The sequence below is a fragment of the Bordetella sp. genome (assembly GCF_051960075.1).
Lineage (GTDB): Bacteria > Pseudomonadota > Gammaproteobacteria > Burkholderiales > Burkholderiaceae_B > Bordetella.
This window is the reverse complement of sequence record NZ_JBQCER010000019.1, coordinates 1-56767: the sequence shown is the minus strand read 5'-3', so window position 1 is coordinate 56767 and position 56767 is coordinate 1. Positions and strand designations below refer to the sequence as shown.

51 protein-coding genes and 1 riboswitch (1 of these 52 cut by a window edge) are annotated in these 56767 nt (G+C 63.9%); of the genes, 18 read left to right on the top strand and 33 right to left on the bottom strand.

Features of this window, described 5'->3' with window-relative positions:
- The 8 genes from ACTHJ1_RS02325 to recA all read right to left on the bottom strand — a co-directional run.
- Positions 1-510: the 5' portion of a uroporphyrinogen-III synthase gene (locus ACTHJ1_RS02325; RefSeq protein WP_440187068.1), read on the bottom strand. 273 nt of this gene lie to the left of the window's left edge; the window shows 510 of its 783 coding nt (coding positions 1-510); its start codon is at positions 508-510; the stop codon falls past the left edge of the window.
- Positions 511-547: 37 nt separating this feature from the next.
- Positions 548-682 carry a hypothetical protein gene (locus ACTHJ1_RS02320; RefSeq protein WP_440187065.1) on the bottom strand — a complete coding sequence of 45 codons (135 nt, stop codon included), beginning with the start codon at positions 680-682 and terminating at the stop codon, positions 548-550.
- Complete coding sequence (locus tag ACTHJ1_RS02315; protein ID WP_440187062.1) at positions 669-1388, bottom strand: TerC family protein; 720 nt, start codon at positions 1386-1388, stop codon at positions 669-671. The genes ACTHJ1_RS02320 and ACTHJ1_RS02315 overlap by 14 nt, the downstream gene beginning before the upstream one ends.
- Positions 1389-1546: 158 nt before the next feature.
- Positions 1547-2440, bottom strand: a complete 894-nt coding sequence (gene sucD, locus ACTHJ1_RS02310) for a succinate--CoA ligase subunit alpha (RefSeq protein WP_440187059.1) — start codon at positions 2438-2440, stop codon at positions 1547-1549.
- Positions 2441-2466: 26 nt separating this feature from the next.
- Positions 2467-3627, bottom strand: coding sequence for an ADP-forming succinate--CoA ligase subunit beta (sucC, locus tag ACTHJ1_RS02305; protein ID WP_440187057.1), 1161 nt, complete (start codon positions 3625-3627; stop codon positions 2467-2469).
- A 52-nt stretch (positions 3628-3679) separates the two neighbouring features.
- Entirely contained in the window at positions 3680-4288 is a 609-nt protein-coding gene (locus tag ACTHJ1_RS02300) for a DUF2889 domain-containing protein (RefSeq protein WP_440187054.1), read from the bottom strand.
- A 268-nt stretch (positions 4289-4556) separates the two neighbouring features.
- Positions 4557-5180: a recombination regulator RecX gene (gene recX / locus ACTHJ1_RS02295; RefSeq protein ID WP_440187051.1), complete on the bottom strand. Its 624-nt coding sequence runs from the start codon at positions 5178-5180 to the stop codon at positions 4557-4559.
- A complete protein-coding gene (recA, locus tag ACTHJ1_RS02290; RefSeq protein ID WP_440187048.1) occupies positions 5158-6246 on the bottom strand; it encodes a recombinase RecA in 1089 nt (362 codons plus the stop codon). The genes recX and recA overlap by 23 nt, the downstream gene beginning before the upstream one ends.
- Positions 6247-6472: 226 nt before the next feature.
- Between recA and ACTHJ1_RS02285 the strand changes: the two genes are divergently transcribed.
- Together ACTHJ1_RS02285 and ACTHJ1_RS02280 are read left to right on the top strand one after the other, a co-directional pair.
- Positions 6473-7165, top strand: coding sequence for a response regulator (locus tag ACTHJ1_RS02285; RefSeq protein WP_440187045.1), 693 nt, complete (start codon positions 6473-6475; stop codon positions 7163-7165).
- A gap of 118 nt (positions 7166-7283) precedes the next feature.
- Complete coding sequence (locus ACTHJ1_RS02280) at positions 7284-8663, top strand: sensor histidine kinase N-terminal domain-containing protein (RefSeq protein ID WP_440187117.1); 1380 nt, start codon at positions 7284-7286, stop codon at positions 8661-8663.
- A gap of 34 nt (positions 8664-8697) precedes the next feature.
- Here the strand turns inward: ACTHJ1_RS02280 and ACTHJ1_RS02275 are convergent, their stop codons facing one another.
- Both ACTHJ1_RS02275 and ACTHJ1_RS02270 read right to left on the bottom strand, forming a co-directional pair.
- Complete coding sequence (locus tag ACTHJ1_RS02275; protein WP_440187043.1) at positions 8698-10518, bottom strand: TRAP transporter large permease; 1821 nt, start codon at positions 10516-10518, stop codon at positions 8698-8700.
- A gap of 46 nt (positions 10519-10564) precedes the next feature.
- Entirely contained in the window at positions 10565-11572 is a 1008-nt protein-coding gene (locus ACTHJ1_RS02270) for a TRAP transporter substrate-binding protein (RefSeq protein ID WP_440187040.1), read from the bottom strand.
- Positions 11573-11943: 371 nt separating this feature from the next.
- Between ACTHJ1_RS02270 and ACTHJ1_RS02265 the strand changes: the two genes are divergently transcribed.
- Both ACTHJ1_RS02265 and ACTHJ1_RS02260 read left to right on the top strand, forming a co-directional pair.
- Positions 11944-13611: an MFS transporter gene (locus ACTHJ1_RS02265; protein ID WP_440187037.1), complete on the top strand. Its 1668-nt coding sequence runs from the start codon at positions 11944-11946 to the stop codon at positions 13609-13611.
- A 169-nt stretch (positions 13612-13780) separates the two neighbouring features.
- Positions 13781-14371, top strand: coding sequence for a YdeI/OmpD-associated family protein (locus ACTHJ1_RS02260; RefSeq protein WP_440187034.1), 591 nt, complete (start codon positions 13781-13783; stop codon positions 14369-14371).
- A 304-nt stretch (positions 14372-14675) separates the two neighbouring features.
- Here ACTHJ1_RS02260 and ACTHJ1_RS02255 read toward each other — a convergent pair whose 3' ends face one another.
- Positions 14676-15266, bottom strand: coding sequence for a BPSL1445 family SYLF domain-containing lipoprotein (locus tag ACTHJ1_RS02255; protein ID WP_440187031.1), 591 nt, complete (start codon positions 15264-15266; stop codon positions 14676-14678).
- Between the two features lie 168 nt (positions 15267-15434).
- On the opposite strand from ACTHJ1_RS02255, the gene ACTHJ1_RS02250 reads away from it, so the two are divergent.
- The 3 genes from ACTHJ1_RS02250 to ACTHJ1_RS02240 all read left to right on the top strand — a co-directional run bounded on the left by ACTHJ1_RS02250 (position 15435) and on the right by ACTHJ1_RS02240 (position 17889).
- Positions 15435-16334 carry a recombination-associated protein RdgC gene (locus ACTHJ1_RS02250; protein WP_440187114.1) on the top strand — a complete coding sequence of 300 codons (900 nt, stop codon included), beginning with the start codon at positions 15435-15437 and terminating at the stop codon, positions 16332-16334.
- Positions 16335-16627: 293 nt separating this feature from the next.
- Entirely contained in the window at positions 16628-16999 is a 372-nt protein-coding gene (locus ACTHJ1_RS02245) for a winged helix-turn-helix domain-containing protein (protein ID WP_440187028.1), read from the top strand.
- A 35-nt stretch (positions 17000-17034) separates the two neighbouring features.
- Positions 17035-17889, top strand: a complete 855-nt coding sequence (locus ACTHJ1_RS02240; protein ID WP_440187025.1) for a universal stress protein — start codon at positions 17035-17037, stop codon at positions 17887-17889.
- Between the two features lie 58 nt (positions 17890-17947).
- On the opposite strand, the gene ACTHJ1_RS02235 is transcribed toward ACTHJ1_RS02240, so the two are convergent.
- The 3 genes from ACTHJ1_RS02235 to ACTHJ1_RS02225 all read right to left on the bottom strand — a co-directional run bounded on the left by ACTHJ1_RS02235 (position 17948) and on the right by ACTHJ1_RS02225 (position 22664).
- Positions 17948-20272: a TonB-dependent receptor gene (locus ACTHJ1_RS02235; RefSeq protein WP_440187111.1), complete on the bottom strand. Its 2325-nt coding sequence runs from the start codon at positions 20270-20272 to the stop codon at positions 17948-17950.
- A gap of 220 nt (positions 20273-20492) precedes the next feature.
- Positions 20493-21764 carry a lytic murein transglycosylase gene (locus tag ACTHJ1_RS02230; protein ID WP_440187022.1) on the bottom strand — a complete coding sequence of 424 codons (1272 nt, stop codon included), beginning with the start codon at positions 21762-21764 and terminating at the stop codon, positions 20493-20495.
- A gap of 108 nt (positions 21765-21872) precedes the next feature.
- Positions 21873-22664, bottom strand: coding sequence for a ferritin-like domain-containing protein (locus tag ACTHJ1_RS02225; protein ID WP_440187019.1), 792 nt, complete (start codon positions 22662-22664; stop codon positions 21873-21875).
- A gap of 108 nt (positions 22665-22772) precedes the next feature.
- Here ACTHJ1_RS02225 and ACTHJ1_RS02220 point away from each other — a divergent pair, with 108 nt between their 5' ends.
- The 3 genes from ACTHJ1_RS02220 to ACTHJ1_RS02210 all read left to right on the top strand — a co-directional run bounded on the left by ACTHJ1_RS02220 (position 22773) and on the right by ACTHJ1_RS02210 (position 26138).
- Positions 22773-23903, top strand: a complete 1131-nt coding sequence (locus ACTHJ1_RS02220) for a GNAT family N-acetyltransferase (protein ID WP_440187016.1) — start codon at positions 22773-22775, stop codon at positions 23901-23903.
- A gap of 208 nt (positions 23904-24111) precedes the next feature.
- A complete protein-coding gene (locus ACTHJ1_RS02215) occupies positions 24112-24504 on the top strand; it encodes a hypothetical protein (RefSeq protein ID WP_440187013.1) in 393 nt (130 codons plus the stop codon).
- 133 nt (positions 24505-24637) lie between these two features.
- A riboswitch (glycine riboswitch) is annotated at positions 24638-24728 on the top strand.
- 84 nt (positions 24729-24812) lie between these two features.
- Complete coding sequence (locus tag ACTHJ1_RS02210) at positions 24813-26138, top strand: D-amino acid dehydrogenase (protein WP_440187010.1); 1326 nt, start codon at positions 24813-24815, stop codon at positions 26136-26138.
- A gap of 83 nt (positions 26139-26221) precedes the next feature.
- Here the strand turns inward: ACTHJ1_RS02210 and ACTHJ1_RS02205 are convergent, their stop codons facing one another.
- From ACTHJ1_RS02205 to ACTHJ1_RS02185, 5 genes are all read right to left on the bottom strand, one after another.
- On the bottom strand, positions 26222-26791 hold the full coding sequence (locus ACTHJ1_RS02205; RefSeq protein WP_440187007.1) for an acetate uptake transporter: 570 nt from the start codon (positions 26789-26791) through the stop codon (positions 26222-26224).
- A gap of 177 nt (positions 26792-26968) precedes the next feature.
- Positions 26969-27724, bottom strand: coding sequence for an SDR family NAD(P)-dependent oxidoreductase (locus ACTHJ1_RS02200; RefSeq protein WP_440187004.1), 756 nt, complete (start codon positions 27722-27724; stop codon positions 26969-26971).
- Positions 27725-27761: 37 nt separating this feature from the next.
- Complete coding sequence (locus tag ACTHJ1_RS02195; protein ID WP_440187001.1) at positions 27762-29405, bottom strand: acyl-CoA synthetase; 1644 nt, start codon at positions 29403-29405, stop codon at positions 27762-27764.
- Positions 29402-30574 (bottom strand): acetyl-CoA acetyltransferase, encoded by a 1173-nt coding sequence (locus ACTHJ1_RS02190; RefSeq protein WP_440186998.1) that lies wholly within the window; start codon positions 30572-30574, stop codon positions 29402-29404. The genes ACTHJ1_RS02195 and ACTHJ1_RS02190 overlap by 4 nt, the downstream gene beginning before the upstream one ends.
- Positions 30571-31371 (bottom strand): IclR family transcriptional regulator, encoded by an 801-nt coding sequence (locus tag ACTHJ1_RS02185; RefSeq protein ID WP_440186995.1) that lies wholly within the window; start codon positions 31369-31371, stop codon positions 30571-30573. Before ACTHJ1_RS02185 ends, ACTHJ1_RS02190 begins: the two co-directional genes overlap by 4 nt.
- A 256-nt stretch (positions 31372-31627) precedes the next feature.
- Between ACTHJ1_RS02185 and ACTHJ1_RS02180 the strand changes: the two genes are divergently transcribed.
- The 4 genes from ACTHJ1_RS02180 (at position 31628) to ACTHJ1_RS02165 (ending at position 35612) form a co-directional block, all read left to right on the top strand.
- Positions 31628-32635 carry a TRAP transporter substrate-binding protein gene (locus ACTHJ1_RS02180; RefSeq protein ID WP_440186992.1) on the top strand — a complete coding sequence of 336 codons (1008 nt, stop codon included), beginning with the start codon at positions 31628-31630 and terminating at the stop codon, positions 32633-32635.
- On the top strand, positions 32632-34518 hold the full coding sequence (locus ACTHJ1_RS02175) for a TRAP transporter large permease (RefSeq protein WP_440186989.1): 1887 nt from the start codon (positions 32632-32634) through the stop codon (positions 34516-34518). Before ACTHJ1_RS02180 ends, ACTHJ1_RS02175 begins: the two co-directional genes overlap by 4 nt.
- Before the next feature lie 142 nt (positions 34519-34660).
- Complete coding sequence (locus ACTHJ1_RS02170) at positions 34661-35215, top strand: DUF296 domain-containing protein (RefSeq protein WP_440186986.1); 555 nt, start codon at positions 34661-34663, stop codon at positions 35213-35215.
- Positions 35208-35612 (top strand): PPC domain-containing DNA-binding protein, encoded by a 405-nt coding sequence (locus ACTHJ1_RS02165; RefSeq protein ID WP_440186983.1) that lies wholly within the window; start codon positions 35208-35210, stop codon positions 35610-35612. The genes ACTHJ1_RS02170 and ACTHJ1_RS02165 overlap by 8 nt, the downstream gene beginning before the upstream one ends.
- Positions 35613-35655: 43 nt before the next feature.
- Here ACTHJ1_RS02165 and ACTHJ1_RS02160 read toward each other — a convergent pair whose 3' ends face one another.
- The 10 genes from ACTHJ1_RS02160 to ACTHJ1_RS02115 all read right to left on the bottom strand — a co-directional run bounded on the left by ACTHJ1_RS02160 (position 35656) and on the right by ACTHJ1_RS02115 (position 45263).
- Positions 35656-36528 carry a PhzF family phenazine biosynthesis protein gene (locus ACTHJ1_RS02160; protein WP_440186980.1) on the bottom strand — a complete coding sequence of 291 codons (873 nt, stop codon included), beginning with the start codon at positions 36526-36528 and terminating at the stop codon, positions 35656-35658.
- 230 nt (positions 36529-36758) lie between these two features.
- A complete protein-coding gene (locus tag ACTHJ1_RS02155; protein ID WP_440186977.1) occupies positions 36759-38156 on the bottom strand; it encodes a 4Fe-4S binding protein in 1398 nt (465 codons plus the stop codon).
- Positions 38157-38197: 41 nt separating this feature from the next.
- Complete coding sequence (locus tag ACTHJ1_RS02150; RefSeq protein WP_440186974.1) at positions 38198-39052, bottom strand: FTR1 family iron permease; 855 nt, start codon at positions 39050-39052, stop codon at positions 38198-38200.
- Between the two features lie 16 nt (positions 39053-39068).
- Positions 39069-39401, bottom strand: a complete 333-nt coding sequence (locus tag ACTHJ1_RS02145; protein ID WP_440186971.1) for a cupredoxin domain-containing protein — start codon at positions 39399-39401, stop codon at positions 39069-39071.
- A gap of 2 nt (positions 39402-39403) precedes the next feature.
- Positions 39404-39952 carry an iron transporter gene (locus ACTHJ1_RS02140; RefSeq protein WP_440186968.1) on the bottom strand — a complete coding sequence of 183 codons (549 nt, stop codon included), beginning with the start codon at positions 39950-39952 and terminating at the stop codon, positions 39404-39406.
- A gap of 166 nt (positions 39953-40118) precedes the next feature.
- Entirely contained in the window at positions 40119-40685 is a 567-nt protein-coding gene (phaR, locus tag ACTHJ1_RS02135) for a polyhydroxyalkanoate synthesis repressor PhaR (protein WP_440186965.1), read from the bottom strand.
- 95 nt (positions 40686-40780) lie between these two features.
- Positions 40781-41521 (bottom strand): 3-ketoacyl-ACP reductase, encoded by a 741-nt coding sequence (locus ACTHJ1_RS02130; protein WP_440186962.1) that lies wholly within the window; start codon positions 41519-41521, stop codon positions 40781-40783.
- A 90-nt stretch (positions 41522-41611) separates the two neighbouring features.
- Positions 41612-43216, bottom strand: coding sequence for a PHA/PHB synthase family protein (locus ACTHJ1_RS02125; protein WP_440186959.1), 1605 nt, complete (start codon positions 43214-43216; stop codon positions 41612-41614).
- A gap of 149 nt (positions 43217-43365) precedes the next feature.
- The gene (pgeF, locus tag ACTHJ1_RS02120; protein WP_440186956.1) at positions 43366-44145 is read right to left on the bottom strand and encodes a peptidoglycan editing factor PgeF; all 780 of its coding nucleotides are present in this window, start codon (positions 44143-44145) and stop codon (positions 43366-43368) included.
- 143 nt (positions 44146-44288) lie between these two features.
- On the bottom strand, positions 44289-45263 hold the full coding sequence (locus ACTHJ1_RS02115; protein ID WP_440187109.1) for an RluA family pseudouridine synthase: 975 nt from the start codon (positions 45261-45263) through the stop codon (positions 44289-44291).
- A gap of 244 nt (positions 45264-45507) precedes the next feature.
- Between ACTHJ1_RS02115 and ACTHJ1_RS02110 the strand changes: the two genes are divergently transcribed.
- Entirely contained in the window at positions 45508-46269 is a 762-nt protein-coding gene (locus ACTHJ1_RS02110) for an outer membrane protein assembly factor BamD (protein ID WP_440187106.1), read from the top strand.
- Between the two features lie 100 nt (positions 46270-46369).
- On the opposite strand, the gene ACTHJ1_RS02105 is transcribed toward ACTHJ1_RS02110, so the two are convergent.
- Positions 46370-47656, bottom strand: coding sequence for an MFS transporter (locus ACTHJ1_RS02105; RefSeq protein ID WP_440186953.1), 1287 nt, complete (start codon positions 47654-47656; stop codon positions 46370-46372).
- A 73-nt stretch (positions 47657-47729) separates the two neighbouring features.
- Positions 47730-48227 (bottom strand): gluconokinase, encoded by a 498-nt coding sequence (locus ACTHJ1_RS02100; RefSeq protein WP_440187104.1) that lies wholly within the window; start codon positions 48225-48227, stop codon positions 47730-47732.
- Between the two features lie 180 nt (positions 48228-48407).
- Between ACTHJ1_RS02100 and ACTHJ1_RS02095 the strand changes: the two genes are divergently transcribed.
- A complete protein-coding gene (locus ACTHJ1_RS02095) occupies positions 48408-49436 on the top strand; it encodes a substrate-binding domain-containing protein (RefSeq protein WP_440186951.1) in 1029 nt (342 codons plus the stop codon).
- A gap of 40 nt (positions 49437-49476) precedes the next feature.
- On the opposite strand, the gene ACTHJ1_RS02090 is transcribed toward ACTHJ1_RS02095, so the two are convergent.
- Positions 49477-51627 (bottom strand): ATP-dependent DNA helicase, encoded by a 2151-nt coding sequence (locus ACTHJ1_RS02090; RefSeq protein ID WP_440186948.1) that lies wholly within the window; start codon positions 51625-51627, stop codon positions 49477-49479.
- An 85-nt stretch (positions 51628-51712) separates the two neighbouring features.
- On the opposite strand from ACTHJ1_RS02090, the gene tex reads away from it, so the two are divergent.
- Positions 51713-54073, top strand: a complete 2361-nt coding sequence (gene tex / locus ACTHJ1_RS02085) for an RNA-binding transcriptional accessory protein Tex (protein ID WP_440186945.1) — start codon at positions 51713-51715, stop codon at positions 54071-54073.
- Positions 54074-54192: 119 nt separating this feature from the next.
- Here the strand turns inward: tex and ACTHJ1_RS02080 are convergent, their stop codons facing one another.
- Entirely contained in the window at positions 54193-55515 is a 1323-nt protein-coding gene (locus tag ACTHJ1_RS02080; protein ID WP_440186942.1) for a tryptophan--tRNA ligase, read from the bottom strand.
- Positions 55516-55738: 223 nt separating this feature from the next.
- Between ACTHJ1_RS02080 and ACTHJ1_RS02075 the strand changes: the two genes are divergently transcribed.
- On the top strand, positions 55739-56767 hold a 1029-nt coding region (locus ACTHJ1_RS02075; RefSeq protein WP_440186939.1), incomplete at its 3' end, for a diguanylate cyclase domain-containing protein.

The window sequence follows — 56767 nt, the reverse complement described above, 5'->3', positions numbered from 1 at the left end:
CTGTGACCAGACGGCCGGCTTGCGACGGTAAAGGACATGACTGCGCACGTCGACCCCGGCTTCGACCAGACGTTCGGCCAGCCAGTCGCGCCCCGCTTCGCCGCGCACCAGCAGCGCTCGACGCGGCAAGCCCAGATTGGACAGCAATTGCAGCAAGGCCTCGGAGTCGTGAGTCGGCGCGTCCTCGGGCGGGTGAACGACGCGGCCTCGCGGGCCGAACTGCGGCGCCTCGCGCAGCGCCCGGGCGCTGGCCGGCCCCACCGTGGCGGCAAGCGTCGCAGCCGGCCAGCCGTCGGGCAGATCCGTTTGAGCCAGGTACATCCGAGCGGCATTGCCGCTGACGAAAACAACCAGGTCGAAATCGCCCGGAGCGGGGACCGGATCGGTGGTTTTCAGGGGAGCGAGAACCAGGGCAGGCAGAATCAGGGCTTGCCAGCCAGCCGCAGACAATCTGGCGGCCAGGGCCTCGTTGCGGCCCGACGGCCGGGTCAGGACGGCCGTCGGCTGCATGCCCGCGTCTGTTTGTCGGAAAGCAGAACCGGCGGTATCAGGCGAAGTGCATGGCCACCAGGACGATGACCACGCCCAGCGCCGCCAGCAGGCCCAGGCCTTGCAGCAGGCTCAGCCCCGAGTTGAGCGATTCGGACGTGGAGGTAGGCTGGGCAGATTTACGTAGACTCATGATGGGCATCCTTGGAAACGACGTCGCGACACCGGGCCAGCCATTGTCCCAGCAGGACGACCAGCATGGCGCCGCAGATCTCGACGATGATTTTAACCGCCAGCGGCGCCTCGCCAATGCGCGAGATCAAGAAAGCGTCATCGACCATCATCCCGCCCGCGATCCAGCCCAGCAAGGCCGCTCCCAGCATGATCAGGATCGGAAAGCGGTCGATCAGCCGGAGCACCAGGGTGCTGCCCCATACGATGACGGGAATGCTGGCCAGCAGGCCGAAGACCACCAGGCCCAGCTGATGGGCGGGATGCGCCCGCTCCGCCGCCCCGGAAATGGCGATCACATTGTCCAGGCTCATGACGAAGTCGGCCAGGATGATGGTCTTGATCGCCGACACGACCGACGCGCCGGCGCGTACCTCGTGGGCCGTGTTGTCGGGCAGCATCAGCCTGACGCCGACCCAAAGGAGCAGCAGGCCGCCGACGAGCTTGAGCAAGGGCAGGTCCAGGAGCTTGAGCGCAAAGGCCACCAGCACGATCCGCAGGACGATGGCGCCGGCGGTGCCCCAAAGCACCCCCTGGACGCGCTTGGCCGGCTCCAGGTTGCGGCAGGCCATCGCAATCACGACCGCGTTGTCGCCCCCCAGCAGAATGTCGATGGTGATGATCTGTAAGACCGCGGCCCAGCTCAGGGTCTGGAAGAATTCGAGCACGTCCGGCTACCTCTGCGTTCGTCGTTCGTTTGCATTTTACTTTCAATGCCCAGGGTTGACAGTTTTTTGTCAGAATTTATCGCCGGGCGAAGAAAAACCTCGCCGGGGTATTGCCCGCGGCGAGGTTTTCGGGCCCTGCCTGCGGCCCAGCGCGCCTGTTACAGCAATGCCTTGAGCAGCTTGCCCATTTCCGACGGGTTGCGCGTTACCGTGAAACCGCACTCTTCCATGACGGCGAGCTTGGCTTCGGCCGTGTCGGCGCCGCCCGAGATCAGCGCGCCGGCGTGGCCCATGCGCTTGCCCGCGGGCGCGGTGACGCCCGCGATGAAGCCGACGACGGGCTTCTTCATGTTGTCTTTGCACCAGCGCGCAGCGTCGGCTTCGTCGGGACCGCCGATTTCGCCGATCATGATGACGGCGTCGGTATCGGGATCGTCGTTGAACGCCTTCTTCACGTCGATGTGCTTGAGGCCGTTGATCGGGTCGCCGCCGATGCCGACGGCAGACGACTGGCCGATGCCCAGCTCGCTGAGCTGCGCCACGGCTTCATAGGTCAGCGTGCCCGAACGCGAGACCACGCCGACACGGCCCTTTTTGTGAATGTGGCCGGGCATGATGCCGATCTTGATTTCGTCGGGGGTGATCAGGCCCGGGCAGTTGGGGCCCAGCAGCAGCGTCTTCTTGCCGCCGGCGGCTTCCTTGGCCTTCATCTTGTTGCGCACTTCGAGCATGTCGCGCACCGGGATGCCCTCGGTGATGCAGATCGCCAGGTCCAGATCGGCCTCGACGGCTTCCCAGATGGCGGCGGCGGCGCCCGCGGGCGGAACGTAGATCACCGACACGGTGGCGCCGGTCTGACTGGCAGCTTCCTTGACCGAACCGTAGATGGGGATATTGAAGATCGACTCGCCGGCCTTCTTGGGGTTCACGCCTGCCACGAAGCAGTTCTTGCCGTTGGCGTATTCCTGACACTTCTCGGTGTGGAACTGGCCGGTCTTGCCCGTGATGCCCTGGGTGATGACCTTGGTGTCTTTATTGATGTAAATCGACATGTTGGATTCCTTCTCGGCAATGTGGCTTACTTGACGGCGGCGACGATCTTGGTCGCGGCCTCGGCCATGGTGTCGGCGCTGATGATGGGCAGGCCGGACTCGGCAAGCATCTTCTTGCCCAGTTCTTCGTTGGTGCCCTTCATGCGCACGACCAGCGGCACGCTCAGGTTCACGGCCTTGCAGGCGGTGATCACGCCGGTGGCGATGGTGTCGCACTTCATGATGCCGCCGAAGATGTTGACCAGGATGCCCTTGACCTTGGGGTTCTTGAGCATGATCTTGAAGGCTTCGGTGACCTTCTCGGGGGTGGCGCCGCCGCCCACGTCCAGGAAGTTGGCCGGTTCGCCGCCGAACAGCTTGATAGTGTCCATGGTGGCCATGGCCAGGCCGGCGCCGTTCACCAGGCAGCCGATATTGCCGTCCAGGCTGATGTAGGCCAGGTCGAACTTGGAAGCTTCGATTTCGGCGGGGTCTTCTTCATCCAGGTCGCGGTAGGCCACGATCTCGGGATGGCGAAACAGCGCGTTGGGGTCGAAGTTGAACTTGGCGTCCAGCGCGATGATGTTGCCCTTGCTGTCGCAGTTCAGGGGATTGATCTCGAACAGCGAGGCGTCGGTTTCCATGTAGCACTGGTAAAGCTTCTGCAGCACGTCCACGGTCTGGTCGACCGAATGGCCGGTCAGGCCGATGGCCTTGGCAATTTTCTCGCCTTGAGCCTTGGTCAGGCCGGTCAGCGGATCAACGTACTCGGTGATGATCTTCTCGGGCGTGGAATGCGCCACTTCCTCGATGTCCATGCCGCCTTCGCTCGAGGCGATGATGGCCACTTTCTGCGTGGCGCGATCGGTCACGACGGACACATACAGTTCTTTCTTGATGTCCGCGCCTTCCTCGATGTAGAGGCGGCGTACTTTCTGGCCTTCGGGGCCGGTTTGATGCGTCTTGAGCTGCATGCCCAGGATCTGGCCGGCCAGCGTCTTGACCTCGTCCAGCGACTTGCCCAGCTTCACGCCGCCGCCCTTGCCGCGACCGCCCGCGTGGATCTGCGCCTTGACGACCCAGACCGGCCCGCCCAGCTTTTCGGCAGCAGCCACGGCCTCTTCAACGGAAAACGCGGGAATGCCGCGGGGCACGGGCACGCCAAATTTCTTCAGCAATTCCTTGCCTTGATACTCGTGGATTTTCATGTGTTACCTGTCAGGACGTGTGTGTAATGAGGAAAAGGCGTCAGGCGCAAAATCAGGACGACATGTCGGGCGAGGCGGCCGCTGCGGCTTCGCCTTGCTCGCCTTCCTGGCGCCCGGCGTACCACCGGGGGTAATACTTCAGAACAATCGGGCCGTCGGTGCTCAGCGCATGGCAGCCGTCGAGCTGGAAAGGACGCTTGTCGGCGTTACTCTGGCCCGCCCGGTTGCGGCGAGCGCCGGCGTTGGCTTGCACCGCAGCGGTAGGTAGCACCTGCGAGAGTTCCGTCATGTGCGTGCAGCCGGCAGTACGCCCGAAACGCTCCTTGACCTGCCGCCGGAAATTCTTCAATAGATTCATGCCCACCATATCGCGGTAGGCGGGCGTGATGGCCATGCAGGACGCATCGTAGGGCGCCGCTGCGTAGCTGGCCTGGGCGTCGACGATGGTGTACTCGGCATCGATGGTGACGCGCAGAGTCATGTCGTGGACGTGATCGCCGGCTTTGTTGACCATGCCGTCGATACGGTGAAAATCGTAGCCTTTGTAGTCGATGAGTTCGGCTTCGAGATCCATCAGGCCGTCGGATCGCTCATAGGCCTGCACGCGTATGGAACGCGTGTGCAGAAGTTTGCGTGAGGTTTCCGGCTTGGGAAGGGACATGGCGTGCGCGGCTGTAAATGACGCATAGCAGCAAAACCATACGAGTATAGCGCAGCGGGGATGCGCTCGAATGTAACTTCGGACAGGGGAGTCAGGGGGCGTTATGGCTCTTTGGGAGAAGCCGCTTTGAGTTTTTTAGCCATCGAGGCTGACCGGCGGAATTCTGATGCTCGCCCGGTGAGCTCCGGTTGGCCGGCCCCGCGCTTCGGATTCCTCCGGGGTTCTCGAGGTAATGTGCCTCGAAGAACTTTCACCCTCTGCTTGCCTCTTACTCGTCTTCGTCGCCTTGGCCCAGGACGCGGTGTATGACTTCCTGCGAGAAGCCTCGGCTGGCCAGGAAGCGGGCCTGACGGGCGTAGTCGTTGCGGTCGGCGGGTTTGACGCTGTAGCGCTTGGACCAGACGGCCTGGGCTCGCTCGTGTTCGGTGGCCTTGAGGCGGGCGCCGGCTTCGGCGACCACGGCGTCGTCCACGCCGTGCTGACGCAGTTCCTGGAGAATGCGAGCGGCGCCGCGCAGCGGTGCACGGCGGTGGACCAGGCTCGCGGCGAAGCGCTCGTTGCTCTGCCAGCCTTCGCGTTGCAGGGCATCGAGGACAGCGTCGATTTCGGCCGGGTCTTCGGTGTAGGGGCGCAGTTTGCGGGCCAGTTCGTCGCGGGCGTATTCGCGGCGCGAGAGATAGCCGACGGCGCGGGCTTTGAGCGAGAGGCCTCGTCGTGGGGCTTGGGCCGCGGTGCCGGCCGAAACATCGGCCGAATTATCGGCCTCGGTATCCGAGGAGGCCGGCACGGATGAAACCCGCGAGCACGGAACCACCGTTTCGAAGCCGCCGTCGTCGGCAGGTGCGCCCCCGACGACGGCGCGGCGAGGCTTATTCTTCGGTGGAATCGGCATCGGCGACTTCTTCGGCCGAAGCGGTGAAGGCGGCGGCGCGGCTGACGATGCCCTGGTTTTCGCGGACCCGGTTTTCGATCTCGATGGCGATGGCGGGGTTTTCCTTGAGGTATTCGCGGACGTTGTCCTTGCCCTGGCCGATACGGTTGCCGTTGTAGCTGTACCAGGCGCCGGACTTCTCGACGATGTTCGCTTGCACGCCCAGATCGATGATTTCGCCTTCGCGCGAGATGCCGGCGCCGTACATGATGTCGAACTCGACCTGCTTGAAGGGAGGCGAAACCTTGTTCTTGACGACCTTGACGCGGGTTTCGTTGCCGACGACTTCTTCGCCTTTCTTGATCGAACCGATGCGTCGGATGTCCAGACGCACCGACGAATAGAACTTGAGCGCATTGCCGCCCGTCGTGGTCTCGGGATTGCCGAACATCACGCCGATCTTCATGCGGATCTGGTTGATGAAGATGACCATGCAATTGGTCTTCTTGATGGTGGCCGTGAGTTTGCGCAGGGCCTGGCTCATCAGACGGGCCTGCAGACCCGGCAGGGAATCGCCCATCTCACCTTCGATTTCGGCCTTGGGCACCAAGGCGGCCACCGAGTCGATCACGATGAGATCGACCGAGCCGGAACGCACCAGCGCGTCGGTGATTTCCAATGCCTGTTCGCCGGTATCGGGCTGGGAGATAAGCAGGTCTGCCAGGTTGACGCCCAGCTTGGACGCGTACTGCACGTCCAGCGCGTGTTCGGCATCGATGAAGGCGCAGGTGCCGCCGATCTTCTGCATTTCGGCAATGACCTGCAGCGTAAGCGTGGTCTTGCCGGAGGATTCCGGGCCGTAGACCTCGATGACGCGACCGCGCGGCAGGCCGCCCACGCCCAGGGCGATGTCCAGGCCGAGGGAGCCGGTGGACACCACCTGGATGTCGTGCTCGACCTCGTTGTCGCCGTAACGCATGATCGACCCCTTGCCGAATTGCTTTTCGATTTGCGAGAGGGCCGCGGCCAGCGCCTTGGCCTTTTCCGAGTTGGCCGAGCCGGCCGATTTTGCGGTCTTGTCGTTCATGGGGTGTCCTGGAGTTCCGTCTTGGGTAGGTCGATCTGGGGTGGATCGGGCGGCAAATTATGCACTGAATAATACTGGATATAAAAACAGTGTGCCAGTTTTTTGTCGCTCGACCGCGCCGGCACGAGGCGTCACGCCGGACCGCCGGCCCATAGGGTGCGGCCCGAGGGAATTTTCTGCCGCCTCGTGCAAAAATTCGCTTCAGAAAAACGTCAACCTCACCCTCATGCGCATCCTGATCGCCGAAGACGACAGCATCCTGGCCGACGGACTATCCCGCTCTCTGCGCCGCGGCGGCTATGCCGTGGACGTGGTCGGAGACGGCTCGGCTGCCGATCTCGCCCTGGCTTCGCAGACTTTCGACCTGCTCATTCTAGATCTGGGACTGCCCCAGCTCGCGGGTCTGGAGGTGCTGCGCCGCCTGCGGGCGCGCCAGTCGCTGCTGCCCGTGCTCATCCTGACCGCCGCCGACAGCGTCGAGCAGCGCGTACAAGGGTTGGATCTGGGCGCGGACGACTACATGGCCAAGCCCTTCGCCCTGTCCGAACTGGAGGCGCGGGTGCGAGCCCTCACGCGGCGCGGCGCAGGCGGCGGCAGCACGCTGGTGCGCCACGGCAGACTGGTGTTCGATCAGACCGGGCGCGTGGCCAGCGTCGAAGACCAGCCCCTGGACCTTTCGGCCCGCGAAGTCGGCCTGCTCGAAATTCTGCTGGCGCGCACGGGCCGCATGGTCAGCAAAAACCAGCTCGTCGATCACCTGTGCGAATGGGGCGACGAGGTCACCACCAATGCCATCGAGGTCTACGTGCACCGCCTGCGCAAGAAGCTCGAACCCAGCGGCGTGAAGATCGTCACCGTGCGCGGCCTGGGCTATTGCCTGGAACGGGAACAAAGTGCTGTGGCGCAAGGCGCGCGATAAGCGCCCGCGCAGGCCGGCGGCGCTCAACCCGGAGGCCCTGGCCGCCTTGCAAGCCGGCGCCAAGGGCCCCAGTCTGGCGCCGCCGCAGCGCTCGCTGCTGGGCGAGATCCTGGACTGGATGCTGGCTCCGCTTTTCCTGCTATGGCCCATGAGCGTGGCCATCACCTATGTGGTCGCGCAGCACATCGCCAACGTCCCCTACGATCAGGGCCTGGCCCACGATCTGCGCCTGCTCGCCAGCCAAGTGCGCATGGAGGGCGGGCACGCGGCCCTGCACCTGAGCGACAGTGCGCGCCAGGCGCTGCGCACCGACGAAACCGGCAATATTTCCTGGCTTGCCCTGGGCGGACACGGCGAGTACCTGGGCGGCGACCGCGCCCTGCCGCTGCCCGACGAACTGGGTACGCCCCAACCGGGCAAGGTGCTCTATGCCGACGGCGCGGTGCGCGGTTTCAACCTGCGCCTGGCCTATACCTGGATCACGCTCGGCGCGGCCGATGCCAGACCCGCGCTGCTGGCCGTGGCCGAGACTATGGAAAAGCGCACGCAGTTGGCCGACGACATCATCAAAGGCGTGATCATTCCGCAATTCGCGGTGCTGCCTATCGCGGTACTGCTGGTCTGGTTTGGCCTGAGTCGCGGCGTGGCGCCGCTCAACGCCCTGCAGCAGCGCCTGCGGGCGCGCCGGCCCAGCGACCTCTCGCCCATCGATGCGCGCGCGGCCCCCACCGAAATCGCGCCGCTGGTGGGCGCGATGAACGAGCTGCTCGACCGGCTCTCGGCCAACGTGGCGGCGCAGCGCCGTTTCGTCGCCGACGCGGCGCACCAGCTCAAGACGCCGCTGGCCGGCCTGCGCACCCAGGCCGAACTGGCCTTGCGCGATGCGAGCCCCGACGAGATGCAGTCCAGCCTGCGCCAGCTCGTCGCCGGATCCGAGCGCGCCACTCGATTGGTCAATCAGCTGTTGCTGCTGGCCCGAGCCGAGCATCCCGACCCGGCCGGGCTGGCCGCCTGCGATCTCAACGCACTGGCCTCGCAGCAGGCCGCGCTATGGGTGCCGCAGGCCCTGGCCCGCCGTATCGACCTGGGCTTCGAGGAAGCGCAGCGACCGGCGCTCATGCACGGCAACCCCGTTCTGCTGGCCGAATTGCTCAACAATCTGATCGACAATGCCCTGCGCTATACGCCCGAGGGTGGCCGCGTCACAGTGCGCGTGACGCGGACCGACATACAGGTCCGGCTTGAAGTCGAAGATTCCGGTCCTGGCATCCCCCTTGCCGAGCGCGAACGGGTTTTCGACCGCTTCTATCGGGTACTGGGCACCCGCACCGACGGCAGCGGCCTGGGCCTGGCCATCGTGCGGGAAATCGCGCAGAAGCATCGCGCCGAGGTCGATATCGTCGAACCGTCGGGCGCCGTTGCGTCGGGTTCAGGGGAAACCGCACCGGATCGCAGCGGTACGCTGGTCCGGGTGGCATTCCCGGCAGCGCCGGCCTGAACCTGCTTCGCGGCGCTTCGAGCGCCGCCGAGCCTTAGAGGAATCCGGTCGAGAACCAGGGCACGCAGGCGACGGCAATCAGCGCCACGATCAGGACGGCCAGGTAAGGCCAGATGCGGCCCAGGGCCTCGTCGCTGGACACCTTGCCGATCAGGCAGGTCTGGTAGAAGCCCACGCCGAAGGGCGGCGAGAACAGGCCGATGCCCATGGCCAGGATGGCGACAATGCCGTACTGCACCTCGTGGATGCCGAGCTGCTGGGCCACCGGGAACAGCAGCGGGCCGAACAGCACCATGGCCGGCAGGCCTTCGAGCACGCTACCCAGCACCAGGAACAGCACCACCGAGACGGCCATGAAGCCGGCGCTGCCCCCGGGCAGGTGAGTCATGATGTCGGCCAGCGACTGGGCGAAGCCGGCCTGGGTCAGCGACCAGGCCATGGCGCTGGCCGAGCCGATGATGAGCAGGATGGCGCCCGACAGCGCCGCGGTCTCGACCAGGATCGGCATCAGTCGGCGCCAGTCGAAGCAGCGATAGACGAACAGGCCGACCAGGACCGAATAGACCACGCCGACCGTGGCCACTTCGGTCGCGGTGGTAATGCCGGCCAACACGACATAGCGGATCAAAAAGGGCAGGATGAGCGCGGGCAGGGCCACCACGAACAGGCGGCCGATTTCACGGGCATTGGCCTGTTCGCCTTGCGGCTTGTCCTTGCGGGTGCGAAAGAACACGAGCACGGCCAGCCCGAGGGCGGCCAGGCCCGCGGGCAGCAGGCCGCCGGTGAACAGCGCCGAAATCGAGACGCCGGTGACCGCGCCGACGATGATCAGGACCAGGCTGGGCGGAATCGTTTCGGACATGGCGGCCGATGAGGCCAGTAGCGCGGCGAGTTCGCCGGGGGCCACGCCGCGCCGGCGCATCTCGGGCAGCAGCACCGGGGCTACCGCCGCCTGGTCGGCGGCCTTCGAGCCCGAAATGCCCGAAATCAGGTACATGGCGGCGATCAGCACATAATGCAGCCCGCCGCGCCGGTGACCGACCAGGGCGGCCAGAAAATTGATCATGGCGCGGGCGATGCCGGTCATCTCCAGCAGCAAGCCGAGCACGACGAACATGGGCACAGCCAGCAGTTCGAGGGAAGACATGCCCTGGTCCATCTGGCTGATGATGACCGAGAGCGGAATCGTACTAGTGAAATGAATGTAGGCGAAGGTCGAGACCGCGAAGCTGAAGGCGATCGGCACACCCAGAAAGATGCAAAAGCCGACCATGCCCAGGAAATAGATCAACAGCTCGGCGTTGCCCAGGTCGAAGGCGTTCTCGACGCGGTCGAGCGCGAACCAGATCACGGCGCAGAAGATCACCACGGACGCGATCTCGGTCCAGTTCGCATTGCCGAGCAGCTGGCGCAGCGCAACATAGAGCAGGAGGACCAGCGCCGCGATCTGTCCGTAGGTCTCCCAGGAACCGGGCATCTGCAGCACTGGAGTCAGGATCGCCGCCTGCTGCCCGGCATAACCTATGCCGGGGACGATCAGGCCCAGCGTCACGACCACGACCAGCGTAGCCGCCAGACAGCCGGCCAACCGCTGGGCGCTCGAACCCAGGCGGTTCAGGATCACGGTCATGCGCATGTGCTCGGTGCGGCGCAAGGCAATCACCGCCCCGAGACTTACCAGCCAGAGAAACAGAATCTCCGCGAGCTCGCCCGTCCAGACCAGGGGATGATCGAACGCGTAGCGCCCGACCACCCCGGCAAACAGGAGAATGACTTCGATGGCGACCAGGCAACCGGCTACCCATTGGCTGACCAAGTCGACGACCCGATCGAGGCCGCGAAAGAAACTGTTCACAAACTATCCCCTTCGGATATTTATTGTTCTCTGACCGGCAAGCATTTTACGCGAGCGGGCCGGTGGTGCTTTCGAGGGCTGCCCAGAGCTGCGCGCCGAACTTCTCTTTCCAGGTCTTGTAGAAACCGGACTGGGTGAGCGCCTTCTGGAACGCCGTGGTATCGGGCGTGGCGAACTCCAGGCCCTGCTTCTTGAGCGTGGCTTCGAGCGATTCCTCCAGCTTCTGGTTGTCCTTGCGCTGCTGCAGCGCCTGGGCGTCGAACGTGTCGGAGATCACCTTCTTGTGCGCGTCGGGCAGTCCGGCCCAGAACTGGCCGTTCATCAGCAGCCAGTAGCCGACCCACATGTGGTTCGTGACCGAGCAGTACTTCTGCACCTGGTAGAACTTCTGCGTCTCGATATTGCCGTACGGGTTTTCCTGTCCATCGACCACGTGGGTCTGCAGCGCGGTGTAGAGCTCGGCGATATTGATCGTGGTCGCAGCCGCGCCCAGCGACTGGAACAGCGAGAGCGAGATCGGGCTGGGCGGGACGCGGATCTTGAAGCCGTGCAGGTCCTCGGGGGTGTTGATCTGCTTGGTGCTGGACGTGACCTGGCGGAAGCCCTCGTCCCAGATGCGAGGCATGGCGTGCAGCCCGGCCTTCTCGATATCGGCGCGCACCATCGCGCCCACCTTGCCGTCGATCGCCGACCACGCCATTTCCGTCGACTTGAAAGCGAAACCGACGTTATTGATCGCGGCGGTCGGCACCAGCGACGCCAAAATGTTGTCGCCGATCGCCATCATCTGCATGGCGCCCGAGCGCAGGTTCGCCAGCATGTGCGTATCGTCGCCGAGCTGGCTGCTGGGGAACACCTGCAGCGTGACTTCGCCCTTGGTCGCGTCTTTGAGCTTGGCTGCGGCGGCGTTCAGATTCACGGTCGTCGGATGGTCGCTCGCCAGGTCCAGGCCCAGCTTGATCACCGTCTTGCGCGCGGCGAAAGCCGGCTGGAATGCAGCGGTGGCTGCCAGCGCCGTGGCACCGGTCAGAATTTGTCTGCGCGTGATTGTCATGGTCTTCCTCCTGCTCTTAGAGCGGCTAAAAAAATTGTCGTGAGACGGGTACCGCGCGGTACCTGCAGCCTCGCATATTGGCCAACACCAGCCGCGCCTGGTCGCTCTTCGTTTTCGAACGCGGGTCAATATTCGGGATGATGGGGGGTTGTAATGCCTGTCCTGATGCAGATCAATCCAGTAATACGAGAACCAGCCCAGACTTCGAGCTCATATTGGGCCGACATGTTCGCACTGAAAATTGACGTTTAGTTGAAAATGTCAGCCTCTCGTCAGCGTCGGCTCCTACCTTACGCTCCAGCCGCCGGACGCCGTCCGCGCAGGCGCGACCGAGCACGGCGCACAAGCGCCGGCCACACAGAGGAGACATTATGAGCACCATTACTACGCAGGCGGGTGCGCAACCGCGCCCCATGACGCGCGATGAGCGCCGCGTCATCTTCGCCTCGTCACTCGGCACCGTGTTCGAGTGGTACGACTTCTACCTATACGGTTCGCTGGCGGCCATCATTGCCGGGCACTTCTTCTCCGGCGTCAACCCCACCGCCGGCTTTATCTTCGCGCTGCTGGCCTTCGCCGCCGGCTTTGCGGTTCGCCCCTTCGGCGCCCTGGTCTTCGGCCGCCTGGGCGATCTGGTCGGTCGCAAGTACACCTTCCTCGTCACCATTCTCATCATGGGCCTGTCGACCTTCATCGTCGGCCTGCTGCCCAGCTACGCCACGATCGGCATCGCCGCTCCGGTCCTGCTCATCCTGCTGCGCCTGCTGCAAGGCCTGGCGCTGGGCGGCGAATACGGCGGCGCGGCCACCTACGTGGCCGAGCATGCGCCGCACAACCGCCGCGGCTATTTCACCAGCTGGATCCAGACCACCGCCACGCTGGGCCTGTTCCTCTCGCTGCTGATCATCATGGGCGTGCGCCTGGCCATCGGCGAGAAGAACTTCGCCGACTGGGGCTGGCGCATCCCCTTCCTGGTATCCAGCATTCTGCTGGCCATCTCCGTCTGGATCCGCCTGCAGCTCAACGAGTCTCCCACCTTCCTGCGCATGAAAGAAGAAGGCAAGGGTTCCACGGCCCCGATCGCCGAATCCTTCGGCCAATGGAAGAACGGCAAGATCGTGATCCTGGCCCTGCTGGGTCTGACCGCCGGCCAGGCGGTGGTCTGGTACACGGGTCAGTTCTACGCCCTCTTCTTCCTCACGCAGACACTCAAGGTCGATGCCGGCACGGCCAACGTCATGATCGCCGTGGCGCTGCTCATCGGCACACCCTTTTTCGTGATTTTCGGCGGCCTGTCCGACCGCATCGGCCGCAAGCCCATCATCATGGCGGGCTGCCTGATCGCGGCGCTGATCTATTTCCCGATCTTCAAGAGCATCACGCACTACGCCAATCCGGCGCTGGAAAAGGCCCAGGCCTCCGCCCCGGTCACCGTGATCGCCGATCCGGCCACCTGCTCATTCCAGTTCAATCCGGTAGGCACATCCTCGTTCAAGAGCTCGTGCGACATCGTCAAGTCGTTCCTGGCGCGCAACTCGGTCAACTACCAAAACCAGACCGCGCCGGCCGGCACGGTGGCCAGCGTCAAGATCGGTGACACCCAGTTCTCGTCGTTCGAAGGCTCAAGCCTGCCCGCCGCCGAGTTCAAGACCAAAGCGGCCGAGCTGGACAAGGCGCTGACGTCGGCCATCCGCACCCACGGCTATCCGGCCAAGGCCGATCCTGCGCAGACCAACAACGTGATGGTGGTCGTGCTGTTGGCCATCCTGGTCATTCTGGTCACCATGGTCTACGGCCCCATCGCCGCGATGCTGGTCGAGATGTTCCCCACCCGCATCCGCTATACCTCGATGAGCCTGCCTTATCACATCGGCAACGGCTGGTTCGGCGGTTTCCTGCCCCCGGCGGCTTTTGCCATCGTAGCGGCCACGGGCAACATATACGACGGTCTCTGGTATCCCATCATCATCGCCGTCGTGACCCTGGTGATCGGCACGCTTTTCATCCGCGAAACCAAAGACGTCGACATCAACGCCTAAAGCACGCTCCGTCCGGGCCGGACCACCCGTCCGGCGCTTCAGGGCCGGATTCCGCGCAGAGCGGAATCCGGCTTTTTTGTTCGGGAACATCGAACTCACTCCCCGCCAGCCGTTCAAACAGTATTTCGATGCATACTGCTGCGGACGGGTTTTCGACCAGGACGCAGCGATGACCAAACCGGCTCAAGAGCGCCATATCTGCTCGTTCGCCAATTCGCAAGATTTCGAAGCCTGGCTGGCGGATCGAGCGATCGACGATCCCGGCGCCTGGGTGAAGTTTGCCAAAAAGGCATCCGGCATCCCCTCGATATCCAAGCAGGAGGCGATCGATATTGCGCTGTGCCACGGTTGGATCGATGGTCAGCTGGACCGCTTCGACGAGGCGCACTTTCTCGTCAAATTCACGCCGCGCAGGGCGAAAAGCAAATGGTCCCAGAACAATCGCGAGCGCGCGCAGCAGTTGATCGCTTGCGGCAGGATGACGCCGCGCGGGCTCGACCAGATCGAAAAAGCCAAGGCCGACGGACGCTGGGATGCCGCCTACCCGTCGGCCGGCAAAGCCGCCATGCCGGAAGATCTTCATGCCGCGCTGCAGGCCAATCCCGCAGCGAGAAAAGCCTACGACGGGCTCGATGGACAGAATCGATATGCGATTCTTTACCGTATAGGCGATGCCAAGAGGCCGGCGACGCGTGCGGCTCGCATCGAGAAGTACGTCCAGATGCTTGCCCGCGGAGAAACGCTCCATCCAAAATCATGACGCCGCGAGCCCGCGACGGATTCGCCTTGCCCGCAAAAGCGCCTGCCTGAAACAGTCCGAAATTTCTTCGCGGATCCAGGCCGGAAAGTTCAGAACGCTGTCAGTGCCGGAAACCTAGACTGCTTCCATCAGCTCTTGGTCTTGGATCGCTTTTCCTGCATACAGATCCCCTGCCGGAAAAAACCAGGATCCGGAACTGACGCCGATGCCGTGTCCCCCGCGAGCCTTTTTGACGCGGCATTGTGTGCCTTATGAGGGCCAGCACTATGTGCTGGCCTCTTTTTTTGCTTTGTCTTGTCAGACGTCAGAGATCGAGTCGGGTCACCTTGGTGCCGTTGATCGATACATCTCCCATCAAACCGGCGTTGGTCAGCACGAACACCTGCACCGGCGACGTCGCTGTGGTCGTATCGACCGCGCCGTTGACGCCGAGCTTGACCACGGCAACCGACGCATCGGCGCCGGCGGCCCATCCGTCGGAACTGCGGAATTTGGTCAAGGCATCCTGCGTCATGAACAGAAAGATGACGGCCTTCGATTGCGCGCCGGCCTGCAGGCCGACCGACAACGACGACGTGTTGTAGTAGCCCACCGTCGCTCCGCCCACGCGCAACGCGCCATTGCCGGTCTGGCCGCCCACGAAGAAGCCGGCCTGAATCACATTCGGAAACACAAGCACGCCACGCGATTTGGCGACGAGCTCGCGCGAACCGGGCACTTTCGCATAAAGACGAGACAGCGTCGCATTGACCGATGCATTGATCGCTTCGCGCTTCGATGCATTGGTCGACGCATTGTCGGGCGTGTTCTGCGTGGTCGTGCAGCCGGCCAGCGCGAGGCTGCCGGCCATGACCGCGATAGCTGCGGCCTTAAATACAGGATTTCGCTTTTGCATTGTTTGCTCCTTATCGGTTCGGAGTGCGTTCCGGCGAGCGAAATGGCCAGCCGGAAAGACGAATTCAGTTTTTCAAACACCCGGCGTCGAAACTGTACGCATATGTACCAACACATGACGTCTTCTTCAGGCGGACGTCGTATAGAATCGCTGCTTTTGCCCAAAGCCATGTGGTTCAAGAATCTCAAGATCTACCGCCTGTCGGCCCCCTGGAAACTCTTTGGGGAAGCGCTAGAAACGGCCCTGAGCAGACACGCCTATCGGGCCGGCAACAACCTGGAAATGCAGAGCCTGGGCTGGGTCGCGCCGCGAGAAGGCGGGCCTCTGGCTCACGTGGGCAACAAGCAGATCCTGCTGGCCCTGCGCGCCGAGAAGAAACTTCTGCCCGCCACCGTCGTCAACCAGACGGCCCGTGCCCGCGCGCAGGAAATCGAAGAACAGCAGGGCTATAAGCCCGGCCGAAAACAAATGAAGGAAATCAAGGAACGCGTCACCGACGAGCTCCTGCCCCGCGCCTTCAGCATCTACCGCGACACCCGTATCTGGATCGACACCGTCAACCACTGGCTGGTGGTCGACGCCGCCGCCTCGGCCAAGGCCGACGAAGCCATAGGCCTGCTGGTCAAATCGATCGACGCGCTACCCCTGGAAAACCTCTTCGTCGCCACGTCGCCGGCCTCGGCCATGACGGGCTGGCTGGCCGCAGACGAGGTTCCCGGCAACTTCACCATCGACCGCGACGCCGAGCTGCGCGCCTCGGGCGAAAGCCGGGCGGCCATCCGCTACGTCAAACATGCGCTGGAAGCCGACGAGGTGCGCCGCCATATTCAGTCGGGCAAGCAATGCACCCGCCTGGCCATGACCTGGGCCGACCGGGTGTCTTTCGTGTTGACCGAAGCGCTGGACGTCAAGCGCGTGGCGCCGCTCGACGTGATCAAGGAAAGCGAAGACGCTGCGCTTTTGAACGACGACGAGAAGTTCGAGTCCGACTTCACCCTGATGACCGGCGAGCTGGCAAAGCTCATGACCGAGCTCGTCGATACGCTGGGCGGAGAAAAACGCGGTTGAAGCGTTCATTTGCCGCGGGCGTCTCCAGAAAATCGGGTTGCCGGGCGACCCGATGACTTAAAGCGGCTCGTGTCGGATCAGGCCTGCTACGGCCGACATCGGCAGGCCCGGACCCTGCCTGAAGCCCAGAAACTCACCCACCGCCGCGCTACCTGCGCAAAACCGAAGCTCGTGTGCAGGCTGGCCGGGATCCAGTTCATGGCCGAGGCAAATCACCACCTGAGTCGCGATATTGCGCTTGCGCATGTTAATTAAGCTTATTTTAAGAAAAATAAGCCAGCATAATGTGCAGAATGCATAAGCCCCGGAACGACTCTCCTTCCCACCGCATGCAGTTGCGCATGCGCGTGTACCGTGGCGACGACATCGCGATCGGCCCCGGCAAGATCGCGCTATTGCAGGCCATAGAGCGCACGCATTCCATCAGCGCAGCGGCACGCGAGCTGGGCATGTCTTATCGCAGAGCGTGGCTGCTGGTCGACGAACTCAATCGCTCGCTGCGCGAGCCAGCCGTCGCCACTGCCACCGGCGGTGCGCATGGCGGCGGCTCGGTGGTCACGCCCAGCGGCCTGGCGCTGATTCAGTGCTACCGCGCCGTCGAAGACACCGCCATCGCCGCGGCGGCCGAACAAATCGCCGCGCTAAAGCGTATGCTGGCTCCATAGCAACACCCGCGTCTATCCGCTGCAGGAGGCCCCCTATGAAGCAAATCATCGCCTGCATCGACGGCATCGCCCGCACTCCGGGCATATGCGACTACGCCATCTGGGCGGCCGGCCGGCTCGACGCCGACCTGGATTTTCTGCACGTCATGGAAAAAGCGCCCGACTACCTCCCGCTTTCGGAGCTGACAGGCAATATCTGGCTCAGTTCGCAGGAATCCCTGCTGCAGGATCTGGCCGAGCTGGACCGCCAACGCAACGACCTGCTGCAGGAACAGGGGCGGCAATGCCTGCAGATGGCCATGGAACGCGCGCGCGCTCAGGGCGCCACGCGCGTCGCCTGCACGCAGCGCCAAGGCAGCCTGCTCGACATTCTGTTGGAGGTCGAAGCCGACACGCGCCTGTTCGTGCTGGGCCATCACGAACACCGCATCAAAGCGTCGCGGCTGCTGCCCGATCATCGGCTGGAATATGCCGTGCGCGGGCTGCACCGGCCCATCATGGTGGCCGGTGCAGACTTCAGGGATCCCGCCAGTTTCATGGTGGCCTACGACGGCAGCCCCACGGCAGACAGGACGGTGGACATGGTGAGCCGCAGTCCCCTGCTGGCAGGCCTGCCGGCACATCTGGTGATGGTGGGCCGCACGTCTGCGCCGGCGCAGGCCGCGCTGGAGCGCACCCACGCGCAGTTGGCGCAGGCAGGGTTCGCGGTTCAGGCCGTGCGCGTCCCGGGCGAGCCCGCGGCGGCGCTGGGCGACTATGCCGAGCGGCACGGCATCGACCTTCTGGTCATGGGCGCCTACGGCCATACGCATATCCGGCACCTCATGCTGGGCAGCACGACCACGGCCATACTCGGGCAGTTGCGCGTGCCGCTCCTGATACTGCGCTAGCGGCGCAGCCCTTGGCAAAAACACCGCGCCTGGGCGCGCCGATGCGCAAGCCGCGACCTCACAGAGATAGATTCATCGTCAGCACTGCCGAACGCCCCGGCGCCCAGGTCGCGTAGATCGGATACGCGGCCTGGTAGTACTGCTTGTCGAAAATATTGTTGATGTTCAGCTGAAGATCCATGTTCTTGGTCGCGTGCCATGTCACCGCGGCGTCGAACTTGGCATAGCCGGGAGTCCAGTTGCGCTTGCTGGACGACACCGAAGCATAGACCAGGCTCGACATCGTCATGCCCGCTCCCACATTGACCCGGGGCAACACGTCGTAGCTCGTCCAGAGGGTGAAGCTGTGCTTGGGCACCATCGTCATCGGTGTGCCCGCGAGCGTGGCGCCGGACGCCGAAGGTCCGCCGCTGACGGTGACCGCGTCGAGGTAGGAATAGCCGCCGAACACCTTCCATTTTTTGGTCAGATTGCCGGCGAAACCGAACTCGACGCCGCGCACACGCTGCGAGCCCGCGTTGGTATAGCCGCCCAGACCGTCGCTCACGATCGCATTGGTGCGGTCGGTCTGGAACAGAGCCGTCGTCAGCGAGAGCCGCCGATCGAGCACGTCCCATTTCGCGCCGACCTCGATATTGCGCGAGCGCTCGGGAGCAAGATTTTGCGTGGACGCCGTCAATTGATTGTTGCTGCCGCTCTGGCTGGCTCCGCCCAGGCCCGAGTTGGCGCCCGGCGGATTCGACGAGGTGCCGTAGGACGCATAAAGACTAAGTTCAGGAATCGGCTTGAACACCGGACCGAATTGATAGCTGAACAGGGTCGAATCGTTGTTCAGATTGGCCGCCGGGATCGACGCATTTGCGGGCGAGGACACATAGGCTGCCTGCTGCGCGTTCACCCGATAGTTGTCCAGACGCACGCCCGCGTTAAAGAGCCATTGTTCGGAAATCTTCATGCTGTCGAACAAATAGGCCGAAGCGATATTCGTCGTGGTGTACGTCGTGGGGCCGGGGAAGTTCATGTCGCCGTCGAGCAATACGCTGCCCGTCCACGGATTGTTCGGATTCCAGCTCCCAACCGGCGTGCAGTTGTAGGCGACCGCGCACGAGGCAAAGCCGCTCGAGCCGATCGACCGCATGTTGGCGCCCGTCGAATCGCTCACCAGATAGCCCGAGTAGACGTCCCGCTCGTTGCTGAACTCCAGCCCCGTCGTCATGGTGTGGCGCATGCCGGCCAGATCGAACTTTCCGGTCAATTCGGTCTGATTCGCCAGGCTGTTGGTTGCATACTTTCCGCTCTTGGCCTGCAGGGCCAGCATGCCGGCATAGGGCCCGGTACCGATGAGCTGCGGATTAGTGGCAATGTAGTCGAGCGTCGAGCGGCCGTACAAGGTCGTGTTCCTGACCTTCCAGCCATCGTTGAAGCGGTGTTCGACTTTCATTTCGCCCGTATCGGTCTGGCCGCGGCGATAGTCGCGTCCGTTCAGGCCGTAGAACTGGCTGCGGCCGGTGGCGATCGGCGTGCCGCCGTTCGGGCCGAACGGCACGCTGAAATCCGGCATGTCGCTATTGCTCATGTGGTAGTAGCTGAACGTGACCGTGGTCGGCCTGTTCAGGCCGAACGCGAGCGAGGGCGCCACCCCCCAGCGCTTGCTGTAGATATCGGTGCGGCCCGCCTGATCGGCGTCATGCCCCATCAGGTTCAGGCGAAACGCGCTGGACTCGCCCAGCGTCTGGTTCCAATCCATGGTCGAGCGGCGATAGTTGTTCGTGCCCAGCCCCACGCTGCTGTTGAAGAAGTTCTCGGCCTGCGGCGTCTTGGTCGCGATGTCGATGCTGCCGCCCACCGCGCCGCGGCCCGCATAGACCGAATCCGGGCCCTTGATGACGCTCACGCTCTCGATGTCGAACGTCTCGCGGTTCTGCACGCCCGAGTCGCGCATACCGTCAACGAAGATCGAATTGCGCGATTCGAAGCCGCGGATCACCGGGCGATCCGCCGACGGGTTCGCCGCCGCATCGCCGCCCATGAAGGTGACGCCGGGCACGGTGCGCAGCGCGTCTTCGAACGTGGAGACGTTTTTTTCCTTGATCACTTCCTGAGGCACTACGGTGATCGAGCGCGGCGTGTCGATGAGCGGCGCCGTGAACTTGTACGACGGCAGCGCCCGGGTCTGCACATCGGAAAGCGCCGCCGCGTTCACCTGCACGACAGGCAGGGTGGCCGCGGCATCGGCGCTTGCATCGGTCTGTTGCGGCTCCGATGTGGCTTGAGAGGTCGCGGTAATGCCCTGCGCCGCTGCGAGCGGGGCGACAAGTCCGGCATGGGAGAGCGCGACGAGCGTGGCGATCGCGGTTTTTTTGAACGGCAAGGAAGAGTTCATCATGAGTAGGGTGTCGGTCGTGCTGCCTTTGATCCCCGGCAGATTTATTGAATAGAAATAAAAACCATTATCATTTGAAATACAGCCGAACTATACCGTAATAATTTCGGTACAGGTAAGGGACAGACAAAATCGCGCCGCGCCTCGTATGAGGCGGGCGCTGGTTATGGTTTTTTGATTGGATCGCCCGCGCGGCGACGGCGGGCGGCCGGGGGAGGCGTCAGTTCGCCGACTGCCCGGTCTGAGGCGCCGGCTTCGTGATCGGCATGGCGCGCAAGGCCTGCAGGGTCTTGAGGCCGGCACGGCCGTCGGCCGGCAGGCCCAGCTGCTGTTGCACAGTCTGCAGCGCCTGGTGCGTGCGGGTGCCGATGATGCCGTCGGGTTGGCCGATATCGTAGCCCTGCCCGATCAGCAAGGCCTGGAGTTCTCGGCGCTGGATGCGCGACAGGCCCGGGTCGTCCGTTGGCCAGGACGTGACGAAGGGTCCACCGCCCTTCAGGCGATCGGACAAGTGCGCGATGGCCAGGGCATAGTTCTCGGACGCGTTATAGGAGTAGATCGCATCGAAGTTGCGCGTGACCAGAAATGCCGGGCCTTGAGGGCCCGCAGGCAGCAACAGGCCGGCCATGAAGTTATCCCGCGGCATGGGTTTGCCGTCGGCCCGCTTGACGCCGCGCGCTTTCCAGGACGACAAGGGTTGTTTGTCGCGACGGCCCGCACCGGAGGTATCCATGCCTACCGGCAGAATGACTTCGAAGCCCCAGGGCAGACCGGTCTGCCAGCCCGCTTTCTTGAGATAGTTGGCTGTCGAGGCCAGCGCGTCGGGCACGCTGTCGATCAGATCGGGGCGGCCGTTGCCGCTGAAATCGACCGCCAGACGCAAATAAGTCGAGGGCATGAACTGCGTCTGACCGAAGGCGCCCGCCCAGGAACCGAGCAGTTTTTCGGGCGCGATGCCATCGTCCTGCACGATTTTGAGCGCGGCGATGAACTCGTCGCGAAAGTACCCTTGCCGGCGACCGTAGCACGATAGCGTAGACAGCGAGGTCAGCAGCGGCCTGCCGCCCTGGATGCGGCCATAGTTGCTCTCGATGCCCCACACTGCGGCCACGACGGCCGCATCCACGCCGAATTGCGCCTGCACCTTGTCGAGCTGATCACGCCATCGAGTCATCGCTGCCATGCCATCGTTTACCCGCTCCTGGTCGACCAGACCCGCCATGTAATCCCAGACGGCTTGCTTGAATTCGGGCTGCGCATCCAGCAGCGGCAGCACCGTCATGTCGGGAGAGAGCTGCGCGATCTGGGCGTCGTAGGTGGAAGCCGATACGCCGCGCTTGATGGCCTCGGGTTTGAGAGAGGCCAGGCAGCTGCGGAAGATGCCGGGATCTTGGTTTTGCTCGGAGCCGGTCTCCTGGGCGCGGGCCGTGACGGAGAACAGGCTCGCGGCAAGCGCCAGCGATAGTAGAGAGGTATGGGCTTTTAGCATCATCAGGTCGATTCTAGCGCTCGAAAGACAAGTATTTGGTGTGGGATGGGCAGTTCGCGGAATCCTCCACTGGGGGACTTCCGCTGCCCGCTCTCAGCCGGAACATTCGAGCTAAAGCGCTTGCAATTCCTCTTCGCTGAAGCCCGCAGCGCGGCGGGCTTCGAGGTTGAAGGGGCCGCGCAATTTGGGGGCGCCGTAGCGTTGCGCGAGTATGGCGTAAGTCGCGACAGGGTCCAGGCCGCGCCGTTCGCAGGCGTGCTTGTACCAATGATTGCCTATGGCCACGTGGCCTATCTCGTCTTTCAAGATGATATCGAGTATGGCAGCCGCCTTCATGTCGCCTGCCCCGGCGAGCTTGCGCCGTATCGGCGGGGAAGCATCCAGGCCGCGGGCCTCCAGCGTGCGCGGCACCAGGGCCAGGCGGGCGAGCAGGTCGCCGCGCGTCTTTTCGGCCATCTCCCACAGGCCGTTGTGCGCGGGAAAGTCGCCGTAAGCATGGCCCAGCGTGGCCAGATGCCGGTTGAGCAGATCGAAGTGACTGGCTTCTTCGCACGCCACGCGCAACCAGTCGCGATAATAAGTTTCAGGTTGATCGGCAAAGCGCCAGATAGCGTCGAGCGCCAGATTGATGGCGTTGAATTCGATGTGCGCCAAGGCATGCAGCATGGCGGCGCGCCCTTCGGGCGTATGCACCGGACGCGGAGACAACTGATCGGGCAGCACCAGTTCGGGGCGCGCCGGACGACCGGGCAGGCCCGCCGGTTCCGTCAACTGCGCGCACGGATCAATGGATGCGGCCTCATCGATGGCGGCGACCGCCGCCAGTTTGTCGGGCCAGTCTTGAATCTGCAAGGCTTGCAGCGCCTGTTCGCGCAGGGTCGAGCCGGGTGCGGAAGAACTCATAAAAGTCGAAGGGAAGCCGATATCTGCAATGTAGCATCCGCTTATTGATAGCCGAGCCTCCTTCGCGGATCGGCGAGACGGACGTAGCGTCTCCTTTATCATTGCCGCATGTCGTCATCGGATTCTCTACACCTCGAAACTACGCTGCGGGCTTTCGAACGCTCGCAATGGAATGCCCTGGCCGGCGATCAGCCTTTCGTGCGGCACGAGTTTCTATCCGCCCTGCACGAGACGGGCTGCGCCGCGCCGGATACAGGCTGGACGCCCTACTTTCTGGCCCTGCGGCGTAACGGCGTGCTGGCCGGCGCGGTACCGCTCTATCTCAAGACCCATTCGCGCGGCGAATACGTATTCGATTACGCCTGGGCCGACGCCTACGCGCGCCACGGACTGCGCTACTACCCCAAGCTGCTGTCGGCAGTGCCCTTCACGCCCGTGACCGGCGCGCGGCTGCTCGCCCCCAGCCACGAAGATCGAATCGTGCTGGCGCAAGGCCTGATCGAATTGGCGCAACAGCTCAAGCTTTCGTCGCTGCACCTGCTCTTTCCGCGCGATGAAGATCTGGCCGCTTTGCGCGAGGCCGGCTATCTAGTTCGCGAAGGCGTGCAGTTTCACTGGCGCAACGCGAACTATGCCGGCATGGATGACTTTCTTGCCGCGTTCAATCACGACAAGCGCAAGAAGATCAGACAGGACCGCAAGAAGGTGGCACAAGCCGGGATCCGCTACCGCTGGCTGCGCGGCAGCGATATCGACGCGGACGCGCTGGATTTTTTCTACGAATGCTATTGCCGCACCTACTACGAACATGGCAATCCGCCTTATCTGAACGCCGAGTTCTTCCGGCAGCTGCACGAACACATGCCCGATGCCATCGTGCTCATCCTCGCCATGCGCGGCGATGAGCCCGTGGCCGTGGCGCTGAATCTGCAAGGCGGCGACGTACTCTATGTCCGCTATTGGGGCAGCACGACATTCGTCCCAGGTCTGCACTTCGAAACCTGCTATTTGCAGTCCATCGAGTACTGCATCGCGAACAAGCTGTCGCGCTTCGAAGGCGGCGCGCAAGGCGAACACAAGATCGCGCGCGGCCTTTTGCCCGCGCCGACCTGGTCGGCGCACTGGATCGCCGACCCGCGCTTCTCCGATGCGATAGAAGACTTCCTGGCGCAAGAGACCGCAGCCATGCAGGACTACCTGAGCGAACTGGAAATGCACGCGCCGTTCAAACCCGCTTGACCGCCTCTGGCTATTGGCGCTCGCGGGTGCCGCGGCACCATCCGGCACCAATAAGCCTGCAAATTCCGCGATTTTCAGTGAAAACCCCCGTTCTTTCAATGCGTTCCCAGCGTGTATATTTCTGCCCGAAATTTACGCAATAGATTTAAGAAACAAGGGAAAAATGGAGTCGTTAGCGCCGTCAGATTATTTTGTCCTGTATGTAATCGTGTCCCTGTTTCTGGCAGCGTTGATCGTGGCGGGCTTGATCGTCATCGCCCTGAAAAACGAAAACAATGAGGTGATAAAACCCGATAGCACCCTCAAGCCGCCCGCCAATATCGAATCACCGGCGGATCGATATCAGGAAAAACGCGCCGCCATCACTGCGTTGCGGGCGGACATCGATCTGGCTCTCTACACCCTCGAATTGGGGGGCAAGATTTCCGTGCAGCAATGTCAGGTCACGGCCCAGCAGGTGTATCAAGGCTGGCAAAAAAAGCATTCGGGCCTGTTTCCCTCAGCGAATGGCAAGATCACCGTCCTGGGCAAGAAGGCGGGGTTGTGGAGCTATAAACTCCCCAGCGATCTGGAAGGTATCGTCGCCAAGCTCGCGGCGTAATTTCCTGCCTGCGGCGTCGATGGACGACCCGTTCGACGCCTGCACCGAAAGCGCGGCCTGTTTGCCGGTCTGCGGGTTTTTCGCAGAATGCCTTGCCGCCTCGATCGTGCGTTGCTAAGCTACGCGCGTTCTTGCACGCTGCATGGAAGAGACTGCCCGTTCAGGGCAGCGCCGACGGAGCAACCACCCCGGAAACTCTCAGGCAAAAGGACCTTGCGGCGGGAACATCTGGAGAGCGGCGCGCCCGGCAGGGCGGCGCCCACCGAAGGGGAGTCCGCGCGACAGACGTGGACGAAACTCTCAGGTACATGAACAGATGGGGTAGCGATGCCGGCGCAATTAGCCGGCGGCCTCAACCCACTCTGGATCATGTCATGTCACACATCGCCGTCATCGGCGCCGGCATTACCGGCGTCACCACTGCTTACGCCCTTGCCCGTCGCGGACATCGGGTCACCGTCATCGAACGCCATCGCTATGCGGCGATGGAAACGTCTTACGCCAATGGCGGACAGCTGTCGGCCAGCAACGCGGAAGTCTGGAATAGCCGCGCGACCGTATTCAAGGGTCTGCGCTGGATGTTCACGCGTTCCGCGCCGCTGCTGTTGAATCCTCGCCCGAGCTGGCACAAATACAGCTGGATCGGCGAATTCCTGCGCCAGATTCCGAACTACCGCCGCAACACGGTCGATACGGTTCGCATGGCCATTGCCGCGCGCGAGCATCTATTCTCGATCGCCCAGCGCGAAGGCATCGATTTCGACCACGAACAGCGCGGCATTCTGCACTTTTATGCGACGCGGCGGGAATTCGACGCCGCAGTGAAGGTCAATGCGCTGCTGCGCGAAGGCGGACTCGAGCGACGGCCGGTGACGCCCGCCGAAATCCGCGCCATCGAGCCGGCGTTGCAGGGGCGGCTCTACGGCGGGTTCTTCACCGAATCGGACTCGACCGGCGACATCCACAAGTTCACGCGCGGCCTGGCGCAAGCCTGCGAACGCCTGGGCGTCGAATTGCGCTACGACACGGCGGTCGAGTCCATTCTGCCGGCGGGCGACGAGAGAATCGCCATCGCGACGAGGCGCGACGGGCTTGCTGACACCTCGACGTTCGATCGCTTGGTCGTCTGCGCCGGCGTCGGCAGCCGGGCGCTCGCCGCGCAGATCGGCGAACGCGTAAACGTGTATCCGGTAAAGGGCTATTCGATCACCGTGCATCTGGACGATGCGCAGAGCCGCGCTGCAGCGCCCTGGACGAGCCTGCTCGACGACAAGGCGAAGATCGTCACGAGCCGGCTCGGCGCGGAGCGATTCCGCATCGCCGGCACCGCCGAGCTCAATGGCGAAAACCGCGACATCCGCGCCGACCGCATCGAGCCGCTCGTGCGCTGGGTGCGCGAGCACTTCCCTGCGGTGTCCACGTCGCGCGTGGTGCCCTGGGCGGGCTTGCGGCCGATGCTGCCGGGCATGATGCCCAAGGTCGGCCGCGGCAAGCGGCGGCATGTCTTCTACAACACGGGACACGGGCACCTGGGCTGGACGCTTTCGGCGGCAACCGCGCAGGCCGTCGCCGATCTCGTGTCCGAAGATCTATCGTCCCGCGCGCCGCACGCTGCGGCGGCCGCCTACGGCTGACAAGACGACGACGCCGCGCCCGGCGGTAAAACCGGCGCGGCGTCGTCCGGATCAAACGCGCGGGCAAGCCGCGCCGGGCTGCCTCAGGTTTTGGCGCCGATCGGCAGCACGGTGCGGCCGTACGCCTCGTTGACCACATCGGCGGCAGACAAATAGAACGCCAGAGCGGCCGTGACCAGCCCCATGTAGCCGCCCAGATGCCCCGCGGCCGGCATGCCCAGGCCGTCGCCGGCGGCGAGCAGGAAGAACGTGATCCACAGCGCCAGGAAGATCAGCTGCAGCACGCGCGGCGAGCGGAAGGTCGCAAGCCACATATAGAACGTGAAGATGCCCCACAGAAGCAGATACCAGCCGACGAACGTTCCCGGAACCTTGCCGTGGAAGAACACGACGAACAAGGCGAACGACCACCAGAACGCACCGTAGCTCATGAACGCGGTGAAGCCGAAGGTATTGCCGCGAGGCACCTCCATCACGCCGGCGATCATCTGCGCGGTTCCGCCGAAGGCGAACGCGCAAGCCAGCACCAGGCCCAGCGAATCGCCGGTGAAAATGCCGGCGTTGATCATGCTGAGCAGCCAGGTGGTCAGCCCGAAGCCGGCCAAGCCCAGCGGTGCAGGGTTGGGAAATTTAAACGAGGATGCATTGCTCATGTGGGTGTCTCCGTAATTTGTGTTTTAGGTACCACGTGGCTGAAATCCGTCCGCGATACAGACGCGACTCACCGCGAGCCACGTTACCCAAATTGGCTTACAACCCACTCAAAACGGGCTTACAAATTCGTGAATGACTCACGAACAAATTCGGCACGCCGAGGCAGCCGCGCTTCTTCAGTTTCTGAGTATGCCGCCGGCCGTAAAGCCGCCGTCGACGCAAATCAGCTGCCCGGTCACGTAGCTGGAGCGCCTCTCGTCCAGCAGCCAATCTATGGTGCCGCTCAGTTCCTGCGGCTCGGCATAGCGCCGCTGCGGCAGCATGCGCGTCCACACCTCGCGCGAGGCTGCGCTATGCATTTTGGCCACCAGCGGCGTGTTCACCGGACCCGGCGCCACGACATTGACGCGGATGCCGAACTCGGCCAGTTCCACCGCCATCACGCGCGTCATGGTGATGACGCCGCCCTTGGAGGCGCCGTAGGCCGTGCGATCTACATTGCCGCGTATGCCCGACACCGAAGCGATATTGACGATAGAACCCTGCCCGCGCTCGCGCATGCGCAGCGCCGCCTGCTTGGCCACGTTGAACGTGCCGATAAGGTTGACTTCGAGCATGCGGCGCATGAGCGCGGCGTCGGTGTCAAAAAAGGAGACTTCCTTGCCGATGCCAGCCGAGCTCACCAGACCGGCCAGCGGCCCGAAATCGTCGTTGGCCGCCAGCGCATCGCTTATCTGCTTCTCGTCGCATACGTCCATTCGCACACAGCGCACGCGATCGCACGCAAGCGCTTCGGCCGCCGCATCGAGTGCCTCCTGCGAGATGTCGGCCGCCAGCACCTTCCAGCCTTCCTGCAACAGCCCGCGCGTGACGGACAGCCCGATGCCCGACGCGCCGCCCGTCACCAGCACGGTTTCCTGCCTGGTCTGCATTGCCCTCTCCCTATCTCGACCAACGCGTGCGATGCCGTTACGGGGCCGCCTGCAACGGCAGGCAACCGCGCTCGGCCAATGCGTCGCGCACCAGCTTCTTGGTGATCTTGCCGTAACCCGACCGCGGCAGGGCGTCCCAGAAAAAAACGCGGCGCGGCAGCTTGTAGCGGGCCAGCTTGTCTTCCAGCCAGGCTTGCAGCTCGGCCTCTTCAAGATTCTGCCCCGCACGCAGCACGCAGACCATCACGCCCACTTCGCCCCAGACGGGATCGGGCACACCCAGCACGGCGACCTCGGCGACGGCCGGATGCGTCAGGGTTTTTTCCTCGATTTCGCGCGGATAGATGTTGGACCCGCCGGAGATGTACATGTCCGACTCGCGCCCGGTGATGTAGACGTAGCCTTCATCGTCCATATGCCCCAGATCGCCGGTGCGAAACCAGCCGTTGCGGAAAGACTTGGCGTTGGCCTGCGGATTGTTGTAGTAGCCCGCGAACACGGCCGGGCCGCATACGCAAATCTCGCCGGTGGCGCCGGGCGCGACCTCGCGGCCTTCTCCGTCCTGGATCTGCACCTGCATGCCCGTGCGCTCGTAGCCGCACGTGCCGACGCGCGCCCCGGGGCCGTCCTCGGCCTGATGCAGCCGCGGCGGGAACACGGTGATGTTGCCGGTGACCTCGCCCAGGCCGAAATACTGCACCAGAACTTTGCCCAGCTTGCTCAAAGCGCGCTTCTGGTCTTCGCGGTACATGGGCGCGCCGGCGTAGATCACGTAGCGCAGGCTGGAATGATCCCAGGCATCGACCGACGGGTGCTCGACCAGCATCTTGACGATAGTGGGCACGGTGAACATATTGCTCACCTTCCAGTGCTGCACCAGACGCCAGATGTCGTCCGGATCGAAGCGGTTGCCCTCGGGAAGAATGCTGACCGCCGCGCGCGCCACCTGCGTAATGAGGTGTATGCCGGCACCGTGAGAAAGCGGCGCCACCACCAGGCTCGCGTCGTCCTCGGTCGTGCCGGGCATCAGGTCGCACAGGTGATTGGTCATCACGAAGGCCATTTGCCCGTGCGTGAGGACCGCCGCCTTGGGCCGGCCGGTGGTGCCCGACGTGAAAAAGAACCAGCAAGGATCGTCGCGTTGCACGTCGGCCGCAGGCAGGGGCTGGCCAAGGTGCGTGTCGATCAATTCGTTGACCTCGGCCGAGCCGAATTCACCCTGACCGATGCGCGCCAGCAAGCGCAAGTCGGGCACGGCCTGCATCAGGGCCCGGGCATGTTCGGCGAACTCGCCCTGGCAAAAGAACGCCGCGGCCCCGGAAGCCTCGGCCAGATAGGCGGCCTCGTCCGGCGCGATGCGAAAATTGGTCGGCACCCACACCGCGCCCAGGCGAAACACGGCGAACATGATGATGATCAGCTCGGCGTTGTTGCGCGAGTGCATGAGCACGCGATCGCCCTTGCCGATGCCATGCTGCGACAAGGCGCGCGCCAGCGCTGCCGCGCGGTCTTCGAGTTCGCGCCAGCTCACGACCGTATCGCCGCACGCCAGGCCGGGCCGGTCGGGATGGCGGCGCGCCGCCTGCGTAAGAAAATTCGCCAGGTTCATGACGCGCAGAGAGACCGGCGCCATGCCTCCCAGCGACGTCTGCGGCTGACCTGCCGTCGCCACCTCGCTCATTTGCGGCGCTCCAGGATGCTGACGTAGTTGGTCACGGCCGCGCCGCCCATGTTGAACACGCCCGCGAGCCTGGCGCCGGGGATCTGCATGGCGCCGGCTTCGTTCATGAGCTGCATGCAGGCGAGCACATGCATGGACACGCCCGTGGCGCCGATGGGATGCCCCTTGGCCTTGAGGCCGCCCGAGGCGTTGATCGGCAGTCTGCCGGTCTTCTCTGCAATGCCCTCGCGCACCACCTTATAGCCCTCGCCCGGCGCGGCCAGGCCCATGGCTTCGTATTCAAGCAGCTCCGCAATGGTGAAGCAATCGTGCGTCTCGACCAGACTCAGATCGTCAAGGCCGATCCCGGCCTCGTCCAGGGCCTGCCGCCAGGCGCGCCGCGCGCCTTCGAGCGCGGTGGGATCGCGCCGCGACAGCGGCATGAGGTCGTTGGCATGACTGCGCGCGCGAAAGCCCACTGCGCGCGCCAGATCGCGCGCGGTTTCCTCGTCGGCGACCACCAGGGCCGCGGCGCCGTCGGACACCAGCGAACAATCGGTGCGGCGCAAGGGCGCGGCCACATAAGGATTCTTGTCGGACACTTCGTTGCAAAAATCGAAGCCCAGATCTTTGCGGATCTGCGCGTAAGGGTTGTCCACGCCGTTCTTGTGATTCTTGGCGGCGATGCGCGCCAGTTCTTCGCTGCGGTCGCCGTAGCGCGCGAAATACGACTTGGCGATCTCGGCGAACACGCCGGCAAAGCCGCCCGTGACGTTCGCTTCTTCCTTGCGGTAGCTGGCGCTGAGCAGGATGTCGCCGACGACCGGGTTGGGCTGCGAACTCATTTTCTCGGCGCCCACCACCAGCGCGATGCGGCCGCGGCCGGCTTCGATGAAATCGATCGCGGCATGGATGGCCGCCGAGCCGGTGGCGCAAGCGTTTTCCAGCCGAGTAGCCGGCGTATAGGCCAGCGCCGGTTCGGCAAGCGCGACCAGCGCACCCTGGAAATCCTGCTTGTCGAAACCGTTGTTGTAAACGCCGACGTAAATGCCGTCGACGTCTTCGCGCGCCACGCCGGCATGATCCAGCGCTGCGCCGGACACGCGGGCCATCAGGCTCTCTGTGTCGGGTTCGATGAGCTTGCCGAAGGGAATGTGGGACCAACCCACGATGACTGCCCGCTTGGTCATGCTGCTCTCCTGGTCATTGTCTTGGAATCGATGGTTTGCAGGCGCTGCGCTTCGCGCCATAAAAGATGCGCCAACTGCGGCTGGCGATCGTCGCCGAGACGGCTTTCCACCGCGGCGATGCTCAGCGCGCCCAGCACGCGGCCGCCGCCGTCGAGCAAGGGCACGCCCAGTCCCCACGAGCCCGCGACGACACGGCCGCGATTGACCGCATAGCCGCGCTCGCGCGCCTGCGCCACCTGCTCGCGCAGGAAGTCGGGCGAATACTGCGGGTAGCGTTGCGCCAGCAAAGGCGCGTTGGCCTGCAGACACTCTTCGACCCCGTCGTCGGACAGCGCCGCGAGCATGGCAAGGCTGCCCGCCCCCACGCCCAGAGGATGTCTGTCGCCGGGCATGAGCACGTGTGTCTTGAGGGGATAGTCGCCGTCTTCGCGCAGCATGCAGACGGCGAACACGTCGCTGCGCAGCGAGAAAAAGGCCGAGTCGCCGCACTGGCGCGCCAGGCGGGCGACGGAATCGGCCGCAGCGCGGTGCATGCCGTGACGTTCGCCGGCCAGATTGCCCAGCACCCGGCACTCGGGCCCAAGAAAATATTTGCGCGTATCCGGGTCCTGCTCGACCATGCCTTCGGCCATGAGCGCAGTCAGCAGCCTGTGCACCGTGGGTTTGCTCATGTCGGCCTCGCGCGTGAGCGCCAGCAGGCCCGCGCCCTCGTCGCGCATGCGCGCCACGGCGCGCAGCACGCTCAGGGCGCGCGAAATGGCCTGCGCTCCTGCTACCCGGCCTGCCCCATTCGACATGCGATCTTCCCCAATCCCGCCACGGCGAGAGTTTTCAGATGGTCCACTTTGTAGACCCTATATTAATCTTTTGTTTTGAATAATACTTCGGAAAAATAAATATCCCCTGATATAACAGGGTAAACGATAGGATTTTGGCAGCCCATAAAATGCATATGCAGGTCTATCATATAGACCATCCTGCGATACGCATCGCATGGCTATCATGCAGTTCATTCAAAACAGCCCGATACAGGGCACATCATCAGGAGACAGCATGAACCCGACTCGACGCAAACTCATGGCAGGCGGCAGCGCCCTTCTGGCCCTCGCTCCCTTCCAGCGCGCTCTGGCGGCTCCCGAATTTCGCTACAAGTACGCCAACAATCTGCCGCCCGCGCACCCCATGAACCTGCGCGCCAAAGAGGCGGCGGCCAATATCCTGCGCGACACCAAGGGCCGCTTCCAGCTCGACATCTTCCCCAGCAGCCAGCTCGGTTCCGATACCGACACCTTGAGCCAGTTGCGCGCGGGCGCGGTCGAGTTCTTCACCTTGTCGGGCCTGATCCTCTCCACGCTGGTGCCGGCCGCCTCGATCAGCGGCATCGGCTTCGCCTTCCCCAACTACGACACCGTGTGGAAGGCGCTGGACGGCGATCTGGGCGCCTACATCCGTTCCGAAATCCAGGGCAAGGGCCTGGTGGTCATGGACAAGATCTGGGACAACGGCTTCCGTCAGGTCACTACCAGCACCAAACCCATCAACGGCCCGGACGATTTCCACGACCTCAAGATCCGCGTGCCCGTCAGTCCGCTGTGGACCTCCATGTTCAAGGCGCTGGGCGCCGCGCCTGCCAGCATCAACTTCAACGAGGTCTATTCCTCGCTGCAGACCAAGGTCGTCGACGCGCAAGAAAACCCGCTGGCCATCATCGACACTGCCAAGCTCTACGAAGTGCAGAAGTACTGCTCGATGACCAACCACATGTGGGACGGCTTCTGGTTCCTCGGCAACCGCCGCGCCTGGGAAAAGCTGCCCAAGGACATCCAGGCCGTGGTGGCCAAGCACATCAATGCCGCAGGCATCGCCGAGCGCGCCGACGTGGCCGCGCTGGACAAGCAGCTGCAGTCCAAGCTGGCGGGCAAAGGCATGATCTTCAACACGCCTGCACCCGCTCCCATCCGCGACGCGCTGCGCAAGGCCGGCTTCTACACCGAATGGCAGAAAAAGTACGGTGACAAGGCCTGGGCCCTGCTCGAGAAATCCGTCGGAAAACTGTCGTGAGTTTTGCCGCCGAACCCGACGGGTCGGGCCTGCCTCAGGCCCGACCCGGCGGCCACCGTGCCTGGACGACCGCAGCCGACAGGCTGCTGGGCCGTCTTATCGAAATCCCGGCGGCCATCCTGGTGGTCGCCGAGATCGTCATCCTCTTTGCCGGCATTCTTGCGCGCTACGTATTCCGATCGCCGCTGGTCTGGTCAGACGAAATCGCCTCGATCCTCTTTCTATGGCTGGCCATGCTGGGCGCGGTCGTGGCCCTGAGGCGCGGCGAGCATATGCGCATGACGGCCTTCGTCAATCGCGCGTCGCCTCGCACACGCGCCTTCTTCGATCTGGTCGCGGTCGCGGCGGCCCTGGCCTTTCTGCTGCTCATCATCATGCCCAGCTGGGACTACGCCTCGGAAGAGCAGTTCGTCACCACGCCTGCCCTGGGTATTCCGGACATCTGGCGCGCGGCGGCCATGCTGGTCGGCTCGGTGCTCATGCTTGCCCTGACCCTGCTGCGCCTGCTGGACCAGGCCGACTGGCGCGCCACGCTCAAGGCGCTGGCGCTGGTGGCCGTGATCGTGGCGGTGCTCGTCGCCCTGCAGCCCGTGCTGATGGGGCTGGGCAACGTCAACCTGCTCATCTTCTTCGTCGGCGTCGTAGCGGCCACCGTCTTCATCGGCGTGCCCATCGCCTTCGCCTTCGGCCTGGCCACCTTCGGCTATCTGGCGCTGACCACGAACGTGCCCATGATGATCGTGGTCAACCGCATGGACGAAGGCATGTCGCACCTGATTCTGCTGGCCGTGCCGCTGTTCGTCTTCCTGGGTCTGCTGATCGAGATGACCGACATGGCTCGACGCATGGTGGCCTTCCTGGCCAGCCTGCTGGGCCACGTGCGCGGCGGCATGTCCTATGTGCTGGTCGCCGCCATGTACCTGGTGTCGGGCATTTCGGGCGCCAAGGCTGCCGACATGGCCGCGGTAGCGCCCGTGCTGTTCCCCGAAATGAAAAAGCGCGGCGCCGACGAAGGCGAACTGGTCGCGCTGCTTGCGGCCACCGGCGCGCAGACCGAGACCATACCGCCCAGCCTGGTGCTCATCACCATCGGCTCGGTTACGGGCGTGTCGATCACGGCGCTGTTTACCGGCGGCATGCTGCCGGGCCTGGTGCTGGGCCTGATGCTGTGCGCGATGGTGTACCGTCGCTGCAGGCAGGAAGACCTCTCCGGCGTCAAAAAGCCCGACGGCAAGACCATCGCACAGGCTTTCTTCGTGGCACTGCCGGCGCTGGCGCTGCCCTTCGTGATCCGTGCCGCCGTCGTCGAGGGCGTGGCCACGGCCACCGAGGTCTCGACCATCGGTATCGTCTATGCGGCGCTCGTCGGTCTTCTGGTCTATCGGCACTTCGACTTCAAGCGGCTGGGCCCCATGCTGGTGTACACGGCCTCGCTGTCGGGCTGCATCCTGCTCATCATCGGCGCAGCCACCGGCATGGCCTGGGCGCTTACGCAATCGGGCTTCTCGCATCAGTTGGCGAGCATGATGGAGAGCCTGCCGGGCGGCGCGTTTTCCTTCATGGCAGTATCGATCGTGGCCTTCGTCGTGCTGGGCAGCGTGCTAGAGGGCATACCTGCCATCGTGCTCTTCGGCCCCTTGCTGTTTCCCATCGCCAGAGCCATGGGCGTGAACGAGGTGCACTATGCAATGGTGGTGATCCTCTCGATGGGTCTGGGCTTGTTCGCGCCTCCTTTCGGAGTGGGCTATTACGCAGCCTGCGCCATCAGCCGCGTCACCCCCGACAGGGGTATCAAACCGATCATGGGCTATATGGCATCCATCGCGGTCGGCATCGTGATCGTCGCCGCCGTGCCCTGGCTGTCGACCGGCTTTTTGAAGTAGCGATTCAAACCGGTCCTGTCGCGGAGCACCACCCCTCGCACCGCTTCCGGATCACGCAGCGATTCCCGCGTCGGACGGCAATCCCGTCCGACGCGGAAATTCCCGGACCTCCAAAAGAGATCCCGACGAGGAGACAAATCCGATGACCGCGCAACGCTCATCCGTTTTTCCGCGCTCGCGCACCCTGATCCATCCCGGAGCCTTCAATCCGGTGCGCATACAAAGCAGGCTTTCCCAGCGTGCCCGCCACGTCAGGCTGGCGCTGCAACCGGGCACGAGTCTCTTCGACGGCCTTGTGGCCCCGCTCTTGTCCCTGGGAATCCAAAGCGCGTCGATGACCATCCTGGGCGGCTATTTTCGCGCGCTGCAATACTGCGTCGCGCCTCCCGACCCCACGCACGAAGCGGTGATCCGCTACAGCGAACCCATCGATGCCGGCCCCGCATATATGGTCTTCGGCAACGCCACGCTGGGCAAAGACATGACGGGCGGCGCCATCGTCCATTGCCATGCCGCCATCCGCACCGCGCAAGGCGCCTCCAAGGGCGGCCATATCATCACGCAGAGCGCTATCGTGGGGCCACAGCCCGTTTCGGTGCTGGCGACCTCGCTCGACGGATTCGATCTGCGGGTCGCCTTCGACCCCGAAACCAATATTGCGCTGATCCAACCCCTGCAGGAGAGCCATCATGAATGAGGCCGCGGTCGTCGAGTCAGGCGCCATGGGCCGCGTCGCCTATGCGCGCATCGCCCCCAACGAAGACCTGGTACAGGGCGTAGAGAAGCTCTGTCTGGCCGAGGGCTTTCGCAACGCCTTCGTACGCGGGGCGCTGGGCAGCCTGGTGGACGGCTGCCTGGGCACCCTCGACGGCCGTTTCATCCAGGTCAAGGGTCCGGCCGTGGAGATCGTCAGCCTCGCGGGCGAAGTACGTTCCCAGCCTGACGGATCGTTACGCGCCTCGCTGACGGGCGTCATTGCCGATCCCGAAGGCAATGTTTACGGCGGCCCGTTCGTCGCTGGCGGCAACAACGTGTGCATGACCTTCGAGGTCACCCTGGAAGAGTGGCTGCCCGACAAGAAGGCCGCAGCCTGAGAGACAACCGGCGATCACACAAGGCATCGCAAGCGCACCCGCGTCAGGGCAGATGAATCTCACCCTTGCCCAGCGTAATGACGCGTCCGCCTACGCGTATCGTACCGTCTCCGTCCACGTCCAGATAAAGCGAGCACGGCCGCCCGACCTGCTCGCCCTGGCGCACCAGCACGCGGGCCGGGCGCTCATGGCCGCGCGCCAGCAACCAGCCGCCCAGGTTGGCACAGGCCGAGCCCGTGCCCGGATCCTCGTCCACGCCGCCGCCCGCCTTGGTGAAGAAATAACGCGACAGCACCACATCGCGCCCGTCCTGCTTTTCGCCCGTGAACGCAAACACATACGCCGTCTTGCGCTCGAGGCTGCTGACCGGCCACTCTTGTATCCGCCCCGCATCCGGCCGCACACGGCGCACGGCATCGGCGGTTTTCACCGGCACCAGCAATTGGTCCGCACCCGTATCGACCCATAGCGGGGCATCCAGCAGATCGTCCTCGGACAAACCCAGCAGCCCCGCGATGTCGGCAGGCGACTGCACGGGCGCTTGCGTGCGCGGCGCGCCGTCGACGGGCGGCACCAGCGTCCAGATGTCGCCCTGCGCCCGCACCGGCACCAGACCCGCGGCAAACTGCAGCGTCAATGCATCGCCCGCTCCCTGCGAGCCGCGCACGACGTGCGCCGTGCCCAGCGTGGGATGCCCTGCGAAGCGCATCTCGTACCCCGGGGTAAAAACACGCACCCGCGCATCGGCCTGATCGGACGGCAGCACGAATGTCGTCTCGGAAAGATTGAACTGCACCGCCAGATTCTGCATGGCTGCTTCGTCCATGCCGCGCGCATCCTCGAACACGCATAGCGGATTGCCGCCAAAGGTCGATTCGGCGAAGACGTTGACCAGATGAAAGGTATAGGACGGCATGGCGGCTTCTTGTATAAATCAACTAGGACTTGATTTATACAAGAACGGCAGGCATCCCGAGCCGTTCGTCGTATCCACAATGGGGATATGAAGAAAACCTGAGTCGAGGACCCTGGAGGAATCCGAAGCACGGGGCGGCCTGCGTAGCCGCGGGAGCGGCGAGCATCGGAATTGCGCAGGGCAGCCTCGGCGGCTCAATAACGCAAATAGACCCTAAGCAAAAACTCAACTCACCAAACCGCAAAAAACAAAACCCAAGCCGCCACAAACGGCCCCAACCCCGCCGCAAACACCAGCCAGGCCAGGCCACGGCGACCAAGCCCGACTGCCCTCTTACCCAGCACCCGCCAAGCCAGACGCAAAGACCAGCCTATCGCCAGCGCCAGCAAGACAAAGCGCGCAGGATTTACCCACGTCGTTTCCATGCCCTCGTGCTTGAGCAGCGTGATGGTGGTGGCCGACAGCCCCAGGAACACGCCGATGCCGGCGCAAGGAATGAGCGCCTGCGCCAGCGTATGCAAGCCCATGAAGCGGTTCGAAGCGCTCTGCAAAGGCGCCACCGAAGACGCGATCCACAAAGCCAGATAAAGCGAACCGCCCACCACCACCGCGGCGCCCAGGGCAAAGGCCAGGATCAGGCCGCCGTCCAGCCAGGAGAAGACATCGTTGACGTCGGGATAGTGCGTCAGGATGAACCAGGGCGCGTTCTCGGCCAAAGGCCACATGACGTTCCTGTCGATGAGCCATGTGGCGATGATCTGCTTCAGATCGACATACCAGGGACTCGCGCTCCACAAGAAAGCGCCCACGGCGATGCCCATCAGCCCAAGGCAGATCAGCGCCGTCTGCCAGGCATCGGCCTGGGCCACCTCGACGATCTCGGCTTCCGGCGAGCGCGGCAACAGCGCGATAGCGTCCCGGTAGCCGCTGCATCGGCCGCACATATGGCAACCGCTTGCGCCCTTCATGTGACGCAACGGCACCAACGGCGCGCAGTTGACAGGCTGGATGCGGATCATCCGCTGCCCCGAGGACAGCGACTGGCGCCAGGCCTCTTCGCTGACCTTGTAGTGCCAGGGTGCCAGTTTGGCCAGCAGCGAGAACACGCCATTGACCGGACACAGATACTTGCACCAGACGCGCTTGCCGCGGCCGTAGTACCAGCCTATGCCTATTGCCGCGACCGTCGACCCGCCCAGCACGGCCAGCACGGCCCAAGGATATTGATAGACGCTGACGAGCTGCCCGTACACCGTGGTGAGCGCAAAGGCCACGAAAGGCCAGCCGCCCCAGCGCATCCACTTGGGAATGGCATGGCCGCGGCCGTGTTGGCTGGCCCATTCGGTAAGCATGCCTTCGGGGCAAAGCCAGCCGCACCAGGCGCGCCCCAGCAGCGGCATGGACACCAGCACGAAAGGCCACCAGATACCCCAAAAGGCGAACTGCGCCGCGATCGTCAGATTGTTGAACATCGACGCGGCATTGCCCGGCAAAGGCAAAACCGCCGGAATGATCAAGAGGAAAAAGTAAATGCCGACGACGCCCCATTGCAGCTTGCGCAGCAGCGCGGCGTGATCGCGCAAGAAATCGGCGAAGCGGACGCTCGCCCGCCCGATTACGGCAGACATGGATTCAACCCTGGACGCCTGAGCCGCATGCGGCAAACGGATTATTGCGCCACCCGCGCCGCCGACACCCGCGAGGGGCGGCCTGCGCGGCGCAACAGTGTCCAGACCACCAGCCAATAGGCGATCCAGCACAGCAGCGAGCTCAAGGCCGGATAAGCGCGGTAGCCCGCGAAATCGGCCAGTATCTTGCCCAGGCCGGCGCTGTCGCTCAGGAGCCAGGAGCTATCCCAGACCGGGTCCATCAGCGTGGGCATCACACCCAGCGAAATGAGGTGATCCAGCCCGCCCACCAGCAGGGAGCCGGCCAGCAGCAGCAGCAGAATTTCCGTCAATTTGAAAAAGCGCCGCCAAGTGATTAGCTTGCCGCCCAGCTGCAACAGCCAGAAGGTCAGCACCGCCGCGGCAAAGCCGGCCACGCCGCCCAGCACCAGCCTACCCACGGATTCCGCGCCGTTGCCGGCGCTGGCCGCCGAAACCGTGCCGTACAGAAAGACCACCGTCTCGCTGCCCTCGCGCGATACGGCGATCGCCACCAGTGCAAACAACCCCCACCAGTTGTCGCTCGCGATCGAGGTCTTTGCGCCGCTCTCCAATTCGCTCTTGAGCGTACGGCCGTGGCTTTTCATCCACAGCACCATCTGAACCACGAGCAGGCAGGCCGCCAGCGACATGATGCCCTGGAACCACTCCTGCCCGGTATCGCTCAACCATTCGGAGATGCCCAGCAGCACCAGCGCCAGAGCGCCTGCCAGAGCCAGACCGCCCGCCACGCCGCCCCAGAGATAGGGCAGGCCGCGGCGGCCTTCTGGGCTCGTCTTGAGCCAGGAATACAGAATGCCCACGACCAGCAGGGCTTCGACGCATTCGCGCCAGACAATGAAAAGGACCTGTTCCATAAGCGCAACCGAAGAGTTACTTGACCACCAAAGTGCCTTTCACGTTGGAATGAAAGTCATCGAAGAAGGGATATTCTCCGGGTCGCGAGATGGTGATGACGACGAAGGACTGCACCCCCGGACCCAGCACTTTCTCTTTGCGCAGCGGAATGCTTTCGAACTCCACCGGCTCTTTGCTGGCATTGATCAGATTGATCTTGAACCGGCCGGCCGGCACTTCAAGACGCGCCGGCTCGAACGTGCCGTCGGACTTGAAAGTGAGAGTGAAAGTAGGCAGGTCCTCGGCCTGGGCCGCACCCATGCCCAGAAGCCCCACCGCCAGGAGCAAGCCAGCAATCCCGCGACGCATGATCAATACCCGCCCTTTTTGCCGACGCCCGCGTAGGCAAAGTCGTATTCGAGATGGATGGGCTTGAACCAGGGACCCACACCGGTTTCCTTGTCGACGTGGCGGCCGAAATGATTCATGGGGTCAGCCGTGGGAGGCTGCACGTCTACCTTGAGGTGATACTTGCCCGGACCTTCGAGCTTGACGTTGTCCCCGTAGTGCGGGCCGTCGTCGGCCACCATGGGCATGAGCATGCCCTTGACCACCTTGCTGCTGCCGGCTTTCTGCAGTTCGTAGTGGACCACCAGATAAGGCATCCATTCGCCTTCGGGGAAACCGGTCGGGTTGTTGGCAGTGGCGTGGATGTCGGCCTCGAGGTGGATGTCGGAATCTTTGGCCGGACGCATCACGTTGGGCGGATCCATTTCGATGGGCTGCAGGTAGACCGCGCCGAGCTCCATGCCGCCTTGCTGAACCGGCTTGCCGATCGGATATTCGGCCGCGCCGGCGGCGCCGGCAAGACTCAGGCTCAACCCCAACAGGCCCGCCAGGGCCAGAACACGCTTGCTCATATCGGAATTCCTTGTCTACAGAAACGAATTTGGTTCTTGTATTTTATATTAAAAATAAGAACCGTTTTCATTACCTATTAGAAAAAGAGGGTTTTCCAAAGAAACGCGCATAAAAGAAAGGGGCTGAACGCCCCTTTCCGACCGGCCGACTGGCTACCCTGCCCTGTTACTTGCGCCCCCCTTGCGGCCCGCCAGGGGCGAAGGGAAAGCCCGAAAACATCGTTCGGGTTTGATCCTGCATCTGGTCCTGCATCTGCGTGAACAGGTTCTTGCTCTGGTCGATATAGTTGTTGAGCATGTTCTGCAGCGCCGGAGTCTGGCCGCTCATGAGCTGCGCCCAGGCTTCAGGCCCCAGGTTGCTGCCGTACAGGCCCTTGGACTGATCGGCGAAACGTTCCTGGATTTCCATGAAGGCCTGAATATTGCGCTCGAGATAAGACCCCATGACGCCCTGCATGGCGTGTCCGTAGAAGCGGATGATCTGAGCCAGCATGCCCGAAGAGAACATCGGCATGCCGCCGCTTTCTTCTTCGAGAATGATCTGCAGCAGAATGCTGCGGGTCAGATCTTCGCCGCTCTTGGCATCGACCACCTGGAAATCTTCGTTGGCAAGCACGAGCTGCTTGACGTCGGTCAGCGTGATGTAGGTGCTGGTTTGCGTGTCGTACAGCCGACGGTTGGGGTATTTTTTGATCAGGCGCTGGGTGGTAGCGTCCTTGGCTGCTTGCGTCATTCGTTATCCCCGAGGGTGGCTCGGTCTCTTTGAGATGAGAGTTTCAGTTTACGCCCAGGAGCCGTCCATACCGAAACGGCCCCCGAAGTCCTGACCTAACCCATGTGCAGGCCGCCGTTGAGCGAGAAGTCTGCGCCGGTCGAAAAACCCGATTCTTCGGAAGCCAGCCAGGCGGTGATCGAGGCGATTTCCTCGGGCGTGCCCAGGCGCTTGACCGGGATGGTGGCCACGATCTTTTCCAGCACTTCGGGGCGGATGGCACGAACCATGTCGGTGCCGATATAGCCCGGAGAAATCGTATTGACCGTCACGCCCTTGCCGGCGACCTCCTGCGCCAGGGCCATGGTGAACCCATGGATGCCCGCCTTGGCGGTGGAGTAGTTGGTCTGGCCGAACTGGCCTTTCTGCCCGTTCACCGAGCTTATGTTGATGATGCGCCCCCATTGCTTGTCGACCATGCCGTCGATGACCTGCTTGGTGACGTTGAAAAGGCTGTTGAGGTTGGTGTCGATGACGGCACGCCAGTCATCGGCGGTCATTTTGCGAAAAAGCCCGTCGCGCGTGATGCCGGCGTTGTTCACCAGCACGTCCACCTGGCCGTGATCGGCTTTGATTTTTTCAAAGGCCACCACGGTGGAATCCCAATCGGCCACGTTGCCCGCCGAGGCGTGGAAGGTGTAGCCCAGCGCGGCCTGCTCATCGAGCCACTGCTTGTAATTGCGGCTGGGGCCGCAACCTGCCACGACACGAAAGCCGTCCTTGGCCAAGCGCTGGCAGATCGCGGTGCCGATACCGCCCATGCCGCCTGTCACGTATGCCAGTTTGCCGCTGCTCATATGATGTCTCCTTGTTGTTCGGGCTGGGTGCGCCATGCCCTGGGGGTGATGATAGATTGGTTGCGGACCAACCGGCCTTGTCGATGGCTTTTACACGGCGCGCACCTTCACGTAACGTCCCGGCGCCGGCTCGATGGGCTTGTACTGCTTGTTGCCCAGGATCCGGGATGCCTTGACGCGCTTGCCGCCATGCTGACCTAGCCATTTCGTCCAGTCGACCCACCAACTGCCGGGGTGTTCCTCGGCCGTTTCCAGCCATGCATTCGGGTCGCCGGGCATTTTGTCGTCGCCCATCGGGCGGGCCCAGTAGCTGCGCTTGTTGCGCGAGGCCGGATTGACCACGCCGGCGATATGCCCCGAGGCGCCCAGCACGAAGCGCGCAGGACCGCGCAGCACCTGCGTGGAAGCATAGGCGGAGGGCCACGGCACGATGTGGTCTTCGCGCGAGCCGCACAGATAGGCCGGCATGTTCAGCCGGGTGAGATCCAGCGGCACGCCGGCAGCCTGCGCCTTGCCCGGCACCTTCAGATTGTTCTCGAGATAGGTATTGCGGAAGTACCAGGTGAAGAAAGGTCCCGGCAGATTGGTGCTGTCGGAGTTCCAGAACAGCAGATCGAAAGGCGGCGGCGTCTGGCCTTTGAGGTAGTTGCCCACCACGTAGTTCCACACCAGCTCGTTGGGTCGCAAAAAAGAAAACGTGTTGGCCAGGTCGCGCGCGGACATCAGCCCGCCGCGCCCGAGCTGCTGGTCACGGAACGCGGCATGATTTTCGTCGACGAACACGCTCAGCACACCCGTGTCGTGGAAATCGAGCATCGAGGTCAGCAGGGTGAGCGACGCGGCGGGACTCTCGCCTCGCCCATGGGCCAGCGCCAGAGCCGAGGCCAGCATGGTGCCGCCCACGCAAAAACCCAGGGCGTTGACCTGCTTCTGGCCCGTGATGTCACCGGCCACCGAAAGGGCCTGGAGCACGGCATCGTCCAGGTAGTCGGTCCACGTCGCCTGTTCGACGCCGTCGGTATCGCTGGCGAGCGGATTGCGCCACGACACGATGAAGACAGTATGCCCCTGCTCTACCGCGTAGCGCACGAGGGAGTTTTCGGGCTGCAGGTCGAGAATGTAGAACTTGTTGATGTTGGGCGGGATGATCACCAGCGGCCGCTCATACACCGTATCGGTCTGCGGGGCATATTGGATGACCTGCATAAGGCGGTTCTCGAACACCACCTGGCCCGGCGTGCAGGCCAGATTGCGGCCCACTTCGAACTGCGATTCGTCGGTCTGGCTGATGCGGCCCTTCTTGATGTCTTGCAGCAGATTGCTCAAACCCATGGAAAGGGTTTTGCCGGCACTTTCGATGAGGGATTGCTGGACCTCGGGGTTGAAGGCCAGGAAGTTGGCGGGCGACAGCGCATCGACCCACTGCATCGCGGAAAACCGCAGGCGCTCACGCTGGGACTCGCTGACCTGCGCCGAGTCGACCATGCGATTCATGACCTTCGACAAGAGCAGATAGACATGGGCCATCAGCACATGCTGCCCATTGGCGGCCCAGGCCGCACCGGAAAACCGCCTGTCTTTGGGGGGAGTCAGTACGCCGTTCTCGGCCTCGCGGCAAAGACGCTGCCATTCGCGCGAAAAATCGGCCTGGATTTGCGCCAGGATTTCCGGGGCTACGCTGACCGAACCCGGCATTGCGCCAAATTGAGAATTGCCCACACCACACCAGCCTTGACTCTTGTTATCGAATACCTTGAGCCGATGTTGCTGGCCGCGCGCTTAGCTGTCAAGTCAGGGTATACGGAAGGGTCTACCCACCCGGAGAACGGCTTGTCTGCTGGATTTCAGGAAGCTTCCAACCAGGCCAGCAGCGCCATGCGGCCAGTGACGCGATCGCGGCGGTACGAGAAAAAACGGCCTGCATCGCCAACGGTGCACAGGCCGCTCAGAGCCGGCTGTGCAACCCCTGCACGGCGCAAACGCAGGCGCGCCAGGGCCGGCAGATCGGCAAGCCACTTGCCCGCCACGCCTGGCCGTGGCGTGAACAAGGCCAGCGCCTCGGGGCCGTCGGACGCGAAAGCCTGCAGCACATCCTCGCCCACTTCGAAGGCCGTAGGACCGATTCCCGGCCCCACCCAGGCGCGCCAGCCGCGCGCCGAGGGCTGCTTGGCCTGCATGACGCGCAAGGTATTTTCGAGCACGCCGCCCGCAAGACCGCGCCATCCGGCGTGCGCCACGCCCAGTACGCTGCCGCGCTCGTCGCTGACGACCACCGGCAGACAGTCGGCCACCATGATCGCCAGCACGCGACCGGGCCGGATCGTCACGCTGGCGTCGGCAGGCGGCTCGACGGGTTGGGCTGGCGCGTCGGCGTCCACGACGTCTGCGCCATGCACCTGGCGCAGGTATAGCGGCTCGCCCGGCACCGCCGCCCGCACGCGGCGGCGGTTCTCGGCTACGGCCTCGGGCTTGTCGTCGGCGCGCAACCCCAGATTGAGCGTGTCGTGCGGCGCCGCGCCCACACCACCAGCGCGCGTCGTACAAAAGTAGCGCACGCCCGGCCAGTCGGCGCCGGTCACGACCGGCAGACCGCCGATTTCTTTTTCGACGCAGGACCGCTCCAAGTCGAAAACGCCCCCTTGGGGGGCAGCAAGCCCGGTGGGCGCAGCGTGGGGGCTTTGTTCGACGCAGGACCGCTCCAAGTCGAAAACGCCCCCCTGGGGGGCAGCAAGCCCGGAGGGCGTGGCGTGGGGGCTTTTTCCCATGCTTATGAATCCCATCGTATGGCTTCCTGGACGGCGAGCATGTCGTCCGGCAAAGACGATTCGAAAGACAGAGGCGAGCCGCCGGCCGGGTCGTCGAAACGCAGGGCCCTTGCATGCAGCATCTGTCGCGCAGCGCCTGCCAGCGCCCGGCCGCCGTACAGCGTATCTCCCAGCAGCGGGTGGCCCAGACTGGCCATGTGTACGCGGATCTGGTGCGTGCGGCCCGTTTCGAGACGGCAAATAACTTGCGTGACCTGCGCGGGTGCCGTGTGCGGCCCATCGCCCGGCGCTTGGCCACGACGGTCGACGCGATAGTGGGTAATGGCGGGCTTGGGCGCGATGGGCCGATCGACGCTCATGCGCACGGGTACGCGCGCATCGCGCCCCAAAGGGCGATCGACCGTGCCGCAAGTGCTGCCGAACCGGCCGTGCGCCAGCGCAAAATACTCGCGCCCCACCGTGCGCGCCTGCAATTGCCGCACCAGGTGCGTCTGGGCGGTTTCGCTGCGCGCCACCACCATCAGGCCCGAGGTGTCTTTATCCAGACGATGCACGATGCCAGCGCGCGCCACGCGGGCCAATTCAGGGTACCGATACAGGAGACCGTTGAGCAAGGTGCCGTGCCAGTTGCCGGCGCCCGGATGGGTCACCAGGCCGGCAGGCTTGTCGACCACGATCCAGTCTGCGCTGTCAGCCACCACGGTAAAAGCAATGGGCTCCGGTGCGAACGCCAGGCTCTCGGGGCTGGGTTGAACAAGGACTTCGATCCGGTCGGCGGGCCCGACCAGGGTGCGCACCTTGGCCGGCGCGCGATTGACCCGCACGTGGCCGTCTTCGATCCAGCCTTGCAGGCGGCTGCGGGAATGCTCGGGAAGCAGCGCAGCCAGCACCTTGTCGAGCCGGTCGGCGCGCTGCCCGGCAGGCACGATAAGGACGATAGGCTCACCCGCCGTACCCTCGGCCGCGACATCGTCCAGGGCGTCGTCCAGGGGTTCATCCGGGCGAATGCCATCGGGGTCGGCCCCCGTTTCGGAAACGGCCCGCCCATGGGGGTGGCCGGCGGCTATATCAGACATGGAGACAAATCATATAATCCTGCCACATCCTACCATCAAGGAAATACGTCTCGTGATGTCCCTCCCGGCTGATTCTTCGTTCTCCGGCCCGGTTGCCGGCCTGCTGCGCCGCTCCGCGCTCCTTGCCGCTGCCCTGTCGGCCCTGATGCTGATCGGCGGCTGCGCCGGCAGTGGCGACAAACCCGATCCCACCGCCACCTGGACTGTCGAGCAGCTCTACTCCACGGCCAAGGACGACATGGACAACGATCGCTGGAGCGAGGCGCGCACGCATCTCACCGCCGTCGAAAGCCGCTTCCCCTTCGGCGTCTATGCCCAGCAGGCCGAGCTCAGCCTGGCCTACGTCAACTGGAAAGACGGCGAGCGCGATCAGGCGCTGGCCAACGTCGACCGGTTCATGCGCCTTTACCCCGATCACCCAGGCACCGACTACGCGCTCTATCTGAAGGGCTTGATCAACTTCGCGCCGGTCGGCATATTGGGCACCTGGATCTCCGGCCAGGATCCTGCCGAACGCGATCCCAAGGGTCTGCGCGCCTCATATGACGCGTTCGCGGAACTGGTCAAGCGCTTCCCGGACAGCCGCTACGCCAAGGATGCCAAGCAGCGCATGGTATGGCTGGTCAACGCGCTTGCCATGAGCAACGTCTACGTTGCGAGCTACTACTACGAGCACGGCTCTTATCTGGCCGCTGCCAATCGCGCCCAGGTCGTGATCACCGATTTCTCGGGCGTGCCGGCCACCGAGCCTGCGCTCTACATCATGACGCTGGCCTACGGCAAGCTCGGCATGACTCAGCTGCAAAAAGATACCGAGCGCGTGTTCGACAAGAACTACCCCAACAGCAAATACAAAAAAGACGGCCTGGCCCTGCTCAAGACCAAGGCCTGGTGGCAGGTGTTTTGACTCTGCGTTTTTTGTAGCCCACAAAAACAAGAGCCTGCATACATGCAGGCTCTTGTTTTTTGCACGGACGCTTCCAGCCGGTCGGGCTGGAGCTCGCCGATTAATCGCGGTCCGGGATGGCTTCGATCGGCCCCATCACGAAAACGAAGGACACGATGCCTACGACCAGCACGACGCCCGCCACCGCAAAGGCATTGGTGAACGAGTTGGTCGCCCCTACGATGACGCCCGTCACGATGGGCGCCACGATCCCCATCAGGTTGTTGATGAAGTTCATGATGCCGCCGACGGTGCCGACGCCGCCGCGGGGCGCGATCAGCGACGGCAGCGACCAGCCGACCGGCGCGGCAGCGGCCAGGCCGCCCAGCGCGATCGAGATCCACATGATCGACCACACCGGATCGACCGTCTGCGTAGCACCGAACACCGCCAGGCCGAACAGCATGCCCACCACCAATACCGTCTTGCGCACGCGCGTTTCGTTGTTGCCGCGCGAGATCAGGTGGTCAATCAGCCAGCCTCCGACGACCAGGTCCGCCACGGTGGCCACGGCCCAGGGAATGGCCGCGAACTCGGCGGACTTGAGAATGTCCATGTGCATGGTCTTGACCAGATACCCAGGCAGCCAGGTCAAGAACAGATAGAACGAATAGCCGTAGGCGGCGAAGCCGATCGTCAAGCCCCACACTTTGGCTTTGGTCAGCAGATAGCCCAGCATGTTGACGACGCCGACCTGTGTCTGGCCTTCCGGGGTGGCGCCGCCCTGCACGATGTAGTCACGCTCGGCCTGCGACAGTTTGGCGTCCTGGCTGGGATCGCGATACATGAAATAGAACGCCAGGAAGTATGCAAAGCTCAGGATGGCCGTGACGCCGAAGCCCCAGCGCCAGCCCAGCTTCACCACGACGAAGGCGACCAGCGGCACACCGATGACGTTGGAGAATTTGGCGGCGGCATCGAAGATTGCGGTCGCCAGTGCCCGCTCCTTGCGCGGGAACCAGTAACCGGTGGCCTTGGAGCCGACGGGGAATGCCGGCGCTTCGGCAACGCCCAGCATGGCGCGTGCAACGAACACTCCACCGAAGCCGCTGGCCACCGCGGTGATGGCCGAGGCCAACCCCCACAGAAAAGCGCCCCAGCGTCCGATGCGAGTCACGCCGTAGCGATCCAGCAGCATGCCCGCGGGCACTTGCAACAGCGCGTAGGGCCAGAAAAAGGCGCTGAACAGAACGCCCAGCTCTGCCGGGCTGAGCTTGAATGCCTCGGTAAGCTGAGGGCCGGCGACCGAGATATTGATGCGGTCGAAGTAGTTGATGAGTATGCCTATGCCGAGCAAAACCCCGATTGCCCAGCGTCTTTTGGGTATGGCCTTTCCTGTCGTCGTCATGGTCTCCTCCTGATATTGTTGATTGACCACCTGTTCACAACCACGCCATCGCGAGATGGCGCTCGTTATTTTTTCAATCGGCCTGCGCCTGAGGCTGGGCGTACCACTGCGCCACTTGCTCGGCGATCGCCTCTACCGGCAGCAAAGCATCGACGGCCAGCACCAGCGCCTCGCCCGTCGGCGGCTCCAGATCGGCGAACTGGCTTGCCACCAGCGAGCCTGGCATGAAATGACCGATGCGCTGCGCTACGCGCTTGAGTGCTTCGTGCTCGGGCAAGTCCAGAAAGACGAAACCCAGATTCGTCACACCGGCGCGCAGGCGATCCCGATAGCGGCGCTTGAGCGCAGAACACGCCAGCACGGCGCGTTCGCCGCCGCGCTCCGCGTGCGTCAGCTCCAGGGCCAGCCGATCAAGCCAGCCGGCCCGGTCTTCGTCGGTAAGCGCAATGCCTTGGCGCATTTTGTCCACGTTGGCTTGCGGATGAAACGCGTCGCCCTCGATCAGGCGCCCGCCCAAGCGGGCAACGATGGCTTGCGCAACACTGGTCTTGCCGCAACCCGCGACGCCCATTACTACCAAGCCTGAAAGTTTTCCGCTCTTCACACTCGTTCTCAAAAAGCAAAGATAGCGCTATCTTTAAAAACCGAAAAACAGCAGCCTGTTTGGCTGCCGTGGAAGTGTCGGAAGCGTACTTGCCGAATGAATGCAAGCATTGCTTCGCTACAAAGATAGCGCTATCCTGCATCACTCATGACAACTTCGAAATCCAGGAAAACCCGCAGTACGGGACTCCCGACGCTGGCGCAGGTGGCGCATCTGGCTGGCGTAAGCACAATCACGGCCTCGCGCGCGCTGCGCGGACTGAGCACGGTCGGGCCGGAATATGTCGAGCGCGTCAAACAGGCCGCGCAGGAGTTGAACTACGTCGCCAACCCTGCTGCGCGCGCGCTGGCGTCGGCCCGCAGCGCCGCGGTGGCGGTGCTGATTCCGTCGCTGTCGAACACCGTATTCGTCGACACGCTCGAAGCCATCCATGAGGTGCTCAGGCCGCGCAGCCTGGAGATGCTCATCGGCAACACGCATTATTCCCGCGATGCGGAAGAGCACTTGATTCGCCATTACCTGGCCTCGCCGCCCAGCGGGATGCTCGTCACGGGCTTTGACCGCGGCGAGTCCGCACAGCGCCTGATCGACGCCAGCACGGTGCCTTGCGTATACATGATGGAGCTCACCGATACGCCGGGCATGCATTGTGTGGGGCTCTCTCAAACGCGGGCGGGCGCCGCTGCCGCCAGGCATCTGATCGCGCGCGGCTGCCGCCGCAACGCGTTCGTGGCCGCGCAACTCGACCCTCGCATGCTGCAGCGGGGCGAAGGCTTTCGCGATGTGCTGCGCGCGGGCGGACTTTACGATGCCGATCTCGAAGTCTTCACGGAATCGCCCTCCAGCATCGGCCTGGGCGGAACGTTGCTGCGCCAGCTGATCACGCGCCGCCCGGATGTGGATGGCATTTTTTTCGGCAACGATGACTTGGCGCAAGGTGCGCTGTTCGAAGCCCGGCGTATGGGCATCGAGGTGCCTGGACGCGTGGCCGTCGTAGGATTCAACGACCTGGCGGGCGCTGCCGACTGCGTGCCGCGCCTGACTACCCTACGCACCCCGCGCGCAGAAATAGGCCGCACCGCCGCTCGCCTGCTGCTGTCCTTGATGGACGGCGAGAAGATCGAGACGCCGGCGATCGACCTGGGATTTGAACTGGTGGTTCGGGAGAGCGCTTAGCGCTTTGCCCCGCGCCAGCGGGAACGATGACCTGGTAACACTAAACGCCCGCCGTTTGCGCGCGACGCACATAGAACGCCAGCGCCTCGTCCATGCTGCGCGTGCGCGCGAAAGGCGGCAGGCCGCGCCACAGGCGCTTGCCGTAGGGCTTTTCCACCAGACGCGCATCGCCCACCATCAGCACCCCCCAGTCCTGCTCGGTACGGATCAGGCGGCCCGCGCCTTGCTTCAAGGCGAGCGCCGCTTCGGGCAGCTGATATTCGGCGAACGGGTTGCCGCCCTGCGCGCGGCAGGCGCGCAGGCGCGCTTCGATCACAGGATCGTCGGGCGGCGCGAAAGGCAGCTTGTCGATCGCCACCAGCGTCAGGATTTCTCCCGGCAGGTCTATGCCCTCCCAAAAACTTGCGCTGCCTACGAGCACGGGATGATCCAGCCTGACGAAGCGATCGAGCAGCTCGCGACGCGTGGCATCGCCCTGGCGCAGCAATGGCCATTCGTGGCCCGCCTGCCCGAACGCATCGGCCAGGCCTTGGGCTACGCGCTCGACCGCCCGTAATGTCGTGCAAAGCACCAAGGCGCCTCCCGGGCTGGCCTCGAGCAGCGGCATCAAGTTCTGCACGAAACGCTCGGTGAACTGCGGCGACTGCGGTTCGGGCATACCCTGAGGCACGAACAACAGGGCTTGAGAAGCATAGTCAAAGGGCGATTCCCAACGCGCCGTCAACGCGTCTTGCAGGCCGAGTTGCGCGGTAAAGTGATTGAAATCGCCGTGGACCGACAAAGTGGCCGAGGTCAGCACCCAGGCCTGCTCCGGTTTGCGATATCGAGAAAAAGCCTGTGCCACCGACAGCGGCGCGGCATGCAGGCGCACATGATGCAGGCCCTGCTCGACCCAGCGCACCATCGGGCCTTGCGACGCTTGCGACGCCAAGCCGAAAGCGGCGGAGACATCGAGGTGAGCGTCGTGGCCGGCTGTCTGCGCATCGGTGCGCACCGCGACTGACACCGCATCGTCAGCCGCATCCGAGATGTCGTTCGCGGGCGCATTGGCATCGGTGCCCCACCCGGCTTCCAAGGGCTGCGGCGGCGCATTTCCGTCGCGTCCGGGCACGGCCCAACGCGCCAGGCGCGCGCTCAATTCCGCGCCCTGCCGGCCGGCGGACATCAGATCGGGATGTTTCTCGGCCACCCCGAGCAAGGCGCGCACGGAGGCATCCAGGACCTCGCGCAGGCGCGCGAGCGCCGCGTCGAACGCCCCGGGCTCGGGCATGGCCTCGAAAGTCGCCTTGCGTCCCGGCATGCGTTCCAGCGGCGCGCAGGCCAGGCGCAATTCGCGCGCGGCGGTCTCCAGCTGGCGCGAGACCTCGCCCCAGCTTGCCGCCTCGCGCGCATAGGCGAGACCTGCCGCTTCCATGGCGCGACCGAAGTCCATCAATTGATGCGTGGAGACGCTGCTTCCAAGAAAGCGCGTGGCGGTGTCGGGCAGTTGATGCGCTTCATCGAAGATCACGGTGTCGGCTTCGGGAAGAAGATCGGTCACGCCTTCTTCGCGCAGCACCAGATCGGCCATGAACAAGGCATGGTTGACTACCACCACGTCGGCCTCCTGCGCCTGCCGGCGCGCCTTGACCACGAAGCAGTCGCGAATGCGCGGGCAGTCCTGGCCCAGGCAGTTCTCTCGCGTGGAGGTCACGCGCTGCCAGATGTCGGCGTCTTCCGGCACGTCGCCCAGATCGGCCCGGTCGCCGGTCTTGGAAATACCGGCAAAGAGCTGGATCTTGCGCAGCTGAGCGATCTCGGAGCGCGATTTCAGCGCACGGTCGTCGCCCTGCAGGCGATCCAGATGATAGTGGCAGACGTAGTTGCCCCGGCCCTTGAGCAGGGCCACCGACACCGGCGCAGCCAGGGCAGCGCGCACGCGCGGCAGGTCGCGGCCGTAGAGCTGGTCCTGCAAGGTACGCGTGCCGGTGGAAATGAGCACCTTGCCGCCTTGCACGATGGCCGGCACAAGGTAGGCCCAGGTCTTGCCGATGCCTGTGCCGGCCTCGGCCACCAGCGTGCCGCGCTCGCGGATGGCGCGACCTATGGCCTCGGCCAGCTCGACTTGCGCCGGCCGGGAGCGGTAGCCGGGCAGCGCGCGCGCCAAGGGACCTTGCTCGGAGAAATAGTCGGCGATATCGGTATCGAACATGAAGATCATGATACCCGCAGAGCCCCGAGACCCTGCCCGGGGGTATGGCAAAATCCTCCTTTCTCCGCATTTTTAAGCATTTCCAATGTCTCTTGCTTCCCCTGCCGTATCCGCCGTCGACCCTGCCCGCATCATCGCCCAACTGGCGACCGAGCTGAACGCGCGCCCCGCCCAGGTGGCCGCCGCCGTGGCGCTGCTGGACGATGGCGCCACCGTGCCTTTCATTGCCCGCTACCGCAAGGAAGCCACCGGCGGCCTGGACGACACCGTGCTGCGCGAACTGGAAGTGCGCCTGGCCTATTTGCGCGAGCTCGAATCGCGCCGCCTGGCCATCCTCGAATCGATCGAACAGCAAGGCAAGCTCACCCCCGAACTGCAACGGGAAATCGCCTCGGCCGACACCAAACAACGGCTGGAAGATCTCTACGCACCCTACAAACCCAAGCGCCGCACGCGCGCCCAGATCGCGCGCGAAGCCGGCCTGGAGCCGCTGGCCGATGCCATCCTGGCCGATCCCGCCTGCGATCCGGCTGCGCTGGCCGCGCAGTACCTGAATCCCGAGGCTTCGATCACCGATGCCAAAGCGGCGCTGGATGGCGCGCGCGACATCCTGGCCGAGCGCTACGCCGAAAATGCCGACCTGCTGGCCGACATGCGCGAGCACCTCTGGCAAACCGGCGTGCTGTACTCCAAGGTGTCCGAAGGCAAGGAAGCCGAAGGCGCGAATTTTCGCGACTGGTTCGACTTCAACGAACCGCTGCGTACCCTGCCTTCACACCGCGTGCTGGCACTGCTGCGCGGCCGCCAGCAAGGCGTACTGGAATTGCGCGTTGGCCTTCAGGCCGAACTGGAAGCCGAGAAGCCTCACCCTTGCGTGGCGCGCATCGCCTCCTTCCTCAAGCTGGGCAAGGTGTTCGCGCTGGACGCCACGCCGCGTTCGCTCTGGCTGGGCGAAGTCTGCCGCTGGACTTGGCGCGTGAAGCTGCTCACGGCCTTCGAAAGCGAATTCTTCGGCAAGCTGCGCGACGAGGCGGAGGCGGAAGCCATCCGCGTCTTCGCCGCCAACCTCAAGGATCTGCTGCTGGCAGCGCCCGCCGGCCCCAAGGCCGTGCTGGGCCTGGACCCGGGCATACGCACCGGCTGCAAGATCGCCGTCATCGACGCTACCGGCAAGGTGGTCGACACCACTACTGTCTATCCCTTCGAGCCGCGCCGCGACGTTGAAGGCGCCATCAACACGCTGGCCGCGCTGTGCGCCCGCCACAAGGTGGACCTGGTCGCCATCGGCAACGGCACCGCCTCGCGCGAAAGCGAAAAGCTGGTGGGCGAGATGATGGCGCGATTCAAAGACCTCAAGCTCACGCGGGTGGTCGTGTCCGAAGCCGGCGCTTCGGTGTATTCGGCTTCGGAAACCGCCGCCGCCGAGTTCCCCGACCTGGACGTGACCCTGCGCGGCGCCGTGTCCATCGCCCGTCGTCTGCAGGATCCTCTGGCCGACCTGGTGAAGATCGATCCCAAGGCCATCGGCGTGGGGCAGTATCAGCACGATCTGAACCAGCGCGAGCTGGCCCGCTCGCTGGACGCCGTGGTCGAAGACTGTGTGAACGCCGTGGGCGTGGACGTGAACACGGCATCGGCCGCACTGCTGGCGCGCGTCTCGGGTCTGAACGCATTGCTGGCCAAGAACATCGTGGCCTGGCGCGACGAACGCGGCGCATTCCCCACGCGCGCGGCGCTACGCGATGTGCCGCGTTTCGGCGACAAGGCTTTCGAACAAGCCGCGGGTTTTCTGCGCATTCCCAACGGAGCGAATCCGCTCGACGCGTCGGCCGTGCACCCGGAAGCCTATCCAGTGGTCGAGCGCATCGTGGCCCGTGTCCAGAAAGAAATGAAGCAGATCATCGGTCAGCGCGTAGCGCTCAAGGGTGTCTCGCCGGCCGACTTCACCGATGAGCGCTTTGGCCTGCCCACGGTGCGCGACATCTTCAACGAGCTGGAAAAACCGGGCCGCGATCCGCGTCCCGAGTTCAAGACCGCGCAGTTCAAGGAGGGCGTCGAAACGCTCAAGGACCTCGTGCCCGGCATGGTGCTCGAGGGCGTGGTGACCAACGTGGCCAACTTCGGCGCCTTCGTCGACGTGGGTGTGCACCAGGACGGTCTGGTACACATCTCGGCCCTGTCCGAGAAATTCGTCAAGGATCCGCGCGACGTAGTGCGCGTCGGACAGACCGTGACGGTAAAGGTGCAGGAAGTCGACGTGGCCCGCCAGCGCGTAGCCTTGACCATGCGGCTGAACGACGCCGCAGAGCCCGCACGGCGCGGCGCGGGCGGCGACGCTGCCGCGCGCGGCGGCCAGGGCGGTCAACGTCGGCCGCAAGGCGATGCGGGCAGAGGGGCTCCCGGGAACAGCGCCATGGCCGACGCCTTCGCCAAGCTCAGGCGCTGAGGGAGTTGGATCCCGGCATTGCAGTCGGGCGACTCGGCGTTGCAGTCGCGCGGCTCAGCGAGCATCCGAACTGGCGTCGCAGCCCGGACCGGCAAGCCGGCACGCTTCAGCTTCGAAAATCAATCGCCGATCAGCGAATCCAGCGCAGCCTGCGCAGCCTCGATCGCGGCGCCCGGCGCCGACGCAGCCACCGTTGCTCCGTCGAGCAGGGCCGCAAAGCCATCGGCCTGGACTTGCAGTGTCGCCTCAGACGGCAGACGCTTCATCGCCGCTCCCGCCAGCTTGGCATCGGCGTACGGAATCGACGTCAGAAGTTCGTTGCCGTCGGCCGCCATTAAACGAAAGCGGAAGCTGCCGTCTTTTTCGCGGAAACTCACGAAGCGTGCCCCTTTGGAGGCCTTCTCGGCTTTGACCGCTTTTTTTACGACGCCGGCGTTCAAATTGCGCAGACCCACGGCCTCGCGCAAGCGCTCGATGGCCGGCGTGGCGAGCTTGCGTGCCTTGGCGGCGCCCGCCATCAGAATCTCTTCCAGCCTGGCCGGGTTGGCGATCAATGCGTCGTAGCGTTCGCGCATGGGGGCGAGTTCGCCCTCCAGCTTCTCGTACAGCGCCTGCTTGGCGTCGCCCCAGCCCATACCCGCTTCCAACCGACTGCGGAAGGCCTCGCTCTCGGCCGTGGTGGCGAACGCGCGATAGAGCGTGTAAAGATGCGAGCTTTCCGCGTCCTTGGGCTCGCCCGGCTGCTTCGAGTCTGTCACGATGCGCATGATGGCTGCACGCAGCGCCGCAGCGCCGCCTTCGAACAGCGGAATGGTGTTGTTGTAACTCTTGGACATCTTGCGCCCGTCCAGGCCGGGCAGCGTGGCCACGTCTTCTTCGATCTGCACTTCGGGCAAAACGAAGAAATCGCCGCCGTAAAGGCGATTGAAGCGGTCCGCAATATCGCGCGCCATTTCCAGATGCTGCACCTGATCGCGGCCCACGGGCACTTTGTGCGCGTTGAACATCACGATGTCGGCAGCCATCAGGATGGGATACGAGAAAAGACCCATGGTGACGCCGTCGTCCGGATCGACGCCCTTTTCCGCATTGGCATCCACCGACGCCTTGTAGGCGTGCGCGCGGTTCATCAAGCCCTTGGGCGTAACGCAGGTCAGGAGCCAGGTCAGCTCGGGAATCTCGAGAATGTCGGATTGCCGGTAGAAGGTCACGCGCTCCGGATCCAGGCCGCAGGCCAGCCAGGTCGCCGCCAACTCCAGGCGTGAGCGCGCCACGCGGGCAGGATCGTCGCACTTGATGAGGGCGTGATAGTCGGCCAGAAAAAAGAAGGCATCCACGCCGGATTGCGTGCTGGCTCGCACCGCGGGACGGATGGCGCCGGCATAATTGCCCAGGTGAGGCGTGCCGGTAGTGGTGATGCCTGTGAGAACGCGGGTATTCATGAAGGCGTGCGAAATGAGCGAGAGAATGCGCGCAAGTTTAACGCGCCCGGACCGATCCGGGCCGATGCCGCCAGGATCGAAGACCGACTACGCTAAGATAGACGGCGCGTTCCCGCCGGGCGCGCGCCTGAACAACTAGCAAGATCTCGCTTCGGACATGCAGCCCCGCTTTCTCCCTGAAAAAGAAAGGTCTCAGTACACGCGCCATCTTTATCTTTTTGTCATGGCGTTCGTGCTCGGCTGGCTGGGCGCCCATACCCGCATCTCGGCGCTGAACCTGTCCGTGTTCTGGCCCGCCAACGTCGTCGCGGCCGCGCTGATCCACCGCATGGGTCTGGCCCGCAGGCCGACGGGCTACATCGCCACTTACGCAGGCCTGGTGCTGCAGGATTACCTGCATTGGGGCTTGAGCCTACCCACGCTGATGTTCAACGCGGCCAACCTCGCCTTCGTCGTCGTTCTGGCCCCATGGCTTTCCCGGGTCAAAGCCGTCCGGTACGGACAGAACGATTTCGCCGCATTTCTCCATATGGTCCTGGCCTGCCTGGCCGCCTCGGCCGCCTGCGCCGCGGTGGGCGGGCCGTCGCAGCAGGCTACGCAATACGCCTACGACCATCTGGGACAAGCCTTGTTCGGCTGGTTCACCGAACAGTTCTACACATCGATACTATGCCTGCCCTTTCTGCTGAGCCTGTTCAGCGGCGCGGTGCGCATCGAACACCCGATCTGGCCGTCATGGCGCAACACGCTGCCGATTCTGTCCTTGCTGATCACGATCGGCATGAGCCTGTCGATCGGGCCGTTTCTCATTCTGATGCTGGTATTGCCGGCGCTGACCTGGTGCGCCATTTCTTATCCGCTGTGGCTGGTGCAGCTCATCACCCTGATCACCGGCTGCGTGCAGTTGATCATCGCCGCGATCCACGTTCCCAACCTCGTCGCACTGTGGGGCCATAGCCTTCCCTACCTGCTTTCCCTGCTGCGTCTGGCCATCGCCGCAGCGATTCTCAGCCCGCTGCTCATCGCCATCAATATGGGCACCATACGCAAGCTCAACCTCAAGCTCAGGCAGCAGGCCAGCTACGACTTTCTGACCAGCGCTTTGTCGCGTTTCGGCCTGACCGATGCGCTGAACAAGTATGCCTTGCAGCGCGCCTACCGCGTTTCCTGCGTCAACATCATGCTTATCGACGTCGACCACTTCACGAAAATCAACGACAGTTTCGGCCACGTCTGCGGCGACCAGGTACTC

Bases quoted from the DNA above. Each gene is read 5' to 3' on its own strand.
- ACTHJ1_RS02110 (WP_440187106.1), top strand. From the start codon at position 45,508: ATGCTGATCGGCGGCTGCGCCGGCAGTGGCGACAAACCCGATCCCACC.
- ACTHJ1_RS02150 (WP_440186974.1), bottom strand. From the start codon at position 39,052: ATGGAACAGGTCCTTTTCATTGTCTGGCGCGAATGCGTCGAAGCCCTG.
- ACTHJ1_RS02160 (WP_440186980.1), bottom strand. From the start codon at position 36,528: ATGCCGTCCTATACCTTTCATCTGGTCAACGTCTTCGCCGAATCGACC.
- ACTHJ1_RS02105 (WP_440186953.1), bottom strand. From the start codon at position 47,656: ATGACGACGACAGGAAAGGCCATACCCAAAAGACGCTGGGCAATCGGG.
- sucD (WP_440187059.1), bottom strand. From the start codon at position 2,440: ATGTCGATTTACATCAATAAAGACACCAAGGTCATCACCCAGGGCATC.
- ACTHJ1_RS02260 (WP_440187034.1), top strand. From the start codon at position 13,781: ATGACCAAACCGGCTCAAGAGCGCCATATCTGCTCGTTCGCCAATTCG.
- ACTHJ1_RS02080 (WP_440186942.1), bottom strand. From the start codon at position 55,515: ATGAATACCCGCGTTCTCACAGGCATCACCACTACCGGCACGCCTCAC.
- recX (WP_440187051.1), bottom strand. From the start codon at position 5,180: ATGCCGATTCCACCGAAGAATAAGCCTCGCCGCGCCGTCGTCGGGGGC.
- ACTHJ1_RS02095 (WP_440186951.1), top strand. From the start codon at position 48,408: ATGACAACTTCGAAATCCAGGAAAACCCGCAGTACGGGACTCCCGACG.
- ACTHJ1_RS02130 (WP_440186962.1), bottom strand. From the start codon at position 41,521: ATGAGCAGCGGCAAACTGGCATACGTGACAGGCGGCATGGGCGGTATC.
- ACTHJ1_RS02140 (WP_440186968.1), bottom strand. From the start codon at position 39,952: ATGAGCAAGCGTGTTCTGGCCCTGGCGGGCCTGTTGGGGTTGAGCCTG.
- ACTHJ1_RS02285 (WP_440187045.1), top strand. From the start codon at position 6,473: ATGCGCATCCTGATCGCCGAAGACGACAGCATCCTGGCCGACGGACTA.
- ACTHJ1_RS02225 (WP_440187019.1), bottom strand. From the start codon at position 22,664: ATGAGTTCTTCCGCACCCGGCTCGACCCTGCGCGAACAGGCGCTGCAA.
- ACTHJ1_RS02245 (WP_440187028.1), top strand. From the start codon at position 16,628: ATGCATAAGCCCCGGAACGACTCTCCTTCCCACCGCATGCAGTTGCGC.
- ACTHJ1_RS02210 (WP_440187010.1), top strand. From the start codon at position 24,813: ATGAACAGATGGGGTAGCGATGCCGGCGCAATTAGCCGGCGGCCTCAA.
- ACTHJ1_RS02220 (WP_440187016.1), top strand. From the start codon at position 22,773: ATGTCGTCATCGGATTCTCTACACCTCGAAACTACGCTGCGGGCTTTC.
- ACTHJ1_RS02145 (WP_440186971.1), bottom strand. From the start codon at position 39,401: ATGCGTCGCGGGATTGCTGGCTTGCTCCTGGCGGTGGGGCTTCTGGGC.
- ACTHJ1_RS02185 (WP_440186995.1), bottom strand. From the start codon at position 31,371: ATGTCGAATGGGGCAGGCCGGGTAGCAGGAGCGCAGGCCATTTCGCGC.
- ACTHJ1_RS02100 (WP_440187104.1), bottom strand. From the start codon at position 48,227: ATGGGCGTCGCGGGTTGCGGCAAGACCAGTGTTGCGCAAGCCATCGTT.
- ACTHJ1_RS02255 (WP_440187031.1), bottom strand. From the start codon at position 15,266: ATGCAAAAGCGAAATCCTGTATTTAAGGCCGCAGCTATCGCGGTCATG.
- ACTHJ1_RS02190 (WP_440186998.1), bottom strand. From the start codon at position 30,574: ATGACCAAGCGGGCAGTCATCGTGGGTTGGTCCCACATTCCCTTCGGC.
- ACTHJ1_RS02205 (WP_440187007.1), bottom strand. From the start codon at position 26,791: ATGAGCAATGCATCCTCGTTTAAATTTCCCAACCCTGCACCGCTGGGC.
- ACTHJ1_RS02280 (WP_440187117.1), top strand. From the start codon at position 7,284: ATGCTGGCTCCGCTTTTCCTGCTATGGCCCATGAGCGTGGCCATCACC.
- ACTHJ1_RS02180 (WP_440186992.1), top strand. From the start codon at position 31,628: ATGAACCCGACTCGACGCAAACTCATGGCAGGCGGCAGCGCCCTTCTG.
- ACTHJ1_RS02170 (WP_440186986.1), top strand. From the start codon at position 34,661: ATGACCGCGCAACGCTCATCCGTTTTTCCGCGCTCGCGCACCCTGATC.
- ACTHJ1_RS02240 (WP_440187025.1), top strand. From the start codon at position 17,035: ATGAAGCAAATCATCGCCTGCATCGACGGCATCGCCCGCACTCCGGGC.
- ACTHJ1_RS02250 (WP_440187114.1), top strand. From the start codon at position 15,435: ATGTGGTTCAAGAATCTCAAGATCTACCGCCTGTCGGCCCCCTGGAAA.
- tex (WP_440186945.1), top strand. From the start codon at position 51,713: ATGTCTCTTGCTTCCCCTGCCGTATCCGCCGTCGACCCTGCCCGCATC.
- ACTHJ1_RS02090 (WP_440186948.1), bottom strand. From the start codon at position 51,627: ATGTTCGATACCGATATCGCCGACTATTTCTCCGAGCAAGGTCCCTTG.
- ACTHJ1_RS02265 (WP_440187037.1), top strand. From the start codon at position 11,944: ATGAGCACCATTACTACGCAGGCGGGTGCGCAACCGCGCCCCATGACG.
- ACTHJ1_RS02300 (WP_440187054.1), bottom strand. From the start codon at position 4,288: ATGTCCCTTCCCAAGCCGGAAACCTCACGCAAACTTCTGCACACGCGT.
- ACTHJ1_RS02270 (WP_440187040.1), bottom strand. From the start codon at position 11,572: ATGACAATCACGCGCAGACAAATTCTGACCGGTGCCACGGCGCTGGCA.
- phaR (WP_440186965.1), bottom strand. From the start codon at position 40,685: ATGACGCAAGCAGCCAAGGACGCTACCACCCAGCGCCTGATCAAAAAA.
- recA (WP_440187048.1), bottom strand. From the start codon at position 6,246: ATGAACGACAAGACCGCAAAATCGGCCGGCTCGGCCAACTCGGAAAAG.
- ACTHJ1_RS02165 (WP_440186983.1), top strand. From the start codon at position 35,208: ATGAATGAGGCCGCGGTCGTCGAGTCAGGCGCCATGGGCCGCGTCGCC.
- ACTHJ1_RS02125 (WP_440186959.1), bottom strand. From the start codon at position 43,216: ATGCCGGGTTCGGTCAGCGTAGCCCCGGAAATCCTGGCGCAAATCCAG.
- ACTHJ1_RS02235 (WP_440187111.1), bottom strand. From the start codon at position 20,272: ATGAACTCTTCCTTGCCGTTCAAAAAAACCGCGATCGCCACGCTCGTC.
- ACTHJ1_RS02320 (WP_440187065.1), bottom strand. From the start codon at position 682: ATGAGTCTACGTAAATCTGCCCAGCCTACCTCCACGTCCGAATCGCTC.
- ACTHJ1_RS02195 (WP_440187001.1), bottom strand. From the start codon at position 29,405: ATGAGCGAGGTGGCGACGGCAGGTCAGCCGCAGACGTCGCTGGGAGGC.
- ACTHJ1_RS02200 (WP_440187004.1), bottom strand. From the start codon at position 27,724: ATGCAGACCAGGCAGGAAACCGTGCTGGTGACGGGCGGCGCGTCGGGC.
- ACTHJ1_RS02155 (WP_440186977.1), bottom strand. From the start codon at position 38,156: ATGTCTGCCGTAATCGGGCGGGCGAGCGTCCGCTTCGCCGATTTCTTG.
- sucC (WP_440187057.1), bottom strand. From the start codon at position 3,627: ATGAAAATCCACGAGTATCAAGGCAAGGAATTGCTGAAGAAATTTGGC.
- ACTHJ1_RS02230 (WP_440187022.1), bottom strand. From the start codon at position 21,764: ATGATGCTAAAAGCCCATACCTCTCTACTATCGCTGGCGCTTGCCGCG.